The sequence below is a fragment of the Streptomyces flaveolus genome (genome assembly GCF_014648815.1).
Lineage (GTDB): Bacteria > Actinomycetota > Actinomycetes > Streptomycetales > Streptomycetaceae > Streptomyces > Streptomyces flaveolus.
The window spans coordinates 1-55,990 of record NZ_BMRV01000016.1 but is presented as its reverse complement, the minus strand read 5'-3'; the positions used below and the strand labels follow the sequence as shown (position 1 = coordinate 55,990).

At 72.8% G+C, this 55,990-nt stretch carries 50 protein-coding genes and 3 pseudogenes (1 of these 53 cut by a window edge); 16 read left to right on the top strand and 37 right to left on the bottom strand.

The window, feature by feature from the left end; translation table 11 throughout:
* Window positions 1-1,029 carry the 5' portion of an ATP-binding protein gene (locus IEZ05_RS29805; protein WP_189233377.1) on the bottom strand. 432 nt of this gene lie to the left of the window's left edge, so 1,029 of the gene's 1,461 nt are visible here — the first part of the coding sequence; it begins with the start codon at window positions 1,027-1,029; the stop codon falls past the left edge of the window.
* A complete protein-coding gene (locus IEZ05_RS29800; protein ID WP_189233376.1) occupies window positions 1,026-2,702 on the bottom strand; it encodes an NAD(P)/FAD-dependent oxidoreductase in 1,677 nt (558 codons plus the stop codon). The genes IEZ05_RS29805 and IEZ05_RS29800 overlap by 4 nt, the downstream gene beginning before the upstream one ends.
* Window positions 2,703-2,887: 185 nt before the next feature.
* On the opposite strand from IEZ05_RS29800, the gene IEZ05_RS29795 reads away from it, so the two are divergent.
* Window positions 2,888-3,760, top strand: coding sequence for a universal stress protein (locus IEZ05_RS29795; RefSeq protein ID WP_189233375.1), 873 nt, complete (start codon window positions 2,888-2,890; stop codon window positions 3,758-3,760).
* Window positions 3,761-3,776: 16 nt separating this feature from the next.
* Here the strand turns inward: IEZ05_RS29795 and IEZ05_RS29790 are convergent, their stop codons facing one another.
* From IEZ05_RS29790 to IEZ05_RS29740, 12 genes are all read right to left on the bottom strand, one after another.
* Window positions 3,777-5,009 (bottom strand): DUF4032 domain-containing protein, encoded by a 1,233-nt coding sequence (locus tag IEZ05_RS29790; RefSeq protein WP_189233374.1) that lies wholly within the window; start codon window positions 5,007-5,009, stop codon window positions 3,777-3,779.
* 10 nt (window positions 5,010-5,019) lie between these two features.
* Window positions 5,020-5,766, bottom strand: coding sequence for an MBL fold metallo-hydrolase (locus IEZ05_RS29785; protein ID WP_189233373.1), 747 nt, complete (start codon window positions 5,764-5,766; stop codon window positions 5,020-5,022).
* Window positions 5,767-5,843: 77 nt separating this feature from the next.
* The gene (locus IEZ05_RS29780) at window positions 5,844-6,473 is read right to left on the bottom strand and encodes an alpha-ketoglutarate-dependent dioxygenase AlkB (RefSeq protein WP_189233372.1); all 630 of its coding nucleotides are present in this window, start codon (window positions 6,471-6,473) and stop codon (window positions 5,844-5,846) included.
* A 60-nt stretch (window positions 6,474-6,533) separates the two neighbouring features.
* Window positions 6,534-7,247 (bottom strand): hypothetical protein, encoded by a 714-nt coding sequence (locus IEZ05_RS29775; protein ID WP_189233371.1) that lies wholly within the window; start codon window positions 7,245-7,247, stop codon window positions 6,534-6,536.
* Window positions 7,244-7,825, bottom strand: coding sequence for an RNA polymerase sigma factor (locus IEZ05_RS29770; protein ID WP_189233504.1), 582 nt, complete (start codon window positions 7,823-7,825; stop codon window positions 7,244-7,246). Before IEZ05_RS29770 ends, IEZ05_RS29775 begins: the two co-directional genes overlap by 4 nt.
* 4 nt (window positions 7,826-7,829) lie before the next feature.
* The gene (locus tag IEZ05_RS29765) at window positions 7,830-8,843 is read right to left on the bottom strand and encodes a serine/threonine-protein kinase (RefSeq protein ID WP_189233370.1); all 1,014 of its coding nucleotides are present in this window, start codon (window positions 8,841-8,843) and stop codon (window positions 7,830-7,832) included.
* Window positions 8,840-10,717: an ABC transporter ATP-binding protein gene (locus IEZ05_RS29760; protein ID WP_229869923.1), complete on the bottom strand. Its 1,878-nt coding sequence runs from the start codon at window positions 10,715-10,717 to the stop codon at window positions 8,840-8,842. Before IEZ05_RS29760 ends, IEZ05_RS29765 begins: the two co-directional genes overlap by 4 nt.
* A 75-nt stretch (window positions 10,718-10,792) precedes the next feature.
* Window positions 10,793-10,927, bottom strand: coding sequence for a hypothetical protein (locus tag IEZ05_RS36855; RefSeq protein WP_267461918.1), 135 nt, complete (start codon window positions 10,925-10,927; stop codon window positions 10,793-10,795).
* Window positions 10,928-11,006: 79 nt separating this feature from the next.
* Complete coding sequence (locus tag IEZ05_RS29755; RefSeq protein WP_189233369.1) at window positions 11,007-11,741, bottom strand: D-Ala-D-Ala carboxypeptidase family metallohydrolase; 735 nt, start codon at window positions 11,739-11,741, stop codon at window positions 11,007-11,009.
* A gap of 116 nt (window positions 11,742-11,857) precedes the next feature.
* A complete protein-coding gene (locus tag IEZ05_RS29750; RefSeq protein WP_189233368.1) occupies window positions 11,858-12,889 on the bottom strand; it encodes an NAD(P)/FAD-dependent oxidoreductase in 1,032 nt (343 codons plus the stop codon).
* Window positions 12,886-13,401, bottom strand: a complete 516-nt coding sequence (locus IEZ05_RS29745; RefSeq protein WP_189233367.1) for an isoprenylcysteine carboxyl methyltransferase family protein — start codon at window positions 13,399-13,401, stop codon at window positions 12,886-12,888. Before IEZ05_RS29745 ends, IEZ05_RS29750 begins: the two co-directional genes overlap by 4 nt.
* Before the next feature lie 8 nt (window positions 13,402-13,409).
* Complete coding sequence (locus IEZ05_RS29740) at window positions 13,410-14,546, bottom strand: type III polyketide synthase (protein WP_189233366.1); 1,137 nt, start codon at window positions 14,544-14,546, stop codon at window positions 13,410-13,412.
* A 45-nt stretch (window positions 14,547-14,591) separates the two neighbouring features.
* Between IEZ05_RS29740 and IEZ05_RS29735 the strand changes: the two genes are divergently transcribed.
* Together IEZ05_RS29735 and IEZ05_RS36580 are read left to right on the top strand one after the other, a co-directional pair.
* Window positions 14,592-15,452, top strand: a complete 861-nt coding sequence (locus tag IEZ05_RS29735; RefSeq protein ID WP_229869922.1) for a UbiA family prenyltransferase — start codon at window positions 14,592-14,594, stop codon at window positions 15,450-15,452.
* A gap of 123 nt (window positions 15,453-15,575) precedes the next feature.
* Window positions 15,576-15,761: pseudogene (locus tag IEZ05_RS36580) on the top strand (serine/threonine-protein phosphatase); the annotation flags it as partial.
* Window positions 15,762-15,892: 131 nt separating this feature from the next.
* On the opposite strand, the gene IEZ05_RS29730 reads toward IEZ05_RS36580, so the two are convergent.
* Complete coding sequence (locus IEZ05_RS29730; protein ID WP_189233365.1) at window positions 15,893-16,498, bottom strand: GOLPH3/VPS74 family protein; 606 nt, start codon at window positions 16,496-16,498, stop codon at window positions 15,893-15,895.
* A 195-nt stretch (window positions 16,499-16,693) separates the two neighbouring features.
* Between IEZ05_RS29730 and IEZ05_RS29725 the strand changes: the two genes are divergently transcribed.
* The 3 genes and pseudogenes from IEZ05_RS29725 to IEZ05_RS29715 all read left to right on the top strand — a co-directional run.
* Window positions 16,694-17,317: a TetR/AcrR family transcriptional regulator gene (locus IEZ05_RS29725; RefSeq protein ID WP_229869921.1), complete on the top strand. Its 624-nt coding sequence runs from the start codon at window positions 16,694-16,696 to the stop codon at window positions 17,315-17,317.
* 107 nt (window positions 17,318-17,424) lie between these two features.
* Window positions 17,425-19,098, top strand: coding sequence for an FAD-binding dehydrogenase (locus tag IEZ05_RS29720; RefSeq protein ID WP_189233364.1), 1,674 nt, complete (start codon window positions 17,425-17,427; stop codon window positions 19,096-19,098).
* A gap of 76 nt (window positions 19,099-19,174) precedes the next feature.
* Window positions 19,175-19,546 (top strand): annotated as a pseudogene (locus tag IEZ05_RS29715) (DUF6098 family protein); the annotation flags it as partial.
* A gap of 9 nt (window positions 19,547-19,555) precedes the next feature.
* Here the strand turns inward: IEZ05_RS29715 and IEZ05_RS29710 are convergent.
* On the bottom strand, window positions 19,556-19,807 hold the full coding sequence (locus IEZ05_RS29710) for a WhiB family transcriptional regulator (protein ID WP_189233363.1): 252 nt from the start codon (window positions 19,805-19,807) through the stop codon (window positions 19,556-19,558).
* Between the two features lie 115 nt (window positions 19,808-19,922).
* Window positions 19,923-20,816 (bottom strand): LysR family transcriptional regulator ArgP, encoded by an 894-nt coding sequence (locus IEZ05_RS29705; protein ID WP_189233501.1) that lies wholly within the window; start codon window positions 20,814-20,816, stop codon window positions 19,923-19,925.
* 114 nt (window positions 20,817-20,930) lie between these two features.
* Here IEZ05_RS29705 and IEZ05_RS29700 point away from each other — a divergent pair, with 114 nt between their 5' ends.
* Window positions 20,931-21,545, top strand: coding sequence for a LysE/ArgO family amino acid transporter (locus IEZ05_RS29700; RefSeq protein ID WP_189233362.1), 615 nt, complete (start codon window positions 20,931-20,933; stop codon window positions 21,543-21,545).
* A 103-nt stretch (window positions 21,546-21,648) separates the two neighbouring features.
* Window positions 21,649-22,965: an MFS transporter gene (locus IEZ05_RS29695; RefSeq protein WP_189233361.1), complete on the top strand. Its 1,317-nt coding sequence runs from the start codon at window positions 21,649-21,651 to the stop codon at window positions 22,963-22,965.
* Between the two features lie 7 nt (window positions 22,966-22,972).
* On the opposite strand, the gene IEZ05_RS29690 is transcribed toward IEZ05_RS29695, so the two are convergent.
* The 3 genes from IEZ05_RS29690 to IEZ05_RS29680 form a co-directional block, all read right to left on the bottom strand.
* The gene (locus IEZ05_RS29690) at window positions 22,973-23,428 is read right to left on the bottom strand and encodes a cyclic nucleotide-binding domain-containing protein (RefSeq protein ID WP_189233360.1); all 456 of its coding nucleotides are present in this window, start codon (window positions 23,426-23,428) and stop codon (window positions 22,973-22,975) included.
* A 324-nt stretch (window positions 23,429-23,752) separates the two neighbouring features.
* Window positions 23,753-25,231, bottom strand: a complete 1,479-nt coding sequence (locus IEZ05_RS29685) for an aminotransferase class I/II-fold pyridoxal phosphate-dependent enzyme (RefSeq protein WP_189233359.1) — start codon at window positions 25,229-25,231, stop codon at window positions 23,753-23,755.
* 182 nt (window positions 25,232-25,413) lie between these two features.
* Complete coding sequence (locus IEZ05_RS29680; protein ID WP_189233358.1) at window positions 25,414-25,635, bottom strand: hypothetical protein; 222 nt, start codon at window positions 25,633-25,635, stop codon at window positions 25,414-25,416.
* Window positions 25,636-25,799: 164 nt separating this feature from the next.
* Between IEZ05_RS29680 and IEZ05_RS29675 the strand changes: the two genes are divergently transcribed.
* From IEZ05_RS29675 to IEZ05_RS29655, 5 genes are all read left to right on the top strand, one after another.
* Complete coding sequence (locus IEZ05_RS29675; protein ID WP_189233357.1) at window positions 25,800-26,222, top strand: ATP-binding protein; 423 nt, start codon at window positions 25,800-25,802, stop codon at window positions 26,220-26,222.
* 179 nt (window positions 26,223-26,401) lie between these two features.
* The gene (locus tag IEZ05_RS29670; RefSeq protein ID WP_189233356.1) at window positions 26,402-27,268 is read left to right on the top strand and encodes a SigB/SigF/SigG family RNA polymerase sigma factor; all 867 of its coding nucleotides are present in this window, start codon (window positions 26,402-26,404) and stop codon (window positions 27,266-27,268) included.
* 211 nt (window positions 27,269-27,479) lie between these two features.
* Entirely contained in the window at window positions 27,480-27,623 is a 144-nt protein-coding gene (locus IEZ05_RS29665) for a hypothetical protein (protein ID WP_189233355.1), read from the top strand.
* 84 nt (window positions 27,624-27,707) lie between these two features.
* Entirely contained in the window at window positions 27,708-28,541 is an 834-nt protein-coding gene (locus IEZ05_RS29660) for a DUF1206 domain-containing protein (RefSeq protein ID WP_189233354.1), read from the top strand.
* Window positions 28,542-28,580: 39 nt separating this feature from the next.
* A complete protein-coding gene (locus IEZ05_RS29655; protein ID WP_189233353.1) occupies window positions 28,581-29,015 on the top strand; it encodes a hypothetical protein in 435 nt (144 codons plus the stop codon).
* 4 nt (window positions 29,016-29,019) lie between these two features.
* On the opposite strand, the gene IEZ05_RS29650 is transcribed toward IEZ05_RS29655, so the two are convergent.
* The 10 genes from IEZ05_RS29650 to IEZ05_RS29605 all read right to left on the bottom strand — a co-directional run bounded on the left by IEZ05_RS29650 (window position 29,020) and on the right by IEZ05_RS29605 (window position 44,838).
* Window positions 29,020-31,266, bottom strand: coding sequence for an FUSC family protein (locus IEZ05_RS29650; RefSeq protein ID WP_189233352.1), 2,247 nt, complete (start codon window positions 31,264-31,266; stop codon window positions 29,020-29,022).
* 89 nt (window positions 31,267-31,355) lie between these two features.
* A complete protein-coding gene (locus IEZ05_RS29645) occupies window positions 31,356-32,732 on the bottom strand; it encodes an NAD(P)/FAD-dependent oxidoreductase (RefSeq protein WP_189233351.1) in 1,377 nt (458 codons plus the stop codon).
* 225 nt (window positions 32,733-32,957) lie between these two features.
* On the bottom strand, window positions 32,958-34,694 hold the full coding sequence (locus IEZ05_RS29640; protein ID WP_189233350.1) for a PP2C family protein-serine/threonine phosphatase: 1,737 nt from the start codon (window positions 34,692-34,694) through the stop codon (window positions 32,958-32,960).
* A complete protein-coding gene (locus tag IEZ05_RS29635) occupies window positions 34,691-35,755 on the bottom strand; it encodes an ATP-binding SpoIIE family protein phosphatase (RefSeq protein ID WP_189233349.1) in 1,065 nt (354 codons plus the stop codon). The genes IEZ05_RS29640 and IEZ05_RS29635 overlap by 4 nt, the downstream gene beginning before the upstream one ends.
* The gene (locus IEZ05_RS29630) at window positions 35,755-36,195 is read right to left on the bottom strand and encodes an anti-sigma regulatory factor (RefSeq protein WP_189233500.1); all 441 of its coding nucleotides are present in this window, start codon (window positions 36,193-36,195) and stop codon (window positions 35,755-35,757) included. Before IEZ05_RS29630 ends, IEZ05_RS29635 begins: the two co-directional genes overlap by 1 nt.
* The gene (locus IEZ05_RS29625) at window positions 36,195-36,626 is read right to left on the bottom strand and encodes an STAS domain-containing protein (RefSeq protein WP_189233348.1); all 432 of its coding nucleotides are present in this window, start codon (window positions 36,624-36,626) and stop codon (window positions 36,195-36,197) included. The genes IEZ05_RS29630 and IEZ05_RS29625 overlap by 1 nt, the downstream gene beginning before the upstream one ends.
* Window positions 36,623-37,519: an STAS domain-containing protein gene (locus IEZ05_RS29620; protein ID WP_189233347.1), complete on the bottom strand. Its 897-nt coding sequence runs from the start codon at window positions 37,517-37,519 to the stop codon at window positions 36,623-36,625. Before IEZ05_RS29620 ends, IEZ05_RS29625 begins: the two co-directional genes overlap by 4 nt.
* Before the next feature lie 167 nt (window positions 37,520-37,686).
* Window positions 37,687-38,079 carry an STAS domain-containing protein gene (locus IEZ05_RS29615; RefSeq protein ID WP_189233346.1) on the bottom strand — a complete coding sequence of 131 codons (393 nt, stop codon included), beginning with the start codon at window positions 38,077-38,079 and terminating at the stop codon, window positions 37,687-37,689.
* A 173-nt stretch (window positions 38,080-38,252) separates the two neighbouring features.
* A complete protein-coding gene (locus IEZ05_RS29610; RefSeq protein WP_189233345.1) occupies window positions 38,253-40,745 on the bottom strand; it encodes a SpoIIE family protein phosphatase in 2,493 nt (830 codons plus the stop codon).
* A gap of 97 nt (window positions 40,746-40,842) precedes the next feature.
* On the bottom strand, window positions 40,843-44,838 hold the full coding sequence (locus tag IEZ05_RS29605; RefSeq protein WP_189233344.1) for a HAMP domain-containing protein: 3,996 nt from the start codon (window positions 44,836-44,838) through the stop codon (window positions 40,843-40,845).
* Between the two features lie 349 nt (window positions 44,839-45,187).
* Here IEZ05_RS29605 and IEZ05_RS29600 point away from each other — a divergent pair, with 349 nt between their 5' ends.
* Window positions 45,188-45,559, top strand: a complete 372-nt coding sequence (locus tag IEZ05_RS29600) for a PRC-barrel domain containing protein (protein WP_189233499.1) — start codon at window positions 45,188-45,190, stop codon at window positions 45,557-45,559.
* 66 nt (window positions 45,560-45,625) lie between these two features.
* Complete coding sequence (locus tag IEZ05_RS29595; protein WP_229869919.1) at window positions 45,626-46,096, top strand: ATP-binding protein; 471 nt, start codon at window positions 45,626-45,628, stop codon at window positions 46,094-46,096.
* A 9-nt stretch (window positions 46,097-46,105) separates the two neighbouring features.
* On the opposite strand, the gene IEZ05_RS29590 is transcribed toward IEZ05_RS29595, so the two are convergent.
* A complete protein-coding gene (locus IEZ05_RS29590; protein WP_189233343.1) occupies window positions 46,106-46,540 on the bottom strand; it encodes an ATP-binding protein in 435 nt (144 codons plus the stop codon).
* Window positions 46,541-46,677: 137 nt separating this feature from the next.
* Window positions 46,678-48,588: an AMP-dependent synthetase/ligase gene (locus tag IEZ05_RS29585; RefSeq protein WP_189233342.1), complete on the bottom strand. Its 1,911-nt coding sequence runs from the start codon at window positions 48,586-48,588 to the stop codon at window positions 46,678-46,680.
* A gap of 149 nt (window positions 48,589-48,737) precedes the next feature.
* On the opposite strand from IEZ05_RS29585, the gene IEZ05_RS29580 reads away from it, so the two are divergent.
* Window positions 48,738-48,971, top strand: a complete 234-nt coding sequence (locus IEZ05_RS29580) for a DUF6480 family protein (protein ID WP_189233341.1) — start codon at window positions 48,738-48,740, stop codon at window positions 48,969-48,971.
* A 43-nt stretch (window positions 48,972-49,014) separates the two neighbouring features.
* Here IEZ05_RS29580 and IEZ05_RS29575 read toward each other — a convergent pair whose 3' ends face one another.
* The 5 genes and pseudogenes from IEZ05_RS29575 to IEZ05_RS29555 form a co-directional block, all read right to left on the bottom strand.
* The gene (locus IEZ05_RS29575) at window positions 49,015-50,106 is read right to left on the bottom strand and encodes a glutamate--cysteine ligase 2 (RefSeq protein ID WP_189233340.1); all 1,092 of its coding nucleotides are present in this window, start codon (window positions 50,104-50,106) and stop codon (window positions 49,015-49,017) included.
* A gap of 108 nt (window positions 50,107-50,214) precedes the next feature.
* Window positions 50,215-52,437, bottom strand: coding sequence for a 1,4-alpha-glucan branching enzyme (gene glgB / locus IEZ05_RS29570; protein ID WP_189233339.1), 2,223 nt, complete (start codon window positions 52,435-52,437; stop codon window positions 50,215-50,217).
* Window positions 52,438-52,440: 3 nt separating this feature from the next.
* Complete coding sequence (locus IEZ05_RS29565; protein ID WP_189233338.1) at window positions 52,441-53,802, bottom strand: maltokinase N-terminal cap-like domain-containing protein; 1,362 nt, start codon at window positions 53,800-53,802, stop codon at window positions 52,441-52,443.
* A 28-nt stretch (window positions 53,803-53,830) separates the two neighbouring features.
* A complete protein-coding gene (gene treS / locus IEZ05_RS29560; RefSeq protein ID WP_189233337.1) occupies window positions 53,831-55,549 on the bottom strand; it encodes a maltose alpha-D-glucosyltransferase in 1,719 nt (572 codons plus the stop codon).
* Window positions 55,546-55,990 (bottom strand): annotated as a pseudogene (locus IEZ05_RS29555) (alpha-1,4-glucan--maltose-1-phosphate maltosyltransferase); the annotation flags it as partial. The gene treS and the pseudogene IEZ05_RS29555, both read right to left, overlap by 4 nt.

Genomic DNA, 55,990 nt, shown 5'->3' with positions numbered 1-55,990 from the left:
GCCCGACAGCATCAGCAGCGTGCTGTCGAGCAGTTCATGGACGTCGACGGTCCGGTAGGGAGCCCGGTCGAGCTGTGCGTACTGCTTGGCGGCGTCCACGAGATGGGAGATGCGCGCGGTGGAGTCCGCGATCTCGTTCATCAGCAGCTCGGTCTCGACGGTGTAGTTGAGCCAGCCCACCGCTCCGGGCAGGATCTCCGCCTCCACGGCCGCCGCGACCTGGTCCAGCCACTCGGTGTCCAGTCCCGCCTGTACGAAGGTCGGCGCGAGCTGCCAGCCCTGCTCGATGCCGTGGTCCTCCAGCCAGTCCGTGAGGGCGTCCTCCCGGTCGGCGGCCTCCAGCGGGCTCAGCGACGGCGCCTTCGCGACCCGCTCGGCCGTGCGCTCCTGGATCTCGATGAGACCCGCCAGCGCGTCCCGGGAGAACGGCCCCTCGGCGATGACGGCGAGCTTGTGCCGCATCTTCGCCACCCGCTCCCGCAGCGTCGACGTGGCGCGTACGGCCGCCGCCGCCGGGTTGTTGAGCTCGTGCGTGAGACCGGCGGACAGCGAACCGAGCGCCAGCAGCCGCTCCCGCTGTCCGATGGCCCGCTGGGTGTTCTTCGACCCGAAGAACAGCCCCTCCAGCAGGTGCACCGCCATCGGGAACCACTCCCGCATGACGGCCGCGAAGGTGTCCGCCGGCAGGACGAAGAACCGCGTCGGCTCGGTGACCCGCATGGAGTTGTTGTAGACCTGCGGCACCCGGTCGCCGACGTACGCCTGCATCGCGCCCGCGTACACCCCGCGCTGCGAGGTGCGGTTGGTCTCCACGTCGTCCCCGCCTACCCGGCGGGAGAGCACGACCGTGCCGTCGAGCATCACGTAGAAGCAGGTCGCGGGCTCGCCCTCGCTGTACACCGGACCGGGCTCGAACAGCTCCACCCGCCCCTCGGCGCACAGCCGGCCCAGCTGCTCCGGCGACAGCTTCTCGAAGAGGAAAAGCTCGCCGATCTCCCCGGGGCTGCACGGCATCGGCCGCCCGCTCACGACTGCTCCAGGTATCGGTGGACGAGCATCACGGCCATGGCTCCCTCTCCGACGGCGGACGCGACCCGCTTCGCGGACTCCGCGCGGGCGTCGCCCGCCACGAACACGCCCGGGACGCTGGTCTCCAGGTGGTACGGCGGCCGGTCCAGCTCCCAGTCCGCCGGCGGCCGCCCGTCGGGGGTCAGGTCGGGCCCGGCCAGGATGAACCCGCGCTCGTCCCGCAGCACGGTGCCGTCCAGCCAGTCGGTCAGCGGGGCCGCGCCGATGAACACGAACAGCCACTGCGCGTCCACGAGTTCGGTGCTCCCGCTCTCCGCGTCGCGCAGCGTCAGCCGCTCCAGGTGCCCGTCGCCGTGCGCGCTCTCGACGACGGTGCCGCAGCGCACGTGGATGTTGGGCGTCTCCTCGATCTGCTGGATCAGGTAGTGCGACATCGACGCGGCCAGGGATTCGCCGCGCACCAGCAGCGTCACCGACTTGGCGCCCCGGGCCAGGTACATCGCGGCCTGCCCGGCCGAGTTGGCGCCGCCCACGATGTACACGTCGTGGTCCTGGCAGGCCGCGGCCTCGGTCAGCGCCGAGCCGTAGAACACTCCGCAGCCGGTCAGTTCGTCCGTGCCCGGCGCGGGCAGCTGCCGGTAGGAGACGCCGGTCGCCAGGATCACGCTGTGCGCGGCGACCGCCGAACCGTCCGAGAACCGGACGATCCGCGCCGCCCCGTTGGCCTCCAGTCCCGTCACCTCCCGCGCGGTGAGGATCTCCGCGCCGAACTTCGCGGCCTGCCGCCGGGCCCGCTCGGTGAGCTGCCCGCCGGACACGCCGTCGGGGAAGCCCAGGTAGTTCTCGATCCGGGAGCTCTGCCCGGCCTGCCCACCGGTCGCCGACCGCTCCACCAGCACCGTACGCAGCCCCTCCGAGGCCCCGTACACGGCCGCCCCGAGCCCCGCCGGGCCGCCGCCGACGACCACCAGGTCGTAGAACTCCGCCGCCGGGGTCGTCGCCAGCCCCACCCGGGCGGCGAGGTCCGTCGCCTCCGGCTCCACCAGCGGCGTCCCGTCCGGGGTGATCACCACCGGCAGCCGCTGTCCGTCCTGTCCGGCCGCCGACAGCAGCCGCCGCCCCTCGGGTTCGTCGGAGGAGTACCAGCGGTAGGGGACCTGGTTGCGGGCCAGGAACTCCCGGACCTCCGAGGAGCGCGCCGACCAGCGGTGTCCGACGACCTTGGTGCTGGGCACCGGCCGGTGGTCGCCGGTGCGCCAGGCCTGCAGCAGGTCGTCCAGCACCGGGTAGAGCTTCTCCTCCGGCGGGTCCCACGGCTTGAGCAGGTAGTGGTCCAGGTCGACCACGTTGATCGCGTCGATGGCCGCGTTGGTGTCTGCGTACGCGGTCAGCAGCACCCGCCGCGCGCCCGGGTACACGTCGAGGGCCTGCTCGAGGAACTCGATGCCGTTCATCTGCGGCATCCGGTAGTCGGCGAGGATCACGGCCACCAGGTCACCGCGCAGCTTGAGTTCGCGCAGCGCCTCCAGCGCCGATTCGCCGGACTCGGCGCGCACGATCCGGTACGAGGCGCCGTAGCGTCGTCGCAGGTCACGGGCGACGGCGCGGGAGACCCCCGGATCGTCGTCCACGGTCATGATGACGGTCCGCGTCGCCCCGTCCGCCTGTGCCATACGTCCCCCACGTCGAACGGCCGGATTCACGGCACGGCGTCCCCGTCACCGCACCGGCCTGCGACCCATCGTATGTTCGATCGCGCGGTGCCGCTCGGTCCGGAGGAGGGACGCCGTGCCCGCCCGGTGCCCGGCGTGGTGAAGACTGGGCCCAGGACGTGACCGAGACACAGGAGGGGACCCGCATGACGCGCCCGATCACGGCAGGGGTGGATGGATCCGAGGAGAGCCTGGCCGCACTGGCCTGGGCCGCCAGGGAGGCGGTCCGGCGGGGTGCTCCGCTGCACGTCGTGCACGCCTGGCGGGCCGAGCCGGAGACGGCCGGCGCGGGGGACCGGGACGCGCAGGGGCGGTGGATCAGGGACTCGGTCGACGGGTCGGTCCGGACCGTCACCGAGCGGCACCCGGAGCTCACGGTGTCCACGGACGTCACCGAGGCGGACGACGCCGTCGCCGTACTGCTCGCCGCCGCGGCCGACGCGCAGACGCTGGTGCTCGGCTCGCGGGGCCACGGCGCCGTCGTCGGCTTCCTGCTCGGCTCCGTCGGCCAGCAGGTGATCGCCGAGGCGCCCCGGCCCGTCGTCCTCGTGCGGGCCGGGGACGAGGCCGCGGCGGAGGCCGCCGGCCGCGAGATCGTCGTCGGCCAGCAGGGCGAGCCCGAGGACAGCGCCGACGTGATCGGGTTCGCCTTCGAGGCGGCGGCCGCGCGCGGCGCCACCGTGCGGGCCGTGCGGGCCTGGACCCTGCCGACCGTGTTCACCTACAGCCCGGGCTCGATGCGGCTCGCCGACGAGGCCGGTGGCCTGGAGCAGTACGAGAGGAAGGCCCTCGGCGAGGCGCTGGGGCCGTGGCGCGAGCGCTTCCCCGACGTCCCGGTGATCGAGCACGTCGAGATGGGCAGCGCGGGCCAGGTGCTGCTGTCGGCGGCCGAGAACGCCCAGCTGACGGTCGTCGGCCGCCGCGCCCGCCGCACCGCCGTCGGTGCCCGGATCGGCTCGGTGGCACACGGCGTACTGCACCACGCGGCCTGCCCGGTGGCGGTGGTCCCGCACGCGTGAGCCGCGCCCGGGTGCCTCAGTCCGACGTGGGCTGCAGCGTCTCCCGGGCCTTCGGCAGGATGTTGGTGAGGTAGTCCTGGACGGCGGTGTCCAGGCCGATGTCGTGCTGGGCCCGCTCGGACAGGTACCAGCGGTGCTCCAGCAGCTCGTGGTAGATCTCGGCCGGGTCCATCGACCCCCGCAACTCCACCGGCACCGCCCGCACGGTCGGCCGGAACACCTCCCGCACCCAGCGGTGGGCGAGCACCTCCGGGCGGGCGCCGAGGGGGTCGCCCGGGGCGTAGTCGTCCTGGGTGGCCATCCAGCTCTCCAGGTCGTTGAGCAGCCGCCTGGCCTGGTTCTCCTCGGCGTCCAGGCCCGTCAGGCGCAGCAGCTGGCGCTGGTGGTGGCCCGCGTCGACGACCTTGGGCACGAAGGTGACCGTGTCGCCGTTGGAGGCGTGCTCGATCTGCATCTCGGCCACGTCGAAACCCAGGTCGTTGAGCCGCCGGATCCGGCGCTCGATGTAGTGGTGCTTGCCCGCCGGGTACACGGAGGTGCGGGTCAGCTCCTCCCACAGGCGGCCGTAGCGGGCGCAGATCTCCCTGCCGAAGTCCACCGGGTCGACGGACGGGTGCAGGGCCCCCGACGCCTCCAGGTCGAGCAGCTCGCCGCTGATGTTCACCCGGGCCAGGTCGAGGTCGTAGTCGCGCTGCCCGTCGCTCAGCCGCGCGTGCAGCTCGCCCGTCTCGGCGTCCACCAGGTAGGCGGCGTAGGCGCCAGCGTCGCGCCGGAAGAGCGTGTTGGACAGCGAGCAGTCGCCCCAGGCGAACCCGGCCAGGTGCAGCCGGACCAGCAGCACGGCGAGGGCGTCCATCAGACGGTGCATGGTCGCCGGGCGCAGCGTCGTCTCGAACATCGACCGGTACGGCATGGATCCGCCGAGGTGCCGGGTGATCAGAACCGGCTCCAGCGGCTCACCGGCGCTGTCGGTGCGGCCGGTGACCACGCCCAGCGCGTCGACCGCGGGGATGGCGAGCCGGTCCAGGTCGCGCAGCAGCCCGTACTCGCGCAGCGCGGGCCGCTCGGCGAGCTCCTTGACGGCGATCACCTCGTCGCCGGCCCGGGCGTAGCGGACGACGTGGCGGGAGATGCCGCGCGGGAGCGGCACGAGGTACTCCTCGGGCCACTCCTCCAGCGGCGTCTGCCACGGCAGTTCGAGCAGGAGCGCCGGGTGCTCCGGATTGGTGGCACTGATCTGCAAGGCCATGGCCCGAACTCTAGAACGTCCGTTCCCGGGCCAGTCGCGCGGCGTCCTTCACCGGGCCGCGGTGGACGGGCCCGTGCCCGGGGAGCAGCACGTCGCCGTCGAGCCGGGCGAGGACGTCGAGCGAGGCCACCGTGCGGTCCCGGTCGTGGTGGAACATGTCGGGCAGCAGCTGGGGCCCCTTCACCCGTGCGGTGGGGTGCCCGCTGACCAGGGCGTCTCCGGAGATCACCACCCCGGCGTCAGGCAGGTGGTAGGCGCAGTGTCCGTCGGTGTGCCCGGGGGTGTGCACCGGCACGGGCCGGCCGGGCAGGTCGAGCGGGCCGTCCGAGGGGAAGGGGGCGGGGGCGGTCACCGGGTGCCGCTGGGTGCCGCCGGAGCGGAGCACGTGCACCATCCAGGGCAGTACGCCCGGCCGCCAGCTGTTGCGCAGCACTTCGCCGACCGACACCTGGTGGAGGAAGTCCCGCCGGGCGTGCGGTACTTCGGCCTCGTGGAGGAGGACGGGGGTGCCGTGGGCGGCGCGCAGGTACTCGGCCGAGCCCAGGTGGTCGTTGTGGGCGTGGGTGATCAGTACGGCCGTGACCGCCTCGGGCGAACTCCCGATCGCCGTGAGGGAGTCGAGCAGGAGCCCCCGGTCACCGGGGTAGCCGGTGTCGATCAGGGTCACCGCGTCGCCCTCGGTGAGGACGACCCAGTTGGTGTTGCTTCCGTGCACCAGGTAGGTGCCGTCCGCGACGTGCCGCACGTCCGCGCGCATGAGTGTCCCCGCATTCCCAGGTGGTGCCCGACGGGGGACAGCCAACCAGACGCGGCGGGCGGTCGGGCGTCCGACGCTCAACGCACCCCGCGCGGACGGAACTGGACGCTGATCCGCGGCCCCACGGCACGGGTGCTCTTGGGGACGCAGTGCTCCCAGGTGCGCTGGCAGGAGCCGCCCATCACGATCAGGTCGCCGTGGCCCAGCGGGCGGCGCACCGTGTCGCCGCCACCGCCCGCCGGGCGCAGCAGCAGGTCGCGGGGCGCGCCGACCGAGAGGATGGCGACCAGGGTGTCCTGGCGCGCGCCCCGCCCGATCCGGTCGCCGTGCCAGGCGACGCTGTCCCGGCCGTCGCGGTACTGGCACAGCCCGGCCGTCGTGAACGGCTCGCCCAGCTCCTCGGCGTAGTGCGCGGACAGCGCGTCCCGGGCCTCCTCCAGCAACGGGTGCGGCAGCGGTTCGCCCGCGCCGTAGAACGCGAGCAGCCGGGGCACGTCGACCACCTGGTCGTACATGGCGCGCCGCTCCGCCCGCCAGGGCACGTCGGCGGCCAGCCGCTCGAACAGGACGTCGGCCCCGCTCAGCCAGCCGGGGAGCACGTCGATCCACGCGCCGGAGCCCAGCAGGGTGCGGCGCAGCCCGTCGAGGGAGCCGAGCCGGACCTCGTCCGTCTGGTCGAAGAGAGATCCCTGGAGGTGCCTGGTCATGAGGCCAGCGTACCGCGTATTCGAAAAGTAGTTCTATTCCGTGCGGCTCGGTCGGACGGCTCAGTCGGACCGATGGAGCGTGGCGCTGGCCACGACCGAGCTGTCGGCTGCGAGCAGGTGCACCTCGGTCGCGGGCGCCGAGCCGGCGGGGTAGGGGGCGACCCACTGGGCGTAGCCGGCGTCCAGGGAGAAGGCGCCGATGGTGGTGGTGGAGCCGTCCGCCCGTTCGACCTGGCAGGTGAGTGTGCCGTCGAAGGCCGCTCGGGCGCGCGCGGGCAGGTCGTCGGCGTCGACCGACACGTACACCCAGTTCGGCCCACCCGTGTAGGCGAAGACGCGTCCGACGTCCTGGCTGCGGGAGGTGAGGTCGGCGCTGAGCAGCCGGTCGGGCCGGACACTGTCGCCGGCGGACGGTGCGGACGCGGAGGTGACGCCGATCGCCCATCCGCCCATGGCCAGTGCCGCGGCTGCCACGGCGCCGGCGAGGCCGAGGGTGAACCGCCGGCGCAGTGTCCGGCGACCGTGCCGGGGTGTCGACAGTCCGATGCGCTGGAGCACCCGGGTCTCGAAACCCGCCGGCGGCTCGCGCCCGGGCATCAGGTGGAGCAGTTCGTCCGCCGTGCGCGCCAGCTCCCGGACGTCCCCCAGGCAGGCGGGGCAGCGCTGCAGGTGGGCCAGGGCCGCGGCGCGCTCCTCGGCGGGCAGTACGCCCAGTGCCGCTTCGGCGGCGATGTCCCGCAGCCGCGGGCACGCGAAGGTGTCGTCGCCGGTCATGATCGTGTGTCCTGCCTGTGCGTCAGGGCCGCGCGCAGCTTGGCCAGCGCCGTCCTGATCCGGGTCTTGGCGGTCCCGAGGGGGACCTGCTCCAGGTCCGCCACCTGCTGCGCGGTCATGCCGTAGACACCGGCCATGACGATGGCGCGGGCCTGGCCCGGCGGCAGCTGTGCGATGGCCCGCCGCAACTCGGCCGACTCCTCGTCGGCCACCGCCAGCCGTTCGGGGGTCTCGGTGATCGTCTCCATCAGCGGTGCCATCCGGGTGGGGTCCACCGGGACGGCTCTGCGGGAGCGCACCGCGTCGATCGCCAGGTTGTGGGCGATGGCCGCCAACCACGTACGGACCGATCCGCGGCGCGAGTCGTAGACCTGGGCGTGACGCCAGGCCTGCTCGAAGGTCTGCTGGGCCACGTCCTCCGCGAGCTGGGCGTCACCGGTGACCGTCATGGCCACCCCGAAGACCTTGTGCTGGAACCGGCGGACGAACGCCACCGCGAACTCGGGGTCGCCGGTCGTCAGCCCCGCCAGCAGCGCGTCATCGGGCATCCGCTCCAGTGAAAGCCCCAAAGGGTGCATATCACTAATACGTAGCATCCTCGTGGAGGGATTGTCCGGGGTCCGGCCCGGGTGGCGGCGGTTCCACGTCCTTGCGGCGGGCGGGCAGCAGCGCGTCGAACGCCGCGGCGAGGGCGTCGATCCCGGGCCGGGCGGCGGGGTCCGGTTCCAGGCACGCGTCGATCGCGGTGGCGAGCGCACACGGCAGGCGGCGCCGGGAGCGCACGGGTGCGGCCCTCTCCTCCAGCTGCGGGTACCGGCCCTGTCGGCCGTACGTGTCGCCGAGGCTCGCGGACACCGACGGGGCGCGGGAGCCGCCGGCCGGTTCTCCGCCTGTCGTCGTGGACGTGACCTCGGGGAACGGGAGGTCGCCGGTGGCGGCCTCGTACAGGGTGATGCCCACGCCCCACACGTCCGCGGCGGCGGACAGGTCGCCACCGCGTGCCTGCTCGGGGGAGAGGTAGCAGCGGGTTCCGATGCCGGCGGGCGCGGGCCCCGGCGGGCGGGCGACGCTGAGATCGAGGAGTTTGGCGCGCCGGCAGTCGATGATCACGTTCGAGGGCTTCACGTCCAGGTGCAGCAGGTCCCGTCCGTGCAGGTAGTGCAGCGCGGAGCACAGGTGCAGGCCCAGGAAGGCCACGTCAGGGGCGGCGAGCCGGTGCCGCAGGCGCTCGATGACGTGGGTGACGGTCTCACCGGTCAGTGTCTCCAGGACGACGAGGGGCTCGGGCCTCTCGACGGTCTCGTAGGCGCGGACCAGATGCGGGTGGCTGAAAGCCTGCAGCCAGCGGCCCTCGCGCAGGAGGCGTTCGCGCAGGCGCGGTTCCCGCCGGCGGTCCGGACGCAGCGTCTTCAGCAGGCAGCGGCAGTCCCGTTCGTGGCTCCAGGCGTCGTACACGTCGAGCCAGCCGGTCCTGGTCAGATGGGCCAGGACCTCGTAGCCGGCGGCCGGGGTCGCCCCCGGCGGCAGGGGCGGGGCCGGCGGGGCGGCCCGGTGCCGGGGCGCCGTTCGCGGCGGGGAGAGGTCCGGTCGGCTCATGGGAAGGCCTTGATCACGGGCGTGGCGGCGGGGTCCGCCGGGGCGTGCAGCCGGTGCAGCCGGGCGTAGGTCTTGCCGCTCAGCAGCAGGTCGTGGTGGGTTCCCTGCTCGACGACCCGGCCGTGGTCCAGCACCAGGATCCGGGTGGCGTCGCGGACGGTGAGGAGGTTGTGGGAGATGACGATGGTGGCGCGTCCGGCCATCAGCCGGCGCAGTGGCTCCATGACCCGTCGTCCCGACTCGGCGTCCAGGCCGGTGGTCGGCTCGTCCAGGATGAGCACGGGTGCGTCGCGGATCATGGCCCGGGCTATCGCCAGGCGCTGGCGCTGACCTCCGGACAGCAGCCTGCCGCGTTGGCCCACTACGGTGTCGTAGCCCTCCGGCAGGGCGGTGACGAAGTCGTGCGCGTCCGCGGCGCGGGCCGCCGCGACGATCTCCCGCTCGGTGGCGTCCGGACGGCCGTAGAGGATGTTCTCGCGCACGGTGCCGTGCAGGACGAGCGTCTCCTGGAGCACCACGGCCACGTTGTCGCGGACGTCGGCGAGCCGCAGGGTGTTCAGGTCCGCGCCGTCGAGCCGGACGGCGCCGCGTTCGGGGTCGTAGAAGCGCAGCAGGAGTTTGGCGACGGTGGACTTCCCCGCGCCGCTGGGCCCGACCAAGGCCACCGTCTCCCCGGGTTCCACCCGCAACGACACGTCGCACAGCGCGGCCCGGTCGGTCCCCGGATAGGTGAAGCAGACGCCGTCGAACTCCACCTGCCCACGGGCGCGCCCGAGCCGGACGGGGGAGGGGGCCTCGGTCACCTGCGGGCGCTGGTCGAGCAGCTCGACGATCCGCTCCGCGGCGGCGGCGGCCGCGTAGAAGGTGCTGGTCAGGTGGGACATACCCCGGATCGGGCTGTAGAGCTTGCTCAACAGGGCCAGGAAGACCAGCAGCTCCCCCAGGGTGAGACGGCCGCGGGCCAGTTGCCAGGTGCCCAGGCCCATCACCAAGAGGGCCCCGCTCAGTTCGACCAGGTCGACCAGCGGCCCGAAGACGGCACGGATCCTGGTCGAGGCCATGGTGGCGCGGTACCGTCCGACGATCTCGCGCTGGAACCTGTCCTGCTCCCACGCCTGGCGGTTGTACGCCTGCACCAGGGCGATGTTGCCGAGCACCTCCTCGGCGACCGCGCTGACCGAACCGCTGCGCCGGCGGCGCTCCCGGGAAGCGGCCTTCACCAGCCGGGAGAAGTACCGGGCCGCCCACCAGAACAGCGGCACGATGACGAGGGCGAACAGCGTCAGGTCCCAGCTCAGGTAGAAGAGCATGCCGAGGAAGATGCCCAGCCGCATCACGTACCACAGCGCCTCGGCCACGCCCGAGAGCAGGAACGTCTCGACCGCGTCGACGTCACCGGTGATCCGGGCCAGTACGTCGCCGAGCCGGCGCCGTTCGAAGAAGCCGAGGGAGAGGCGCTGCATGTGCCGGAAGACGTCCGCCCGCAGCGCGAGCAGGAAGCGCTCACCGACCCAGGTGGAGGTCACGTCGTCGGCGAACGACAGGATGCCCGAGGCCAGGCTGAGGCCGACGTACGCCAGGGCGATCGGCAGGAACGGGCTGAGGTCGCGCTGGACGAGCACCTCGTCCACCACCACCTTGAACAGCCATATCTCGGCCGCGTCGATGGCGGGGCCCACGACACAGAAGGCCATGAGCGGCAGCAGCCACTTCCGCCCGCCGTGCGTGTACGGCCAGAACCGCCGGGCGATCTGCCGCACCGGCAGTGCCGGCGCGGCGGCGACGACCTGTTCGCCCTCCGGCTCGGCGACGGAGAACAACCGTCGCAGCCCCGGGACCGGGGCTGCGGCGCGGACGGCACGGCGAAGGTTCACAGAACCGCGACCCACCGGACGCCGGCCCCCGACGGCCGGAGATTCAGGCCCACCGGCCGCCGAGGGGCACCGGAGTCACCTGTGCTTGCCGGTGCTGGAGGTACGACGGTGGTGTTTGCGGTGGTGGGACGTCCTCCCCTTCGCGGTGGTCGTGGTCTTCTTGCCCTTGGAGTGCCTCTTGGCGGGTGCCAGGTGGCTGAAGAGCGACATGATGTTTCCCTTCATCTCGCACGGTTCACTAGGACATACGTGTGACCTCGCCCGGGGGATGGCGGTTCGGCGATATTTCTCAGATTCCGCAGGTGGGAGCCGACCAGTACGGCGACGGGTCGAAGGCCACGTGGGTGTGGTCGTTGTGGCCGGGGTAGCCCGGACCGAGGATCTCCGAGAAGCCGTGCGTCCTGGCCTGCTGGGCGAGCCGGCACAGGGACGGCGAGCCGACGAGGTCGGCCGCGTCGCCGTAGAGGTGACGACTGGTGGCGGAGCCGCCGACCGCGTCGTTGCACGCCCGGGAGCGGAAGCCGCTGGAGATGGTGATCGGGACGTCGCCGAGGGCGTGCCGCATCGCCTCCAGCTTCCACATGGTCCTGAGCGCGTTCGACTTGGCGGTGGCCGCGGAGACGGCGCCGCCCGACCAGTCGGAGTTGCACTTGTTGAGTTCCGCGTAGCTGAAGTGGACGGGCGTGCAGTCGGCGTCCTGGAGCGCGTAGATCTTGCTGAAGGTCGCGGGGCCGGCGACCCCGTCCGCGCTCAGTCCGTACGCGGCCTGGAACTTCTTGACGGCGGCCGCGGTGCGCGCGCCGTACTGGCCGTCGTAGGAGAGCCGCTCGCCGGAGGTCACCCAGCCGGCGACCCGGATCTGGAGCTGGGTCACGTCGCCGCCGGAGGACCCCTGGGAGAGGGTGCGGTTCCAGGTGTAGCAGGAGTCGGCGTGCGCGGCTGTGGCGGTGGCGCCCACCCCGGCCGCCACGCCAGTCATGACCATGACAAAGGAGAGAAGCAGACGTGACACGCGTCTGAGCATCCCGGCCTCCCGACCGTTGAGGAGACAACAACCGAGCCCAGCGTGCGGCAACGAGCTACGCGCGTCAATGGCGCCCGGGGAAGCGGCCCACGCCTCCCGTCGCCACCCGCACCCGGTCACGCCAGTGCGTTCACCGCGGCCGCGAAGAGGCGGGGCAGGCGAACGGCCGCGGGCACGATGCGTGCAGCCAGCGCCGGTTGCTGACGGGCCCTCACCAGCACATCGGTCAGGAGCCGGTGGCGGCGGGTCGCGCGGCACCACTCGGTCTCGTAGCGGCCGGGTGTGCCGCGGCGCACGTTGGCGACCAGGGCTTCGGCGCCGGCGAGGGCGAGGGAGACCCCCTCACCGGTCAGCGCGTCGGTGTAGCCGGCGGCGTCGCCGACGAGCAGCACCCGTCCGTACCTGCGGGTGCGTGCCCGCCGGCGCAGCGGACCCGCGCCGCGTACCGGGGTGACGGCCGCCTCCGCGGGGAGGCGGGCCACCAGTTCGGGGAAGCCCTCGAGCTGGGTACCGAAGGGCGCCCGCCGGGCCGTGAGCAGGGCGACGCCGACGAGCGCGGGACCGAGCGGGGTCACGTACGCCTCTCCGTAGGGCCCCCAGTGCACCTCGACGTAGGAGGACCAGGGAGGCACCGCGTAGTGGCGGCGCAGTCCGTACCGGGGCGCCGTGCTCGTCCTCACCTCCAGGCCGAGCGAACGGCGCAACGGTGAGTGGAGTCCGTCCGCGGCGACCAGCCACCGTGCGCGCAGGCCCGTACCGGGCACGGTCACGCTCGTCGCGTCCTGGCGCACTTCCCCCACCTTCAGGGGCAGGACGGGTACGCCCGCGTCCACGACGGCCCGGTGCAGGACACCGTGCAGACGGGTGCGGCGCACGCCGAGGCCGGGGCCCTGCCGGAACGCGGCCTGCACCTGGCGGGGGCCCTGGATGTAGCGGATGCCGGTGACCGGGTGGCCGGGGACCTCCAGGCCGAGCGCGCCGAGGGCCCGGACGGCGCCGGGCATCAGGCCCTCGCCGCACGCCTTGTCGACCGGCGTCGGGCGTGGCTCCGCCACGACGGTGTCGAGCCCGGCGCGCGCGGCGTGCAGCGCGGTCGCGAGACCGGCGGGACCGCCTCCGACGATCAGCACGTCGTGGCCGCCGCTCACGCGGGCGCCGCCGCGGCGAGGGCCGTGTTCTCACAGCGGACACGCACCGCGAGCAGCAGTGCGTTGGCCGCGGTGAGCGCCGTGGCGGTGAGCCACGCCGTGTGGACCAGTGGCAGGGCGGCGATCTCCACGACGACCGCGACGTAGTTGGGGTGTCGCAGGAACCGGTAGGGCCCGGCACCGACCAGGCGCGCTCCGGGGACGACGATGACCCGTGTGTTCCAGTACGGCCCCAGCGTGGTGATGCACCACCAGCGCAGAGCCTGCGCCAGGGCGACGAGCGCCAGCATGGGCCACCCGAGAACGGGAACGAACGGCCGGTGGGCGACCAGCGGTTCGGCGAGGCAGCAGACCAGCAGACCCGTGTGCAGTACGACCATGACCGGGTAATGGCCGCGGCCGTGCTCCACACCGGAGCGGGACAGGGTCCAGGCGGCGTTGCGTCGGGCGACGACGAGTTCCGCGATGCGCTCGGCCGCGACGGCGAGGACGAGAAGCGTGTACCAGGGCATGAGATCACTCACCAGCGCAGCAGGACGACTTCGGAACAGAACCCCGGCCCCATCGCCAGGAGCAGCCCCCACGTGCCGGGCTCGGGGCGGTGGAACTCCCCGGTCTTCTGCAGGATGTGCAGTACGGAGGCGGAGGACATGTTCCCCACCGTCGCGAGCGAGTGCCAGGCGGTGTTCAGGGCGTCGTCGGGCAGGCCGAGGGTGTCGGCCATGGTGGAGAGCACCTTGGGGCCTCCCGGGTGGCACACCCAGCTTCCGATGTCGTCCGTGGTGAGGCCGTGGTCGGCCAGGAAGGCACGCAGATGCCGGCCGAAGTGGTCCCGCACGATGCCGGGGACACCGGCGTCGATCACCACGCGGAACCCGGTGGGGCCGATGTCCCAGCCCAGGAGCCGTTCGGTGTCCGGATACAGGTGGCTGCGGGTGGCGACCACGAAGGGCCCGGCCCCGTCCGGCCCGGCGGTGCCGCCGCCCCGTGCCACGAGCGCCGCCGCGCCGTCACCGAACAGGGCGCCCGCGACCAGGTTGGCGCGGGAGTCGTCGCGCCGCTGGAGGGTCAGCGAACACAGCTCGACGCTGAGGAGTACGGCGGTGTCGGCCGGGTGCCCCCGCAGGTAGTCGTGCACCCGGGCGAGTCCGGCCGCGCCCGCCACGCATCCCAGGCCGAACACCGGGACTCGTTTCACGTCGGGCCGCAGCCCCAGACGCCCGGCCAGCCGGGCGTCGAGCGACGGAGCGGCGATGCCGGTGATGGAGGTGCACACCAGCAGATCCACGTCGGCCGGCTGGAGTCCGGCCTCCCGCAGTGCGCCGAGGAGGGCTTCCTCGCCCAGTTCGAGTCCGGCGGCCATCCAGGCGTCGTTGCTCTGCCCGAAGTCGGCGAGGTCGGCGTACCGCTCGATCGGCAGGGCGAGATGGCGTGTGCGCACACCGGCGGAGGCGTGGAGGCGGCGCAGCAGAGCGCGGTCGGCCCCGGGGGGCAGGCACAGGTCACCGATCGCCTCGGTGAGGTCGTCCTGGGCGTACCGGTACGGCGGCAGCGCGGTGCGGATCGCCGCGACCGCGGTCGCCGTGCCCGGCGCGGACGTCCGGGGCGGCGCGGTGGGCAGGGGAAGGGCGTCGTCGACAAGGGCGGTGACACGCATGTCGGTAATGCCTTCCTCTGGCCGGTTCTCCCGTAACGTCCCTGTGTGTCTCTACACGCACCCGGAGCCCGTCTGCCCACGACACGCCGAGTCCCGGCGTTGTTGCGTTCCTGCCACCTGGAGCCGGCGCTGGCGGTGACGGTGTTCGTGACCGCGCTCGCCGTGGCGGCCGGCCGTGGAGCGGCGGGGTCCGCGGCGGTGGCCGCGGCCGTGCTGGCCGGCCAGCTCTCGGTCGGCTGGTGCAACGACGCGGTCGACGCCCGGCGCGACACGGTCTGCGGACGCCGCGACAAACCGGTGGCCACCGGTGAACTCCCGCCCGGGGCGGCGGCCGTCGCGGCCGGGGCCGGTCTGGCGCTGTGCGTGCCGCTGTCGTTGCTGAGCGGGGCCGCCGCCGGAGTGGCGCATCTGGGCATGGTGGCCGTGGGGTGGGCCTACAACCTGGTGTTCAAGCACACGGTGCTCTCGCCGCTGCCCTACGCCGTCGCCTTCGGAACGTTGCCGGCCTTCGTCACCCTCGGTCTGCCCACGCCGTCCTGGCCCGCCTGGTGGGCGGTGACGGCCGGGGCGCTGCTGGGTGTGGGGGCGCACCTGGTCAACGTCCTTCCGGACATCGAGGACGACCTCGGGACCGGTGTGCGCGGACTGCCGCAGCGGCTGGGCCGCGGAACCTGCCGGTGGCTGGCCCCGCTCGTGATGCTGACGGCAGTGGGCGTGCTCGTCGTGGGTCCGCCCGGAGCGGCGGACGGGCTGAGCGGGGCCCTGGCGGCGCTGGCCGGGGCGGTCGCGGTCGCGGGCACGGCCGTGCCGTCGGACATCCGGAGCCGGTGGCCGTTCCGGGCGGCGCTCGTCGTCGCGGGCATCGCCGTGGCGCAGCTGCTGCTGCGCGGCTCGGACATGGCCTGACCCCCCGCAAGCGGGGCCCGCCGAGCGGACCGGTACGGAGACGAGCTGGCCTCGCCTCCGGTGGGTGTCCGCATGCCCGTCCAGGCCCGTGCGGGCGAGTCGAACGCGGTGTGGAGAGGTGTCATGTCGCAAGGTCTCGACGGACCGCGCCGGCCGGTGCGGACGAGCCGGGCGCTGGTCGCCGTCCCGATCGCGTGGATCGTCGTGGTGTCCGTGATCGACGTTCTCGCGCCGCCCCACATCCACCTGGGCCCGCTGCTCGTCGCCGCCCCGGCGATCACCCCGCCCCCACGCCTTCCTCGGTCACTTCCGCAGCGACCTCCTGCACCACCTCGGCGGACACCTGGACGACGACGCCGCCATGATGGCCATCGAGCGCGCCGTCCCGTCCCGGGTGTGATCACTCGCCCGCTTCGGGCCTCACGAGCCCCACGTCCTCGTCACGGCGCTCGCCAGATGTTGTCGAAGGCCGCCTCTTCGATCTGCCGCTGTTGCCGTACGCCTGCCAGTTCCGTCACCGCGTCGCCGACGGCGGCCAGAACGGTCTCGAGCGTATCGGCGTCGGGGCCCTCGAAGGCGTCGGCCGGCTCGTCGTGGATCCCCAGGGCGGAGGCGAGGCCGGCCAGGACAGGCTCGCCCGACGTCCAGCGCTCGGCCGCGTGGCGCCGGGCCGGTGAGTCCGCCGGCGCCGCCGGACCTGACCTGCGGCGCAGCCGGCCGTGTCGTTGCCGGGTGAGTTGCCCCTCCGTCTCCAGCTCGGCGCGATAGGCCGCGAACAGTCCACGGCCCCGGCGCCACAGCCAGTCCTCGACGGACTCGTACGGCGCCTGCCGGTCGAGCGACGACTCGGCCGCGTCCAGCAGGCGGTCCTCCATGGCGCGCCGCGGGCCGGGCACGATGCGGTCGCCGTCCAGGGTGACGGCTCCGGCGTCGACCAGGTCGAGGAGCTCCGCCCCCGCGAGGGCCAGCGAGAGGTCGCCCTCCTCGACGGGGCCGTCGGTGGCGACTTCCCGGGCGACGATCAGCAGATCCATAGGTGTGCTCATGTCCGACACCCTGTCAGAGGCAATGTCCGACCACCATGTGGTGCGGCAGCCCGATGCGCCGCACAGGGGCGCGGCGGAGGAGGCGGCCTCCCGGGCGAGGCGCAGGTCCGTGAACAGTCGACTGCTCCCGGCCCTTTCGATACACAGATGTATTCGATACATTCGCGTATCGAACAGCGGAGAGGCGGTGCTGACATGCCGGTGGAGCAGGCCCCCGGGCGCATGACCAGGCGGCGCGCGCGGACCCGCGCGGACCTGCTGGAGGCGGCGTTCGCGGTGTTCGCCGCCAAGGGGTTCGGCCGGGTGCCGATCGAGGAGGTCTGCGAGGCCGCCGGATACAGCCGGGGCGCCTTCTACTCCAACTTCGACAGCCTCGACGAGCTGTTCTTCGCCCTCTACCGCGAACGGGCCGATCTGATCGCGGACCAGGTGTCCGGTGCCCTCGCCCTCGACGGACCGGACCTGGACCTACGGGCCGCCGTGGAGCGCGTCACCGAGGTACTGCTGCTGGACCGGGACTGGCTCCTGGTCAAGACGGACTTCCTGGTGCACGCCGCCCGTCACCCGGACGTGGCACGGACCCTCCTGGACCACCGGGCGCGGCTGCGCCGGGCGATCGCCGACCGCCTCGCCCGGGCATACGCCCGCACACCGCTGCCCGCCGTGCTGGGCGACGCCGAGGCCGCCGCGCACGCCGTGGTCGCCGCCTACGACGGCGTCACCACCCAACTGCTGCTCGACCGGGACGCCGAGCACGCGCGCGACTGGCTGGGACAGCTGCTCACCGCGCTGCTCACCGACGGAAACAGCACCCCCTGACAACAGCCCCGACAACAACACAGACAACACCGATAACACCGATACCGACAACACCGACAACACCGACAACACCCCGTGACAGCACGGACGAGGAAGGGACGGTCGCCATGGACGCCGACGTCATCGTGGTCGGAGCGGGCCTCGCGGGTTTGGCCGCGGCCCACGAGCTGACCAGCCGGGGCCGCAGGGTCGCGCTGGTCGACCAGGAGAACGCGGCCAACCTCGGCGGACAGGCCTTCTGGTCCTTCGGCGGCCTCTTCCTCGTGGACTCCCCGGAGCAGCGGCGTCTCGGCGTCAAGGACTCCTTCGACCTCGCCTGGAGCGACTGGCAGGGCAGCGCCGGCTTCGACCGGACCGAGGACGAGGACTCCTGGGCGGTGCGCTGGGCCAGGGCGTACGTCGAGTGGGCGGCGGGGGAGAAGCGGTCCTGGCTGGCTGGGCACGGCATCACCTTCCTGCCCACCGTCGGCTGGGCCGAGCGCGGCGACCTCACGGCCGGCGGGCACGGCAACTCGGTGCCCCGCTTCCACATCGCCTGGGGCACCGGCACCGGAGTCGTCGAGCCGTTCGTGCGGTACGCGCAGCAGGCCGCGCGCGACGGTCTGCTCACCTTCCACCACCGTCACCGCGTCGACCACCTGGTCGTCGAGGGCGGCACCGCGCGCGGTGTGCGCGGCACGGTCCTCGCCGAGGACACCTCGCCCCGCGGCGTGGCCTCCAACCGCGACGCGGCCGGCGAGTTCGAACTCACCGCCCAGGCCGTGATCGTCACCTCCGGCGGCATCGGCGCCGACCACGACATCGTGCGCCGCCACTGGCCCGCGCGCCTCGGCACGCCGCCCGCCGAGATGGTCACCGGCGTCCCCGCCTACGTCGACGGGCGGATGCTGGACATCAGCGCAGAGGCGGGCGTCCGCCTGGTCAACCGCGACCGGATGTGGCACTACACCGAGGGCCTGCGCAACTGGGACCCGATCTGGCCCGGCCACGGCATCCGCATCCTGCCCGGCCCGTCGTCGCTGTGGTTCGACGCCCTCGGCCGCCGCCTGCCCTCGCCGTACCTGCCCGGTTACGACACCCTCGGCACGCTCAGGCACCTGCGCACCGCCGAGGACCTCGCCGGCCACGACCACTCCTGGTTCATCCTCACCCAGAAGATCATCGAGAAGGAGTTCGCCCTCTCGGGCTCCGAGCAGAACCCGGACATCACCGCCAAGGACCGCGCGGGATTCCTGCGCGAACGCGTCCTCGGCAAGGGCGCCCCCGGTCCGGTGGACGCCTTCCTGCGCAAGGGCGCCGACTTCGTGACCGCACCGACCCTGGAGCAGCTGGTCGACCGGATGAACGGGCTCACCGACGAGCCGCTGCTGGACGCCGCCTCGATCCGGCGCCAGATCGAGGCCCGGGACCTCCAGACGGCCAACCCGTACGCCAAGGACGCCCAGGTGCAGGGCATCCGCAACGCCCGCCGCTACATCGGCGACCGCCTCGGCCGGGTCGCGACACCGCACCGCATCCTCGACCCGGAGGCGGGCCCGCTGATCGGGGTCAAGCTGCACATCCTCACCCGCAAGACCCTCGGCGGCATCCAGACCGACCTCGACTCGCGCGCCCTGGGCGCCGACGGAACGCCGGTCGACGGGCTGTACGCGGCCGGCGAGGTGGCCGGCTTCGGCGGCGGCGGGGTGCACGGCTACAACGCCCTGGAAGGCACCTTCCTCGGCGGATGCCTGTTCTCCGGGCGGGCGGCGGGCCGGGCCGCGGCGCGGCAGACGGCCTGAAGCCGCCCGACTCCGTCGCGCTCCTTACGGGTACTCCGTCGCCCCGACGGGCTCACGAGGGAGGTCTGTACGTGAGTACGTGCGGTGGTCGCGCGGCCCCGAGACCGATCTCGCCAGGTTCTCCAGTACGGACGAGCTCACCGGCGTGGCCATGCCCGGTCTGTCCGCCAACCCCCTCGACGTGGAGGGCTGGTGGGCGGACCGGCCCGTTCGGGTGTGGGCGGCCCGCCGGCTGCACGACTACGGGCACCTGCCGCACGACAAGGGCCGCGGTGTGCGGCCCTGGGTGCTCACCGGCCGGGAGACGGGCCGCGGCCCGGACAACGAGCCGCTGGTGGCCGACGCCCGGCCGATGTGCTGGATCGCCCCCCGGGTCATCGAGGAGGCACGGAGCGAAGTGGAGCGCCGGCAACGCCCCTGGGGTCCGCTGCGCCGCACCGGCCGCTGAGGGCCCGCGTCACCCCGAGCGCCGGCGTGCCGCCGCGCGCCGCTTGAGCGCACGGCGCTCCGTCTCGCTGGTCCCGCCCCAGACGCCGAGGGACTGTCCCGTGTCGAGTGCCCACTGCAGGCACTCCTCCTGGACCGGGCAGCGCCGGCAGACCGCCTTGGCCTGCTCGGTCTGCAACAGGGCCGGGCCGGTGGTGCCGATCGGGAAGAACAGGTCGGGGTCCTCCGTGCGGCACGCGGCGTGCTCGCGCCAGTTGTCCATCAAAAGTCACCTGCGATCGAATCGAGTCGTGCCCTCGTGAATCCCTTACTCCGTTTCGGGTGACCTGTCGACAGCGGAGTGAAACCGGCGGTCTTCTCCGGGTCTTGTCGGGCACTCAGCCCCGCAGCGTTTCGGCCGCCGCCGTCACCACCGCGTCGGCCACCGTCGCCAGCGCGGGGGAATCGAGCTTCCACTGCTGCCAGTACAGCGGGACGTCGACGGCCAGATCCGGTGCGAAGTCGACGAGCCGGCCGGCCCGCAGCAGCGGATCCGCCTGCGGTTTCGGCACCATGCCCCAGCCCAGTCCGGCGGCGACCGCCTCCACGAAACCCTCCGAGGTCGGCACGTGATGCCGCGCCGCGCCGGCGCCGTCCCGCCCGAGCCGCCGCACGAAGGCGTCCTGGAAGTCGTCCCGCCGGTCGAAGACCACCACCGGAGCCTCGGCGAGCACCTCGCGCAGCGGCCCGTCCAGATGCCGGGCGGCGAACCCGGGGGCCGCGCAGGGCCGGTAGCGCATCCGGCCGAGGGACCGGACGGTGCAGCCCGGTACCGGATCGGGAGAGGAGGTCACCGCGGCCATCACCACACCCTCGCGCAGCAGGGCCGCCGTGTGGTCCTCGTCCTCGCGGCGCAGTTCGAAGCAGAGCCGGGGCTCCTGGGGCACCCGCGTGAGCGCGCCGAGGAACCAGGTCGCGAGCGAGTCGGCGTTGACGGCCACCGAGACCCGGGTCGGCTCCCCGGCACCGCTCAGCCCCAGCTCCCCGTACGCGTCCCGCTCAAGCCGGGCCACCTGCCGGGCCAGCCGCACCAGCACCGCCCCCGACTCCGTGGGCCGCACCGGCTTGGTGCGCAGCAGCAGCACGCGCCCGGTGCGCTGCTCCAGCGCCTTCACCCGCTGACTGACCGCGGACGGCGTCACGTGCAGCGCGGCGGCGGCCGCGTCGAACGTGCCCTCGTCCACCACGGCCAGCAGGGTGCGCACCTGGTCCAGCGGCAGATCCGCGAGCACCGCCGTCGTCCCCGTCACCACCTCGATCCTCCCCTTCTGTGCATAAGGAGGACTAAGGATACGTAAGAATCTTTAGCTGTACGGGCAGTGATCATCCCGCCTAGCGTCAAGGGCATGACCAACGCACTGACCGCCGCGGCCGCCGGCTTCGGCACCGGCCTCTCGCTCATCGTCGCCATCGGTGCCCAGAACGCCTTCGTCCTGCGCCAGGGGATCCGCCGCGACGCCGTCCTCGCCGTGGTCGGCATCTGCGCCCTGTCCGACGCCGTGCTCATCGCCCTCGGCGTCGGCGGAGTCGGCGCGGTGGTGGTGGCCTGGCCGGACGCGCTGACCGCCGTCGCCTGGGTCGGGGGAGCCTTCCTGCTCTGCTACGGCGCCCTGGCCGCCCGGCGCGTGTTCCGGCCGGCCGGGGCGCTGCGGGCGGAGGGCGACGCGGCCGGCTCGCGGCGGCGGGCCGTACTCACCTGCCTGGCGCTGACCTGGCTCAATCCGCACGTCTACCTCGACACCGTGTTCCTGCTGGGCTCCGTCGCGGCGGACCGCGGTCCGCTGCGCTGGACCTTCGGTCTGGGTGCCGCCTTCGCCAGCCTGTGCTGGTTCGCCGCGCTCGGTTTCGGCGCCCGCTACCTCGGCCGCTTCCTGGCCCGGCCCGTCGCCTGGCGCGTCCTGGACGGACTGGTCGCCGCCACCATGATCGTGCTCGGCCTGACCCTCGTCGCCGGCGCCTGAACGCGGCCGGCGCCCGGGCCGGCCACGCGGTTCGGGCGCATCCGAACGGGGCTGCGATAGTGAGGCTCGCAATCGAAAGATGTAACGAGCATGTAGGAAGCGCGTGGACACGAGCGAGAGCAGTACCGAATCCCCGGACGAGGCCTCCGTCCCGGGCCAGGGCCCCGCCGCGGTCGAGGGCCGGCGGCGCGGCCGGCGCCGCTGGGCGATGGACACCCGCCCTCTGCGCCGTCCCGCCTACCGCAGGCTGTGGTCCTCGACCATCGTCACGGCCGTCGGCAGCCAGCTCACCGCCGTCGCCGTGCCCAAGCAGATCTACGACATCACCGGCTCCTCCGCCTGGGTCGGCGCCGCGAGCCTCGCCGGACTGCTGCCGCTGATCGTGTTCGCGCTGTGGGGCGGCGCGGTCGCCGACACCATGGACCGCCGCAAGCTGCTGCTGATCACCAACACCGGTATCGCGGTCACCTCGCTGCTGTTCTGGGTGCAGGCCGTCTCCGGTCTGGAGTCGGTGGCCGTCCTGATGCTCCTGCTCGCGCTGCAACAGGCCTTCTGGGGTCTCAACGCCCCGGCCCGCAACGCCTCCATCGCCCGCCTGGTCCCCGAGGGGGAACTCGCCGCGGCCAACGCGCTCGGCTCGACCGTCATGCAGACCGGCCAGGTGGTCGGACCGCTGCTCGCCGGCGTCCTCATCCCCGTCATCGGCCTGCCCGAGCTGTACCTCGTCGACGCGCTGGCCCTGTGCGTCACGGTGTGGGCGGTACACAAGCTGCCCGCCCTGCCGCCGCTCGCGGGCACGGCCGTCCGGCGCGCGGGCGTCCGCGAGGTCGTGGCCGGCTTCCGTTACATCGCCGGGCACAAGGTGCTGCTGCTCTCCTTCCTGGCCGACATCGTCGCCATGGTCCTCGGCATGCCCCGCGCCCTGTTCCCGCAGCTCGCCGCCGAGACGTACGCCCCCTGGGGCGAGGGGCTCGCCCTCGGGCTGCTGTTCGCGGCCATCCCGATCGGCGCGGTGGCCGGGGGGCTGTTCTCCGGCACCTTCTCCCGGGCACGCCGGCACGGGTGGATGGTGATCGGCGCGGTCGTCGTCTGGGGCGCGGCCATCACCGGGTTCGGGCTGAGCGGCAGCCTGTGGCTTGCGGTGGCCTTCCTCGCCGTCGCCGGAATCGCCGACATGGTCTCCATGGTGTTCCGCGGGGCGATCCTGCTGTCCGCCGCGACCGACGAGATGCGCGGGCGCATGCAGGGCGTCTTCACGGTGGTCGTCGCCGGCGGCCCCCGCCTGGCCGACGTCCTGCACGGCGGCGCGGGGTCGGCCTTCGGCGCACGGCAGGCGGTCGCGGGCGGGGGGCTGCTCGTCGTCGTGGTGATGCTCGCCCTCGCCGCCGCCGTACCGGCGCTGCGTCGCTACCGCGTCTGACGCCGCGTCACAGCGCGCTGCGTCCCCGCAGCGCGGCGTGCTCCATGAGCCGGCCCCGGGTGGCCTCCAGCCGGTGCGCGAGGATCTCGGCCACCGTCCGCACCAGCACGATGCCGAGCTGCGGGTCCTCCTCGCACAGGGCGAGCACCGCCGCCGCGTCGAACTCGTAGGCGCGTACCGGGCTGAAGGCCTCGGCGCCGAAGTCCCACTCGTACGGCGGGAACAGCCAGGACCAGCCGAGCAGGTCGCCGACGCCCAGGCTGGCGACCGTCACCCGTTGCAGGGACGTCACCTGCTGGGTCAGGGAGACCGCGCCGGACCGGATGACCCAGAAGCGGTCGGCCCTGTCTCCGGCCTCGAAGATCCGGGTGTCCTCCGGGAAGGAGACCTCGCGGGCGAGTGCCGTGAGACGGCCGCGCTGGTCCGGGGGGAGGGCGGTGAGCAGTTTGATCGCTTTGGTCATGACCTGGGGCTCCTCGCCGACGATTCGGTTCCGGTGCTTTCCCTATGCACCATTTCAGCCGCTGCCGCCGCCCTGAGCACCTCGGCGGACGACGAATCCCGTGGGAATTCCGTGCCGGTTCGCAGGACGCGGCGCCGGGGCATGAAAAAGCCCTGGCTGGACGGGGGAAGCCAGCCAGGGCCGTAAGCGGTGACGTACGAAGGACATGTCCGTCGACTCCGTCGCCACGTATGGGTGAACGCTAAACCATCTTCGGGCGTTCCGGAAATCGGAACCGGGGCACGTGACCTGTTTCACTGGACCGTCACCCATGGTGACGAGGTGTCACCCGGCGTCCGCCGCGACGACCCTGACGGTGCCCAGCGACGGGTCGCTCGGGTCCGGCAGGAACATCCCCGCGTCCAGACCACTGCGCAGGTACCGCAGCACGGGCTCGGTCAGGCGCTCGCCCGGCAGGACCGCCGGGATACCGGGCGGATAGGGCGTGATCATCTCTGCGGCCACGCGCCCGGCGGCCCGGTCCAGCGGTACGGCCTCGGCCGGCCCGAAGAACGCGTCCCGGGGCAGCATCACCTGGGGCATCCGCAGCTCCGACGGCGACGGCACCTCGACACGCGGCGCGGCGTCCAGGTCCGGCGCCGCCCGGGCGAGGTCCTTGAGCGCGGCGAGCAGCTCGCCGGCGGTCTCCCGGTCGTCGCCGTGGGTGATCTGGGCGCCGATGCGGCGGTGGTCGGTCAGATGCGCGACGACGCCGCGGTGTTCGCGCAGCCAGTCCGCCGCCCGGTAGCCGGACACCCCGAGTCCGTCGAGGTCGATGACGACGGGCAGCGGGTCGAAGCCGTGGGCCAGCCCCGGGCCGCAGAAGTCGTCCCGGTCGTCGACGTGCATCCCGTCGATCTCCTCGACGGCCGCCCGGACCTCGGCCACCAGATCCAGCGCACCGCCCATGATCTCCCGCCCCCGCAGCGCCATCTGGCGGCGCCAGCCGTCCAGCCCGGCGAAGATCAGCGCCGACGGGCTGGTCGTGCCCAGCAGGTCGGCCCGCATGCCGAGCAGCTCCGGCGGCACCAGATCGCCGCGCAGGTGGAACACGGAACCCTGCTCCAGGCCACTGCCCATCTTGTGGATGCTGGTCACACAGATGTCGGCACCGGCGTCCATCGCCCAGGACGGCAGGTCGGGGTGGAACGGGAGATGCGCCCCCCACGCCTCGTCGACGATCAGCGGTGCCGAACGCCGGTGGCACACCTCGGCGACGGCCCGCAGATCGGCGCTCGCCCCGTACGGCGTCGGGCTGGTGATCAGCGCGCCCCTGGCGTCGGGATGAGCGGCGAACGCCCGCTCGAAATCGTCGGCGGACGGGGGATGGGCGAGATGGCGCTCGGCGTCCCAGCGGGGATCGACCCAGACCGGCTCGATGCCGGACAGGATCAGGCCGGCCACGACGGACTTGTGGGCGTCCCGGCCGATCAGCAGCTTCTCGTGCGGGCCCGCCACGGCGAGCATCGCCGCCTTCACCGACAGGCTGCTCCCGCAGGTCGAGAAGAACGTGTGGTCGGCGTGCACCGCGTCGGCCATCAGCTCCTGGGCGCGCTGCAGCACGCGGCCCCGGGTCAGCCGGTCGTCGAGGCCACCGGTCGCCAGGACGTCGCCGAGGAAGACGGCGTCGCCCAGCACCTCACGCACCGCCGGATCGGCGCCGCGCGCCTGTTTGTGCCCGGGCGGCGTGAACGCCAGCCGTCCCTCGCGGCGGTACTCGACGAGGGCTTCCAGGACGGGCGCACGGGTGTGGTCGACAGTCATGCCGACCCGGTTTCCCGGCCCGGCCCCTCGTCAATCCGCCGGCGGCCGGCCGGCCCGTGTGCCCGTGACCTCGGGGCCCACGGCCCGGGTGCCCATGGGCGGCCGGCGCGGGGGGCCCACGGCCTGGGTGCGGACCGCGTTCCGTCCGCCGCAGGCCCCCGTGTCGCGGGCGTCCCGGCCCGTCAGCCCGACCCCGTGTGGCGGCCCGGGGTCAGTACCTCGTCCAGCACCCGCAGGACCGCCTCGTACGCCACCGTCCGGACGGCCGCCTCCTGCGAGGCATCCGGGTCGGTGGTCCGCAGCTCTTCCCTTCGCGCCCGCCACGTCCGTTCCTGTTCCATCGCGCAGGCCCTCGCGCGGTGCATGCGGCGCAGCAGTTCGTCCGAGTCCACAACATCCGTCATGCACTCCGCGTACCCCCGCACGGCGCCCGGATGGCCGTTGGGCCGTAAGGAGGGCCGAAGGTTTGGGGGTGCGGTCAGAGGTCAGCCGGAAAACACGAGCCCGCCGCGGGTGCACCGCGTGGGTCCGGCCGTCCCGCCCATGTCACCGACCAGGGAGCTGACGGATGTACGACAGGCACACCACCTCACCCGCCCGACGCCGGCCGTCACCGCCGTGCAAACCCGCCGAGGCTCGCAGCACGGTGGAACGCGTGGTCACCGAATGCTGCCGCACCGACCACAAGCCGTGCGACGCGGGAGCCCTGTCGGACGCCGTGCTCGTCGCCTCGGAACTGACCACCAACGCGATCCTGCACGGAGGCGGCATCACCGACTTCCAGGTCGACGTGGTCGGTCCCGGCGTCCGCCTCTCGGTGTGCGACCGCAGCCCCGAGCTGCCGGTTGCCGTCGCCCCCACCGACCCGCAGGGCCGCCGGCGCGTGGGCGGCCGCGGCTGGCCCATCGTCTGCCGGCTGGCGCGCGACGTGCGCGTGGCAGATCTTCCGTCCGGAGGCAAGCGCATCACCGTCGTCGTTCCGCTGTCCTGAGTACTTTTCGAAAAGCGGAGTTTGTTCCACCGGGGTGGGGGCAGTCGCAAGTTCGTGCTTCGGACCGGAGGCGCAGCAGCGGGAGCGGTATGACTGCTCCGGCCCCTCCGGGTGGAGACCCGGACAGTGCCGCTCCCGCGGAAAGTTCCCCTGAGACCACCGTTCAGGAGCGAATCCGCATGCTCATTGAAACGCCCACCATCCGTCCCGGTACCCCCGAGCCCACGCACGCCTCCGCCGCCCCGGCCGCCGCCCCCCGGCGCCGGCACGACGACGCGCCGGACACCGCCGCGCTGTTCGCGCGGCTGTCGGTCTTGGAGGACGGGCCCGAACGGGATGCCGTCCGCGACGAACTCGTCACGGCCTGGCTGCCCATGGCCCACCGGATCGCCGGCCGCTTCCGGGACCGCGGCGAGTCCATCGAGGACCTGCGCCAGGTCGCGGCACTCGGGCTGGTGAAGGCCATCGACCGCTTCGACCCGGAGCGCGGTGCCTTCGAGAGCTACGCCGTGCCCACCATCACCGGCGAGGTCAAGCGGCACTTCCGGGACCGGATGTGGGCGCTGCGCGTGCCCCGCCGGGTCCAGGAACTGCGCAACAAGGTGCGGGTGGCACGACGCGAGCTCACGCAGAGCCCGGGCAGCCCCGAACCGTCGGTCGCCGCCCTCGCCGCCCACACGGGGCTCACCGAGGACGAGGTCAGCGCCGGGATGGAGGCGCTGGAGAGCTTCAGCACCCTGTCGCTGGACGCCGAGCTCTCGGCCGGCGACGACGGCTACAGCCTCGCGGACACCCTCGGCGCGGCCGACGCCTCGTACGACACCGTGATCGACCGCGAGTCCGCCAAGGAAGGCCTGCGCAGGCTGCCCGAACGGGAGCGGGCCATCCTCTACATGCGTTTCTTCGAGGACATGACGCAGAGCCGTATAGCCGACCGCCTGGGCATCTCGCAGATGCACGTCTCGCGGCTCATCAGCCGCAGCTGCGCCCGCGTGCGCGACGAGGCGATGGGCGAGCGCCCGGTCCGCCGTCGCACGACGGTGTGAGGACGGCCCGACGGCTCCGCCGGGACCCTCCCGGGGAGCGGGACGACGGATCCTGACGCCTCACCCCGCCCTGTCGCGCCGGCGACCACGACCCGCGCCGCGGACCACGGCGCGACGGACGGGGAAGGCGAGGTGGCGTGCCGCCCCGTATGCCGGTCGACGGCATACGGGGCAGACGCATGTCCGGTGAACGAAGGCGGAGGAATTGTCGGTGCCGACCACGGCGAGCGACGCCCTCGGCCGCGAGGCGGGCCGCTGGATCGCCTGGCCCGACCACACGGTGGTCCTGGGCGCCCTGGAACACCTCCACGTCCTCGGCCGGGCCGCGCGGGGCGGCCGCCTGCGCCGGAGCTGAACGGGCGTGTGCGCGCCGGACGCGAAAGCGCCCGGTGTGCAGGGGAGAAGGCGGGGCATGCGGAGTCCCGGAGGGGAGGCTCGTATGAGTGTTCTGACACGTACCGGCCGCGGCAGCGCGCGGCGGGCGGCCAACGGATCGGCCGCCGAGGGGGCCGCACGGGCGGGACTGACCGCCCGCGGCGTCATCTACCTGCTGGTGGGGCTGCTGGCCCTGCGGATCGCCTTCGGCGACGGGCAGCGGCAGGCCGACCGCGGCGGTGCCCTGGCCGAGCTGTCGGACAAGCCGTTCGGCGCCGTGCTGCTGTGGGCACTGGGTGCCGGACTCGTCGGCATGGCGCTGTGGCGGCTGTCCGAGGCGCTGTTCGGCGCCGTCGGCAAGGACGGCCGCAGCGCGAAGAAGCGGCTGCCCGCCGCCGCCCGCTGCGTCTTCTACTCGTTCGTCGCCTACTCCGTGTTCGCCTTCGCGGCCGGCTCCCGCGACAGCGGCGGCGGAGCCGGCGACCGGCAGTCCCGGGACGTCACGGCCAAGGTGCTCGAGATGCCCGCCGGACGGTGGGCCGTCGGCGTGGCCGGGATCGCGATAGTCGTCGCGGGGGTGGTGATCGCCGTCCAGGCGGTGCGCCGCAGCTACCACAAGAAGCTGAAGCTCGGCGAGCTGAGCCCGCGGGTGCGGCGGCTGGTCGACATCACCGGCGTCGGCGGCGGAGCGGCCCGCGGGATCGTCTTCGCGGCGGCGGGTGCCTTCGCCGTGCAGGCCGCGGTCGACTACGAACCCGACAAGGCCAAGGGCCTGGACGACACCCTGCGCTCCTTCGCCGGCACCCCGCTCGGTCCGTGGCTGCTGGTCTGCGTCGCCGCAGGTCTCGTGCTGTTCGGCGTGTTCTCGTTCGCCCTGGCACGCTGGCGCAGGGTCTGACCGAGGTCTGAGCCGCGCCCCACGGGGAACACGGGGCGAATGAACGAACACGAGATTCCTCCGCCGGACGGACGTCCCGTGGACGTCTACCTGGATCTGCTGCGCTTCCGCATGGAGACCGACGACTACCAGCTGCTGCTCAGCGTGGTGGAACCGGTCCTCCAGGCGATCGACGAGCACCAGATGCCCACCATCGACTTCTCCCTGGACGGCGACAACGCCGAGGCACTGCCCCAGGAGATCCGCGACGAGGCCGCCCTGGTCATCGCCACCGCCGTCACCGGCCGGCTCGACAACGAGGTCGTCGAGATCAGCACCGACGAGACCGGCCCCGTCCGCGTCGTCACGGACGCGGTCACCGCCTCCGATCCCGAGCGCCTGGGCGAGATCGCCGACTACCTGAAGGAACGCCACCGGCAGAACGAGGAATTGCGCGGCATCGCCGAGGTGAGCGGCATGCCGACCGACTTCTGACCCGTCACCGCTTCGGCCTCGTGACGGGCACACCCAACGGCCGGGCGAGGCCCGTCACGGCCTCGTCCAGTCGCTCCAGGTGCCGCAGGACACGTCCGGTGATCCTGCCGTACCGCGGCACCCCGCCCGGCTCGAACTCCAGCAGCGAGGCGATGCTGGGCCCGGTCTCCACCTCGGTCCCGGCGTCCTCGTCGGCGACGCGCGCCGCGATCGCCTCGATGTTGCGCACCGTGCGCCGTACCGCCCCGCGCAGCCGCGGATCGGCCGCGATCGACGGGTGGGTGGGCAGCAGCTCGGCCGTCGCCGCCAATGAGCGCGCGTGATAGGCGCACGTCTCCAGCAGCGCCACCACGTACTGGGCCGTGTTCCGGCGCGCCCGCAGCGGCGTGATCGGGTGGGTGAGGGGCTGGGTGGCGCCGCGCAGATCGCCCAGGGCCTGGTCCAGGTCGCGCGCCCGGTCCAGCAGATCGGCGGCCGGCCCGCCGCTGAGCTGGTCGACGGCGCCCTCGGTGACGTCGACCAGCCGTTCCAGCACGGTGCCCAGCAGTTCGTTCGTACGCCGGTCCGTGCGGATCGGCAGCACCAGCGCCGCCGCGACGATCCCGCAGGCCGCGCCGAGCGCCGTCTCCTCCACCCGCAGCAGCAGCACCGCCATGCTGTACGTGTGCAGCAGGGTGTACAGCAGCCCGAGCATCGCGGTGACGAAGAACGACATCAGCGTGTAGGACAGCGGCGCCGTGTAGAACATCGCGAAGATGAACAGCAGCACCAGCCCGAACGCGGTCCAGGTGTGGTTCCCGACCAGCCCGGCCAGCACGATGCCGGCCACCACCCCCAGCATGGTGCCCAGCAGCCGGCGGTAGCCCTTGACCAGGATCTCGCCGGTGGAGGCCGTGTTGAGGAAGACGATCCAGCAGGTGAGCACCGCCCAGTACCAGCGCTGGGACGACAGGAACTCCCCGCCGACGATGGCCAGCGAGGACCCCACGGCGACCTGCACGGCGGCGCGGGTGGTGGGCCGGCGCAGACCGGCCGGCTCCTCCTCCTGCGTGGGCTCCTCGCCGGCGTCGATGGCGGCGTCCTCGGCGTCCAGCTCCTCGCGCGAACGGGTCGTGGCGGGGGTGTCGTCCGACTCGTCCTGCGGGCCGTCCAGCGCGATCCTGAGGCCCATGACGGCGCGGGCGGTCTCGCCGATCCCCCGGAAGACGTCCTGCACGGCAGGCGTCGCCTCGGGCAGGTTCTCCTCGTCGCGGTAGCCCAGCAGCCGGTTGCGCAGGTGGGACAGCGCCGTACCGCGGGCCTCGGCGGGGGGCCGCAGCACCAGCGCGCGCAGCGCCCCCAGGTCCCGTCGCAGGACCGCCGTCGCCTCGCCGGGCGCGGGCGTGCTTCCCACCGACGGGGCCGGAGCGCCCGGCAGATGCAGGGTGAGGGTGTCCGCACGCTCGGCGCTGCGCGCGGTCAGCAACAGCAGGCCCAGGCGCTCGGCGGCGATCTCGGCGTCCGCGATACGGCGCTGCACCAGCCGCGCCGTGGACGCGTCCGGGGTGCCCTCCTCCAGCTGGGACTGGATCATCAGGGCGGTCTCGTGCAGACGCGCGGTGCCGTCCCGCAGGTGCTCGAGCGTCCTGTCGATCTCGTCCGGCCCGGCGTCCAGCAGTTCGAGCTGCGCCGAGATCAGCTGCGCCAGCCGGGCCCGGAAGGCCTGTCGCAGCCGTGACAGGACGCGTGCGGGTGTCGCCGGCACGATCGCGAACCGCACCAGCGCACTGCACGTGAACGCCACGGCGATCGCGGCCCACAGCCCCGGCAGCGCGGACGTCCTGGCGCCCACGAACAGGGACACGAAGTAGACCTGGAAGCCGATCAGACCCAGGGCGGTGCCGCGGTCGCCGAACCGGCGGCTGTAGACGGCGCAGAAGATCAGGACGACGAAGAAGGCGTCACCGATGACGACCCGCGAGGTGAGCAGCGCGCTCACCGACACGGAGGCCAGTGCCACGGGCAGCCCCAGCGCCAGGGTGACGGCCTGGGCGCCGGGCTGCTTCTCGCGGATGGCGAAGGTCGCGACCATCGCCGACATGGCGCCCGCCACCAGGTGCTTGACGTCCGACCCCAGGAGGGCGAGCACGGCCAGCGCCAGAGCGATGGCGCCCACCGTCCGCAGCCCGGCCGTCAGCCGCAGCAGTCCGGGATCGGACGCGGCGACGCGGTCCCGCAGCCGTGTCCGCACCGAGCGCCCCGCCTGCTTCACGCCGCCGTACACTCTCCCGGTTCACATCGATTTCACGCCTAGATCCACTTCTCAGCATGCCATGCCGCGAGCGGGTCCCGGTCAGCGGGTCACGACTGCGCCCGGCCCGCCGCCTCGACCTGCTTGCGCACCTGCTCCGGCGTCAGATAGGCGTCCGTGTACTCGAAGTCCTTCAGCTTGGCCGGCTTGCGGGCCTGGAAACCGGTGCGCACGAAGTCGTCGCCGGCGACCGCGTTCAGCATCCAGTTGGTCGCGACCCGGGCCTTGGCCACGCCCGTGCGCAGCGCCGACCAGTGGTATCCGCGGGCCACCGCCTGGGCGGGCAGGCCGTGCAGTTCGATGCCGAGCGGCTTGGACACCGCGTCGGTGCCGCCGAGGTCCACGACCAGGCCGAGGTCCTTGTGGACGTACGGCCGCATCGGCTGGTTGCGCAGGGTGGCGATGAGGTTCTCGGCGACGTGCCTGCCCTGCCGCATGGCGTGCTGGGCGGTGGGCGGGCAGACGGCGCCCTCCTGGCCCTTGGCGAGGTCGGGCACGGCCGCGGAGTCGCCGAGCGCGAACACCCCGGCGTGGCCCGGCAGGCACATCTCGGCGGTGACCGCGAGCCGTCCCTTCACCGTCTCCGCGCCGAGCGTGGCGATCAGCGGGCTGGCGACCACGCCGGCGGTCCAGATGAGCGTGCGGGTGGGCACCACCCGGCCGTTGGTGAAGGTGACCTCCTCGGGCCCGGCCTTCTCGATGGACACGCCCAGCGAGATCTCGATGCCGCGCCGGGTCAGGACCTCCTGCGCGCTGCGGCCGAGCTTCTCGCCCAGCTCGGGCATCAGCTTCGGCGCGATGTCGATCAGGTGCCACTTGATCAGGGACGGGTCCAGACGCGGGTAGCGCTTGACGGCCGCGTGCGTGAGCCGCTGCAGGCAGGCCGCGGTCTCGGTGCCCGCGTATCCGCCGCCGACCACCACGAACTGGAGCCGGGAGGCGCGCTCGGCGGGATCCTGGCTGGCGTCGGCCAGGTCGAGCTGCGAGATGACGTGGTCGCGGATGTAGGCGGCCTCCGCGAGCGTCTTCATGCCGAAGGCGTTGTCGGTGAGCCCCGGGATGTCGAACGTACGGGTGATGCTGCCGGGGGCCAGCACGATGTAGTCGTACGGTTCGTTGACGATCTCGCCGGTGATGGTCCGCACCACGCAGACCTTCGCCTTGAGGTCCACGCCGATGGCCCCGCCCGGGATGATCCGGGTGCGGTACCTGCTGCTGCGGCGCAGGGACAGCGCGATCGACTGCGGGGTCAGCACGCCCGAGGCGACCTGGGGCAGCAGCGGCAGATAGAGCTGATAGGCGAACGGTGTCACCAGGGTGACGTCGGCCTCGTTGGGGGAGAGCCGGCGCTCGAGACGGCGGACGCACTCCACGCCGGCGAAACCTGCGCCGACCACCAGGATCCTGGGTCGTGTCACGGTGTTCATCCCTTTCTGCGGCTCCGGGCGGTCTGCCGCGAACGCCATTCGCCTGCCCCTGGATCGCTGCTTCGCACCTCGTCGATCCCATCGCGTCGGCGGCGGTTCGGCGAGCCGGGAGCGCCAGGCAGGCGACACACCCTGTGCACCACCATGCCCCGGCCGGGGCAGGACCGCACCGGACGGGAGTGAACGGCCGGGACCGGATCGGTGGGGGAGTGGTGACGGAAGCGGTCAGACCGGACCGTCGAGGTGGCACAGCAGCAGGCACACGTCGTCGTCGCGCTCGGAGTCGCTGAGCAGGGGCCGCAGGATTCCGTCCGCCGAGCCCTCCAGGTCGGCGGACAGCTGCTCGGGCGCGAATGACCCCAGGGCCTCGGCCAGGCGCTCGATGCCCGGGTCTATGCCCCGGGCCCGCCGCTCCACCAGACCGTCCGTGTACAGCGCCAGCGTCGAACCCGGCGCGAGCCGCTCCGTGTGGTCGGCGATCTCCTGCTCCAGCGGGATACCGAGCATCGCCCCCGGTTTGGCGTCCAGCGTTCGCACTCGGCCGTCCGGGGTACGCAGCACTGGCGGCGGATGACCGGCCGCGGCCCACGTCATCGTCGGGTCGTCGGGGTGGAAGCGGGCGATGACCGCGGTGGCGAACAGGTCCGGCTGGAGGTGGTGCAGGAACGTGTGCAGCCGGGTCAGCAGCCGGCCCGGGCTGCCGCCGTCGACCGCGTAGGCACGCAGCGCGGTCCGCAGCTGGCTCATCATCACGGCCGCCCGCAGCCCGTGCCCGGTCACGTCGCCGACGACGACGATCACCCCGCCGTCGGGCTGGCGGAACGCGTCGTACCAGTCGCCGCCGATGTTCAGTCCGTGCGTGGCCGGCAGATAGCGCGCGGCCAGGCTCAGGCCCGGCGGTGCCGGAAGGTCCGTCAGCAGGGCGCGCTGCAGGGTCTCGGCGATGTCGCGGTTGTGCTGGTAGCGCTGGGCGTGGTCGATCGCGATGGCGGCCCGCCGGGTGAGCTCGATCAGCATCACGGCGTCGTCCGGGTCCCAGCGCTCCCCGGGCGGGGTGAGCGTCAGCACCCCGAGCGGCGCTCCCCGGGTCGGCAGCGGGATGCACAGCAGGGGCTGCTCGGGGTTCAGCGCCGACGGCGGCTGGTCGTCGACGCCCGGCAGCCCTCCCGGCTGGGCGGCGGCGTACTGCGGGCGGCCGGTGCGGGCGGCGAGCACGGCCGCGGCGGCGTGCACCGGGGGCCGGTTCCGGTCGCCCTCCTGGTCGAAGATCCAGACGTCGACGCCGGCGGCGTACTCGGGCACGAGCAGGTCCGGCAGGCGGCGCACGATCTCGTGGTGGTCGAGCGAGGCGGTGAGCACCGCGCTCGCGTCCGCCAGGAACGTGAGTCGGCGTCGGGCGTTCTCGGCCTCGGTACGCGCCTTGCGCTCGGCGGCGAACGCCTCCCGCTGGGCCCGCCCGGCGGCGTCCAGCTCGGCGTGCAGCGCCACGACGCCCTGGTTCGTCTGCTGGAGCTCCTCCCGGTGGAAGGCGACGAGGTCCTCCTGCTCGGTGAGCTTGTCCAGCACCAGCGCCGTGTCCTCGTCGGCGCCCAGCAGTGCCTCCGCCAGCGCGGCGGGATCGTCCGCCACGTCGTCGTCCCCGGCCGCGGGCACCGCTTCGGGGCAGGGCACCGTCATTCGCCACGGCGGCTCTCCGTCGGCCGCGGCCTCACGTGCCGGCGTCACCACGGCGTGCAGCACGCCCTGTCCGGCGTCCGGCGTGCCGGCGGGCGCCGTGGCCGCCTCCAGGGTCAGCCGCCAGGTGCCGCCCTTGGTCAGGCACTGCCGCAGCCGCGCGCTCAGCGAGGCCGCCAGCCGTGTGCGCTCCAGCGGGGGCACACCGTACGCCGCGGCCAGCCGGGCCGTGGCGATACGGGCCCGGGCGGCGTCGGTGACGCCGGTGATCTGCCAGGTACGGGTCATGGGCGGTCCGGAGGGGTCGAGGTCAGGACGGCCACGGCGGTGTCGTCACGCACGGGGCGGGCGGAGCTGCTGGCGTCACGGATCGTCACGGCGGCCGTCACGGCCGGGTCGACGTCCGGAGCGCACGCGTCGGGCGACGGCGTCCAGCGGCTCGGCAGGCCGTCGCTGTGCAGGATCAGCACCCGGTCGTCCGCCCACTCCCGCTCCTCGTCGCGCACGGTCCTGGGCCGGTGGGTGCCGACGATGCCGGGCTGGGACACCAGGGGCCGCCAGGTGCCGCCCGCGCAGAGCCGGGCCCCTATGTTGCCGACGCCGGCGAACCTGAGCCGCCCGGCCCGCGTGTCGACCTGGGCGACCGCCACGGCCGCGCCGCGGGTGCCTCTCAGGGCCGCGTCCAGTCGCTTCAGCACCTCGGAGGGCACCAGGTGGGCGGCGCCGCGCAGCGCCTCCACCGCGGCCGACGAGGCCCGCGCCGCTTCTGGGCCGTGCCCCAGCCCGTCGGCCAGCATCAGCGTCACCCGGTCCTCGGCCCGCACCCACGCCCAGGCGTCGCCCGAGTAGTCGGCACCGGCGAACGGCACGTTCACGCCACCGGCCCGCACGCCCGCCACCGGGTCCTGCGCCGAGGCACGGCCGCGGGGGGCGCCGCCGATCCGGGCCAGCGCCACGGTGCCCCGGCCCGGGACGCTGTGGAGCTCGAAGTCCTCGGCGAGGCGCGCACAGGTGCCCAGGCCCGCGCCGAGCGAGGCCGTGGTGGTGAAGCCGTCGCTCAGCGCGGCGGGCACGTCGGCGATGCCCGGACCGTGGTCGACCGTCGCGATCTGCACGGCCCTGGCCTCCTCCCGGCCTGCCGTGAGGACGGGCGGGGACACCACGTCGATGAGGACCTGGCCGCCCCCGGCGTGCTTGAGCAGGTTGGTGGCCAGCTCGGTCGCCACCAGCGCCGCGGAGGCGGTGCACTGCTCGTCCAGCCCGGCCACGGCCGCGGCGTGCTCCGCGGCCACCCGGGCGTCGCGCACCCGGGTCGAGTCGTGCACGGGCACGTCCCACACGCGGGGCATCAGACCTCCTCCCGCGGACGTGGCGGACGGCCCACCCAGGAGGTCACCCGCACGGTGGTGCCGGAGCCCGGGCCGCTGTCGATCGTGAACTCGTGCACCAGACGCCGGGCACCGCCCAGCCCCATGCCGAGCCCGTCGCCCGAGGTGAAACCGTCACTGAGCGCCTGTTCGACGTCGGCGATCCCGGGGCCCTCGTCGCTGAACGTGAGCCGCAGTCCGCGCACGCCGCCCTCGGTCAGGGCTTCCGCGTCCATCGTTCCGCCACCGCCGTACACCAGGGTGTTGCGGGCCAGTTCGCTGGCCGCCGTGACCAGCTTGGTCTGGTCCACCAGCCCGAAGCCGAGCTGGGCGGCGGCCTGCCGCACGTGCTGTCGCACCCACACCAGATCCATGTCCGACTGGATCGGCAGGCGGGCCTGAGCGCCCGCGGCAGTGTGCATCACGGACTCTCCTGGCGCAGTCCGCCGTAGCGGGACGACGGAGCCTGCCGAGTGAGGAGGTCCATGGCCACCTCGGTACTGAGCGCGGTGTGCACCCGCGGCAGGGTCAGGCCCAGTTCCACCAGGGTGATGGCGACCGCCGGCCGCATGCCGACCACCACGGTCCGCGCGGCCAGCAGATCGGTCTGCCCGGCGATCTCGGCCAGCACCCGGCCCAGGAAGGAGTCGACGATCTCCACACCGGAGATGTCGATGATCACGCCTGTGGCCCCGTTGCGCACGATGGTCTCGGCGAGATCCTCCTGGAGCTGCTGCGCCGTGCTGTCGTGCAGATCCCCCTGGAGGGTGACCAGAAGGACGTCACCGAGCCGCAGGACCGGTACATGACCTGTCACGAGACCCGCGTGGGGCCCGGGGAAGGGCTCGTTCACCGTGCGACCGGACCGTTCACGACGGGATTCACGATGCCGACGCCGAGCTGGTGCAGCACGTAGCCCAGCGCGTCGGCGAGACTCGCCCGGGTCACCACGGTGCCCAGGTCCAGGCCGAGGTGGACCATGGTCTGCGCGATCGCGGGCCGGATGCCGGAGACGATGCACTCGGCCCCCATCAGGCGGGCCGCGGCGACCGTCTTCATCAGATGCTGGGCCACCAGCGAGTCGACCGTCGGCACCCCGGTGATGTCCAGGATCGCGTAACGCGCCTGCTGCTCGACGATGGACTCCAGCAGGGTCTCCATCACGACCTGGCTGCGGGCGCTGTCCAGCGTCCCGATCAGCGGCACGGCCACGATGCCGTCCCACAGCTTGATGACGGGCGTGGCCACCTCCAGCAGTTGCAGCCGCTGCCGGTCGATCAGCGCCTGCCCCTCGCTCAGTGCCGTCTGCATGACCACCACCCGCAGGGTGCCCATCAGGACACTCAGTGTGGTGACGCACTCCCGGGCGTGGTCGGCCGAGGCGTCCGGGAGATCGGAGAGCAGCAGTTTCTCGACCGGCGGGCGCAGGGCGGCCAGTTCGTTCGACACCTGTGCGGTGCTCAGGCCCGCGCGGGAGCGGGCCGCCCCCATCCTCGCCAACTGCTCGCGCACCGTGGTGAATCCCGCGGCGTCCGGGTCCTCCACCCGGGACGCGTCGGCGACTTGGGCCAGCGCGTCCACCACGGCCTTCCCGGCCTCGACCGCCTCGTCCCGCGAAACGGTGAACACGGCCCGGAACAAGGGCTCGTCGGCCCACCGCTGGGCGATCTGCTCACGGCGACGCCGCAGGAACTCCCTGACCTCCTGCGTCGCCGATCCGGCCGTTCCCTCCGCCTGCTCCGGCACCTGTTCCACTCCTCATCCGCGCTGCGCCGTACCGACCCCGCGGGCGACGTGACGGCGACGTGACTCTGCCGGGCGACAACTGTAACCACCCCTCGACCTCGTACGACACCTGCTCCCGCACGAGCGGCCCGGATGAGTGGCCCGGATGAGCGGCGGGGCGGGCCGGCTCAGGCGTCCGGCACCGCCGGACCCTCCGGTTCCCGGTCGATGCGGGCGAGCGCCTCCTCGACGCTGTCGGAGACCGGCACGGTGATGCTCACACCGGTCAGGTCCAATATGCGCAGCACCGCCGGGGCGGGCGAGATGATGTGCACGCTGCCCGGCAGGTCGCGCGCCTCCTGATAGACCCGGAGGATGATGTTCATCCCGGAGGAGTCCATGAACGGGACGTCCGACAGGTCCAGCAGGAAGTGCCGCCGGCCGTGGTGCAGTTGGTTGGCCAGGTGGTGCTGGAACTCGGTCGCGGTGTCGACGTCCAGGTAGCCCTCCACCTTGAGCAGCGCGACGTCCTCCCGGGGCAGCGTCACCTCGACGGACAGCGGGTTCTGGGCAATGGGCACGTGTTCCTCCAACGATCCTGACGGCCAGGGGCTGGGCCACCCCCGTGAGCGACTGCGCAGTCCGCGGGTGAGGGGCACGTCCGGTGATCAAAGTCTCACCGTCTGCCGTGCCCCTCACTCGTGAACACCGCTCACCGCGCCGGGCGTCTACCCCCGAATCCGGCGGCCACACGTCACCCGACCCGGATACCCACGAGACACGTGTCGTCGTCCGTGTCCGACCTGCTGTAGGTGAGCAGACGGTCCAGGTGCTGGTCCAGTGTCCTGGGGGTGGGACGGGCGGTGCTCAGCAACTGCGTCAGCGACTCCTCCACCGAGCGGTCACGGCGTTCGATCAGGCCGTCGGTGTACATCAGCAGGGTGTCCTCGTCCGCCAGCTGCACCTCGTCCTCCTCGTAGACGGCCTCCGCCACCGCGCCCAGCAGCATGCCCCTCACCAGCGGCAGGGGCTTCGCCTCCGGACCCCTCACCAGCACCGGCGGCAGATGCCCCGCGCGGGCCCAGCGCAGCGTCCGCCGCACCGGGTCGTACAGGCCGCACACCGCCGTCGCCGTGACCCCGCCCGTCAGATGGTGCGCCACGATGTTCAGCCACGACAGCAGCTGCCCCGGACCCGCGCCCGTCACCGCCAGTCCGCGCAGCGCGTTGCGCAGCACGACCATGCTGGTCGCCGCCTCTATGCCGTGCCCGGCCACGTCCCCCACGCACAGCAGCACCATCCGGTTCGGCAGCATCACCGCGTCGTACCAGTCACCGCCCACCAGCTGTTCCGTCTCCGCCGGCCGGTAGCGGACGGCCACCTGGAGATCCGGCACCGTGAGCGGGGTCTGGGCGGGCGGCATGATGGCGTGCTGCAACTGCAGGGTCAGCCGGGCGCGCTCGATGGCCTGCTGCTCGGTGTGCGCCAGCTGGTCGCGGGTCGCGGCGAGCGCCACCTCCGTCCAGTGCTGGGCCGAGATGTCCTGATAGGCCCCGCGCACCACGAGCAGGCGGTCATCGGTGTCCAGCACCGGTTCGGCCACCACCCGCACGTGCCGGGTCACCCCGTCCGGACGCTGCAGCCGGAACGCCGCCGACGCCGGCCTGCGGTGGTGCAGCAGCGTACGCAGGAACCGGCCGATGGGGACGGCGTCGTCCGGGTGGGCGTGGGCGGTCAGCTCCTCCAGCGGCACCGGGACGCTCGTCTGCGGACGCCCGTACAGGTCGAAGAGCTGTCCGTTCCAGGTGATCTCACCGGTCAGCAGATTCTCCTCGAAGCCGCCGATGCGGCCGAGGCGCTGGGCGTGCTGGAGGAGGCTGGCCAGCCGGGCCGTCTCGTCCTCGATGCGCCAGATGAGCAGGACGGCGTTGCCGTGCCGGCTGATGCTGATGTCCGCGATCGCCGACAGCGGCACCTGGTCGACCAGCGCGGTCAGGTTCATCCGCCGGGCCCGGAACGACTCGCCCGTGGCGTAGACCCGTTCCACGCTCCGGAACAGCTCGCTGTCCCCGGCGGCCATCGGATAGGCCTCCAGCAGCAGCGCGCCGCCCACCACGGCACGCGGCCGTCCGGCCGGGTCCAGGAAGCGCTTGTTCACGTGCTGGATGCGGAAGTCCGCCAGGTGCCCGGCGGCGTCCAGGTGCGGCACCAGGACCAGGGCGGGGTCGTGCAGCCCGTCCGCCAGGTCCATCAGCTCCGCGGCGTCCGGCAGCACCCGCGGCTCCACCCCGGCGCCGTGCGGCGGCGTGTACGTCTCCAGCGTGTGGGCGCACAGCTCAGCCAGGGCCTCCACCTGACGCACCACCTGGGGCGGCTGCGCGGGCAGCGGCTGCGGCCAGGCGATCTCCAGCACGCCGTGGATGCGTCCCCCCGTGCCGGCGGGCACGGCGGCCCGGCCGCCGTCCGGGTACTGGTGCCGGCCCACACTGGGCAGCCCGGTCTCCGCCAGCGACGTGATCCACTGGCCCGCGCGTTCGGTCAGGCCGCGACGCGCCACCGTCGCCACGTCCGGCGGCACATAACGCCAGCGCGTGGCCTCGGCGGGCGAGAACCCGGCGCAGCCGGCCAGCGTGAGCGACCCGTCGGAACCGGCCGCCCAGATGGCCACGGCGACCGCGCCGAGCGGGCGCAGCGCCTGCTCCAGCAGGGCGTCGGCGACGGCCTGGGTGTCGTCCGCCGCGGCCAGCGCGCCGCTCTCGGCCGCCCGCAGCCGCACGGCGGCGGACTCGGCGGACGGCGGTTCGGCCTCCCCGGACTTCTCCGCCTCGGCCGCGGCGGTGGCCGCGAGGAACGCGTCCGTGACCTCCGACATCCGGTCCCGGGCGGCCTGGTTGATGACGTCGACCGCGAACTCGAGCGGCGTCACCTGGGACTGTTCGGCCAGTTCGGTGAGCTGCCGGGCGGCCTGCGCCGGACCGCAGCCGAGCCGGGCGACCAGCACGCCCTTGGCGAGCTCGATCAGGGCCCGGCCCTCGGCCTCGGCCTGGGCGGCCCGCACCTCGCGGCTGAGCCGGTCCACCGTGGCCGCGAGCCTGCCCACGGGCGACTGCGGGGTCATGCCGCGCAGGTCGACGGCGGGGCCGTCGACCGGGCGGGACTGGGGGGCCGCGGACCCCGGGGGCGGCGCCGCGGACGAACCGCGCGGCTCGGCGCCGCCGGGTTCGGGTGGCTGCTCGGAGATGCTCACGGTCGGGTCACTCCTCGGCTGGAGACCGCCACGGAGCGCGACGGGACGCGTCGCGCTCCGCCCGGCCCACCGGTGGACGGAACGGGTGCCGGCGTGCTCATGCGGGCAGCCAGCGCCGGACGCACGCGATGAGGTCCTGCGTGTCGACGGGCTTGGTGACGTAGTCGCTGGCGCCCGAGGCGATGCTCTTCTCCCGGTCGCCCGGCATCGCCTTCGCCGTCACCGCGATGATCGGCAGCTCCGCGTACTGCGGCATCCGGCGGATCTCCGCCGTCGCCGTGTATCCGTCCATCTCCGGCATCATCACGTCCATCAGGACGAGGGCGACCTCCGGATGGTCCACCAGCGTCTCGATGCCCCGCCGCCCGTTCTCCGCGTGCAGGACCCGGAAGCCGTGCAGCTCCAGGATCCCGCTGAGCGCGAAGAGGTTGCGCGCGTCGTCGTCCACGACCAGGACGGTGCGGCCCGACGGCGACTCCTCCACGGGCAGCGGCATCAGGCGCTGCGGCTCGTCGGGGCGGACCAGGGACAGCACGTCCCCGGGTTCCTCGGCGGCCAGATGCAGCGCGATGCGCTCCCGCAGTTCGTCGAGGCTGGACAGGAACTCCAGCGCCCCGCCGCCGGTACCGGAGCGCAGGCTCTCCTCCAGCGCCGCGTCCGCGCGGTGACCGCTGTGCACGAGCACCGGCACGCTCGCCAGCGCCGAGTCGCCCCGCAGCGCCTCCAGGAACCGCGACGCCTCGGAGTCCGGCATGCCCAGTTCCAGGACGACGCAGTGGCACGGGTCGGCGGCCAGCGCGCCGGCCGCCTCCTGCGCTCCGACGGCGGTGATGACGTCGAGCGGAGGCCTGCCCCCCGCGTCGTCCCGCCCGTGCGACAGGTCCGCGACGACGCTCTCCGCGACCAGGGTCAGCAGACCGCGCGGCCGCTCCTCCACCACGAGCAGGCGCCGGGGACGCTGCCGGTGCCCGCCCGTCAGCTCGGGCAGCGGCGCCGGGCTCGTGAGCACGTCCGCCGGCGACTCGGCCGGCGCCTGCTCCCCGCCCCGGTGCAGCAGGTCCTCGAAGTCGGGCCGGGCCACGGGCAGGAACAGCGTGAACGTGCTGCCCCGGTCGGGCGTGCTGTCCACCGAGACGGCACCGCCCAGCAACTGGGCGATCTCCCGGGTGATGGACAGGCCGAGGCCCGTGCCGCCGTACTTGCGGCTCGTCGTGCCGTCCGCCTGCTGGAACGCCCCGAAGATCGACTCCAGGTTCTGCTCCGGGATGCCGATGCCCGTGTCCTTGACCCGGAAGGCCACCACGGCACCGCCCCGGACCACGCCCTGGGGCACCTCGTCGTCCGGTGCCGGCTCGATGGCCAGCTCCACCCCGCCCCGCTCGGTGAACTTCACCGCGTTGGACAGCAGGTTGCGCAGCACCTGACGCAGCCGGGAGTCGTCGGTCAGCAGGTCGGCCGGCGCGCCCGCGGCCGTCGTCACCGTGAACTCCAGGCCCTTCTGCGTCGTCATGGGCCGGAAGGTGGCCTCGACGTACTCGATGAGCTGCCGCAGCGTCACCCGCTCCGGGGAGACGTCCATCTTGCCGGCCTCGACCTTCGACAGGTCCAGGATGTCGTTGATCAGCTGAAGCAGGTCCGAGCCGGCCGAGTGGATGATCCCCGCGTACTCGACCTGCTTCGGGGTGAGGTTGCGCGACGGGTTCTGGGCGAGCAGCTGGGCGAGGATGAGCAGGCTGTTGAGCGGGGTGCGCAGCTCGTGGCTCATGTTCGCCAGGAACTCCGACTTGTACTTCGAGGCCAGCGACAGCTGCTGGGCGCGGGCCTCCAGCTCCTGCCGGGCCTGCTCGATCTGCAGGTTCTTCGCCTCGATGTCCCGGTTCTGGGTGACCAGCAGGGACGCCTTGTCCTCCAGCTCGGCGTTGGAGCGCTGCAGCTCCTCCTGCTGCACCTGCAGCTCCGTGGAGCGGGCCTGGAGTTCGGCCGTCAGGCGCTGCGACTCGGCGAGCAGCTCATCGGTACGGGCGTTGGCCACGATCGTGTTGACGTTGACGCCGATGGTCTCCATCAGCTGTTCCAGGAAGTCCCGGTGGATCGGCGTGAACTCGGTGACCGACGCCAGCTCGATCACGCCGAGCACCTGCCCCTCGACCACGATCGGCACCAGCACCAGGGCGGTCGGCACCACCTGGCCGAGCCCGGAGGAGATGGTCACGTAGCCCGGCGGCAGCTCGTCCACCACGATGGTGCGGCGGCTGCGCGCGGCCTGGCCGACCAGCGTGCGGCCGAACGCGATCCGGGTGGGCCTCTCGGCGTCGTCGGGGTAGCCGTAGGAGCCGACGAGCCGCAGCTCGGGCCCGCCCTCGCCGTCCTCGGCCAGGTAGAAGGCGCCGTACTGCGCCGACACCAGCGGCACCAGCTCGTCCATGATCAGCTCGGCGACCACGGGCAGGTCCCGGTGGCCCTGCATCAGGCCGGAGATCCGGGCGAGGTTGGTCTTGAGCCAGTCCTGCTCCTGGTTGGCCCGGGTGGTCTCGCGCAGGGACTGCACCATCGCGTTGATGTTGTCCTTGAGCTCGGCGACCTCGCCGGACGCCTCCACGTTGATCGAGCGGGTCAGGTCGCCCTCGGCGACGGCGCTCGTCACCCCGGCGATCGCGCGGACCTGGCGGGTGAGGTTGCCCGCCAGCTCGTTGACGTTCTCCGTGAGCCGCTTCCAGGTGCCCGAGACGCCCTCCACCTCGGCCTGGCCGCCGAGCCGTCCCTCGGTGCCGACCTCGCGGGCGACGCGGGTGACCTCGTCGGCGAAGGCGGACAGCTGGTCGACCATGGTGTTGATCGTCGTCTTGAGCTCGAGGATCTCACCGCGCGCGTCGACGTCGATCTTCTTCGACAGGTCGCCCCGGGCCACCGCCGTCGTCACCAGCGCGATGTTGCGCACCTGGCCGGTGAGGTTGTTGGCCATCGAGTTGACGTTGTCGGTGAGGTCCTTCCACGTGCCGGCGACGTTCGGCACGTGCGCCTGGCCGCCGAGCCGTCCCTCGGTGCCGACCTCGCGGGCGACGCGGGTGACCTCGTCGGCGAACGCCGACAGCGTGTCGACCATCGTGTTGATGACCTCGGCCAGGGCCGCGATCTCGCCCTCGGCCTTGACGGTGATCCGCTGCGACAGGTCACCGCGGGCCACGGCGGTGGCGACCTGGGCGATGGAGCGGACCTGGCCCGTCAGGTTCGACGCCATCACGTTGACGTTGTCGGTGAGGTCCTTCCAGGTGCCGGACACGCCGCGCACCTGCGCCTGGCCGCCCAGGTTGCCGGCCGTGCCGACCTCGCGGGCGACGCGGGTGACCTCGTCGGCGAAGGCGGAGAGCTGGTCGACCATCGTGTTGATGGTGTTCTTGAGTTCCAGGATCTCGCCGCGCGCGTCCACGGTGATCTTCTGGGAGAGGTCGCCCTTGGCCACCGCCGTGGCCACCTGGGCGACGTTGCGGACCTGGTTCGTCAGGTTGCCCGCCATGAAGTTCACCGAGTCGGTGAGGTCGCGCCACGTCCCCTTGACGCCCTGGACGTCCGCCTGACCCCCGAGCCGGCCGTCGGTGCCGACCTCGCGGGCGACGCGGGTGACCTCGTCGGCGAAGGCGGAGAGCTGGTCGACCATCGTGTTGATGGTGTTCTTGAGTTCCAGGATCTCGCCGCGCGCGTCGACGTCGATCTTCTGGGAGAGGTCGCCCTTGGCCACCGCCGTGGCGACCTGCGCGATGTCGCGCACCTGGGTGGTCAGGTTCCCCGCCATGGCGTTGACCGAGTCCGTCAGATCGGCCCAGGTGCCCGAGACGCCCGGCACCCTGGCCTGCCCGCCGAGGGTGCCCTCGGTGCCGACCTCGCGGGCCACCCGGGTGACCTCGGAGGTGAACACGGACAGCTGGTCCACCATGCCGTTGAAGACCTTGGCGATGTCGCCCAGCAGGCCGTCCGCCTCGTCCGGCAGGCGCGTGCCGAAGTCGCCGTCCCGCACGGCCGTCAGGCCCGCCAGGAGGCGCCGCAACTCCTGATCGCCCGGAACCGTCTCGACGGTCCCGGTGCTGTCGCTGGTCATGCGCACCCTCGTTCCGCTCCCCAGGAGCCCCCGGGACCCGAGGGCTCGGAACACCTCCGGACACGTCGGGCGGTCCGGTCTGTTGTGCGTGCATTTCCGCAGTTCACGGATATGCGCGATGAGAAAAATACGTCAGAGGCTAACCCAGGTGCCGACCGGGCGACAAAGCGGGGAACCCCCGCGGTGCCCGGCGTTCCCGACGCCGCCCGGCCGCGCGTCCCGAATGCGGCGGCCCGGGCCGGGTATCCGCTGCTGTGGAGCCGGTCGGGCAGGCCCGCCCTCGGGAGCCGCCCGGCCCGTCATTCGCAGCTCCGGTCGGAGCCGATCCATGCGGAAGGGAAGGGGCAGCGTGCCGACGGACAACATCTGGTCGTACGCGGTGGGCAGCGGTCACACGGAGGGGCAGGACCTCACGGGCTGCACCGTTCTGGCGAGTGACGGCACCGTCGGCCACGTCGACCGGCAGGCCGACCATTTCGGCATGCGGCACCTGGTCGTCGACACCGGCGTCTGGGTCTTCGGACGCAGCGTGCTCGTACCGGTCGGCATGGTGCGCGGCATCGACCCCGAGGCCCGCACCGTCACCGTGGGGTGCACCAGGGCGGAGATCAAAGCGGCGCCCCGGTTCCGGACCGACAGCGAGACCATGGACCGCGAGTATCTGACGGCCGTGGGCGACTACTACGACCGGTTGCCGCCCCGGGACACCACGGCAGACTGACCCGCCGGCCGACCGACCCGGTGCAGGACGACAGCACGGCCCGGGCAAGCCAGGGACACCACAGACATGGAACGAACCGACCAGATCACCACGTCCGCCTCCGGTGCCGCGCCGGTCGGCACACCCGCGCCGGTCGGCACACCCGCGCGGGCCGCCGTGACCAGCGCGGCCGACGCGCGGGCGTACGCGGAGTCGGCGGTGCGCGAGCGGTGGGGCGGCACGGACCGCGGGGTGCGCGAAGAGGACGTCGTCGACCTGCTGCTCGTCGTCTCGGAGCTGGTCACCAACGCGATCCGGCACGGCGGCGGACTGGCCGGCTTCGACGTCCGCCCAACGGGCGAGGGCGTGTGGATCGCCGTCCACGACAACAGCCCGGTGATACCCAGGGCGGTGTACGCGTTCCCCACCCGGCACCACGGCAGTGGCTACGGCTGGCCGCTCGTCGCCCGGCTGACGCGCGACATCGCCGTCGAGCGGCGCCCCGAGGGCGGCAAGACGATCAGCGCCCTGGTGCCGATACGCCCCGCCGGTACCTGACCGGGACGCTCACCAGGGCAGGAAGACGTGGATGTCCTTGCCCCGTCCACCGGTGACCACGCTCACCTGGTCGGACAGGGTGTGGATCAGATGCCAGCCGATACCGCCGCCGCCGTTGCTCGGATGGAAGGGACGCGGCGCGGGCTCCGTGGTGCTCGTGTCGTGCATCACCACGTGCACGCCGTCGAAGGTACGGCGCATGCGCAGCTCGAAGGGCCCCGGGGCGTACTGCACCGCGTTGGCCGCCAGTTCGGTGACCACCAGCAGGATGTCGTCCCAGTGCTCGGGCGCCGAGGGCGGTGCCACACGTGCCAGGTCGTAGAGGAACTCCTCCGCGACAAGGCGAGCACCGGTCACATTGTGCAGCTCTCCGGTGAAGCTGGCGGTGCGGCTCGTGATCTCCTCGGAAGCCAGTGTCCTGTCCCAACGCGACTCGGCTGCCATTTCGCCTTCCCGGCCCGGCGTCCACCGGGCGTCGTACCTTCCTTGGCTTTCCCTTCGTTTGTTAGTTCCCGAGTCGGCGCAGGCTACGCGCCCGTCTGTGCCCGCACCGGCGCAGCGCACCGCGGGTGACGCTCCCGTCACCGGAAGAAGACGTTGTCCGAGTCCTCCCAGCCGGCCGGCTCCTGCGCCGGCACCTGTGGCCGTCGCCGCGAGCGCGCCTCGTACATCGCGTCGATCTCCAGGGCGTAGGTCCGCACGATCTCGTCCCGCCGCAGCTTCATCGACGGTGTCAGCAGCCCGTTGCTCACGTCGAACGGCTCCGGCAGGACGCGGAAGACCCGGATGGACTCCGAGCGCGAGACGGCGCTGTTCGCCGCGGCGACGGCCCGGGCGATCTCCTCCCGCAGCGCGTTCTCCTCGCGCGCCTCGCGCACCGACGCGTCGCCCTGGAGCGCCAGTCCCGCCCGCCAGTGCGTCAGGAACTCGGGATCCAGGGTGATCAGCGCACCGACGCAGGGCCGGTTGTCGCCCACGACCACCGCCTGGTGGACGAGCGGGTGCATCCGCAGCCGCTCCTCCAGGGCGGCCGGGGCCACGCTCTTGCCGCCGCTGGTGATGATGACGTCCTTCTTGCGGCCCGTGATCGCCAGGTAGTTCTCCTCGTCCAGGTGCCCGAGGTCCCCGGTGGCCAGCCACCCGCCGCGCAGGACCCGGCGGGTGGCCGCCGCGTCACCGACGTACCCCTGGAACAGCGACGGCCCGCGCACCAGGATCTCCCCGTCGTCGGCCACCCGGATCTCCATGCCGGGCAGGGGCTGCCCGACGGTGCCCGACTTCTCCCGGCCCAGCGGCTGCATGGTGAGCCCGCCGCTGGTCTCCGTCAGGCCGTAGCCGTCGTGCACGTACACGCCGATGCCCTCGTAGAAGAGGGACAGGTCGCGGCTGAGCGGCGAACCGCCGCACGTCGCCCGCCGCACCCGGCCGCCCAGCGCGCTCCGCAGCCGGCGGTACACCGTCCGCTCGTACAGGGCGTGCTGGAGCCGCAGATCGAAGCCGGGCCCCGGCCCCCTGCCGAGCCGCTGGCGCTCCAGGGCCGCGGCGAAGTCCCGCGCCGTGCCGGCGGCCCGCTCGAACAGCGCCCCGCGGCCCGCCTGCTGGGCCGTGCGCAGGAAGTTCTTGTAGAGCTTCTCCAGGACCGACGGGACGGCGTAGAAGTACGTCGGACGGAAGGACCGCAGCGCAGACGACAGCGCCTCCGCGCTCATCGCGGGCTCGTGCGCCATGAGCAGTCCGCCCCGGACGCACAGGCTCTGGATCATCAGCCCGTACACGTGGGAGAACGGCAGGAAGGCGAGGACCGCGCCCTGCTCCCCTTCGGGAGCCACCGTGTGACCCCAGCCGGCCAGCAGCGTGTCGCACGGGGCCGCCAGGCTGCGGTGGCTCAGCGCGCAGCCCAGGGCCCGGCCCGAGGTGCCGGAGGTGTAGGCGACGACGGCGGTGGAGTCCGGCAGCACGATGCGGCGCATGGAGTCCACGGTCGCGAACGGGATGAACTCACCGCGCGCCACCAGCGCGGCCGGCGCGCCCGCGTCCAGTTGCCACACGTGCCGCAGCGACGGCAGCGACGCGCACACCGAGCCGACGGTCATCACGCTCTGCTCGTCCTCGACCACCACGGCCACGCAGCCCGCGTCCCGCAGGATCCACTCGACCTGTTCGCGCGAGGAGGTCGGGTAGATCGGGACGACCTCGGCACCCACCGTCCACAGCGCGTAGCTGAAGACCGTCCACTCGTAGCGCGTGCGGGCGAGGATCGCCACCCGGTCGCCCGGCTGGATCCCGCACGCGATCAGCCCCTTGGCCAGGTCGACCACCTCGTCGCGGAACTCGACGGCGGTCACCTCCTCCCAGACGGCGGAGGTCGGCACCGGGCGGCGCGCGAGCATCGGCAGGGCGGGGGTGCGGGCCGCCGTCTCGAAGAGACTGTCGGCGAGCCCTCCGGTCAGGGGCGGCGGGGCGGCCGGGGGAGCGAGAGCGAGGTCGCGCATGCGCTGCTCCTGACATGTACGGAGGGTGACGTCACCGACGGGCACCGTCATCGGCGGCTCGAATCTAGCCGAGGCGCGAGCGATGGGGGGCAGGGACGGCAGAAGTGTTCCCACCCGGTGATCTCGGCGGATCGGGGGACCCGTAGGGCATGAGCTATACGAACCCCGATCCCGACCCGGAACGCACCACCGGCCTGGAGCCGGGCGGTGGCGTACCGCCCGGCGAGACCCCGCCGGCGGAGAGCAGCATGCCCGAGGCGGGCCCGTTCGAGGCGCACAACCCTCCGAAGGGCTGGGCCAAGGGACCGCTGATCCTGATCCTCGCCGTCGTGGTGCTGATGGCGGCCGGATTCCTCGCCTACGCCCTCGCCCTGATCTTCTGAGCGGTCACGGTCAGGAGACGGACCGGGCAGGTCAGGGCGCGCCTCAGGGCAGCTGGGTGCGGCGCACGCACTCGGTGACGACGTCCCGCAGGCTGCCGGTGCGCTTCAGCAGCTCGCGCTGCACGCGGGCGCCGTTGCCGTGCCGCAGCAGGCCCTCGGCCAGCTTCTCGGCCCGCTCCAGGTCGCCGGCGGCGGCCAGCGCCTCCCGTACGTGCTCCAGCAGGGCCCGGACCACTGTCTCCGCGGGCATGCGCCGCATCGTCGCGGGGTGCAGCAGCTCCTCCGTCAGCCCGGACCGGGCGGCCCGCCAGGCGGCCAGACGCAGCAGGCTGACACTGTGCCCGACCGGCTCCTTGCCCTCCCGCCACTCGCGGGCGGCCGTCTCGACCAGGCCGCGGGCCAGGGTGGCGATCAGTACGGCGGTGCTCGCGTCCAGGCAGACGTCCGAGACCCGGAACTCCACCGTCGGGTAGCGCCGGGAGAGCCGGACGTCGAAGTAGATCATCCCCTCGTCGAGGATGGTGCCGGTGGCCACCATGTCCGCGACCCGGCGGTGGTAGGTCTCCGCCGACCCGAACAGCTCCGTGGGACCGGCCGACGGCCAGCGCTGCCAGACCCGGCTGCGGTAGCTGCTGTACGCCGAGTCCTGCCCCTGCCAGAACGGGGAGTTCGCGCTCAGCGCGGTGAGCACCGACAGCCAGGGGCGCACCCGGTCGATCACCGCGACGCCCTCCTCGTCGGACTCCACGGACACGTGCACGTGGCAGCCGAGGACGAGCTGCTCGTGCACCACGACGCCGTACTGCTCCGCCATCCATTGGTAACGGTGGTTCATGCCGACGGCGGGGCTGACCGGCAGCGGCGACGTGGCGAGCGCGGCGACGGCGCAGCCGGTCCCGGCGGCGTGCCGCCCGGCCTCCTCACGGCAGCGGACGATCTCCGCGTGCAGGCGCTCCATGTCCGCCTGCGGATGCGTGGCGAACTCGAGCATCTGCTCGTGCAGTTCCTTCTCGAAGACGTCCTGCTCGGCATCGTCCTGAAAGGCCCGGGCGAGCACCGCGGCGGACAGTGCGCGTGGCTCGCCGGACTCGGGATCGACCAGGAGGAGTTCCTCCTCCACTCCGACGGTGCGCACGTGATGTCGCCTTTCTGTGGGCCGGCGGGGCGACGGTCGGCGTGTTCCGGCCGTCGGACCCCGAATGCCCCCGGAAGGGCGCCGAACACCTGGTGGCGCCGCCGCGCCTCAGAGACCGAAGGGCATCAGCCACACCGTGGCCAGCGGCGGCAGCGTGATCCGGATGCTGCCGTCCTCCGGCTTGACCGGGTCGGGGTTGGTCACGCCGCTGCCGCCGTACTCCTCGGCGTCGGTGTTGAGGACCTCCTGCCAGGCGGCGACGTCGTCGCCGACGGCGAACCCGTACTCGTGCCGGACCACCGGCGAGAAGTTCGACACCGCCAGCAGGGGGTTGCCGTCCTTGTCGAACCGCAGGAACGCGAAGACGTTGTCCTCGGCCGCGTCCACGGCGACCCAGCGGAAGCCGGCCGGATCGGTGTCGCGCTGCCACAGCGCCGGGGTCCGGCCGTAGCGGGTGTTGAGCTCGCGCACCAGGTCCTGGATCCCGCGGTGGTCGCCCGCCGAGGCGTACCCCTCGTCGAGCAGCCACCACTCGGGGCCCTGCTTCTCCGACCACTCGGCGCCCTGGGCGATCTCCTGCCCCATGAACAGCAACTGCTTGCCCGGGTGGGCCCACATGAAGCCGAGATAGGCGCGGACGTTCGCGCGCCGCTGCCACCAGTCGCCCGGCATCTTCGACACCAGCGCCTGCTTGCCGTGCACGACCTCGTCGTGGGAGATCGGCAGCACGTAGTTCTCGCTGTACGCGTACACCATCGAGAAGGTCATCTCGTGGTGGTGGTACTTGCGGTGCACCGGCTCGTGCGCGACGTACTCCAGCGAGTCGTGCATCCAGCCCATGTTCCACTTCAGCCCGAACCCGAGCCCGCCGCCGTCGGTCGGACTGGTCACCCCGCCCCACGCGGTCGACTCCTCGGCGATGGTCACCACACCGGGGCAGCGCCGGTAGACGGTCGCGTTCATCTCCTGGAGGAACGCCATGGCCGCCAGGTCCTCCCGGCCGCCGTACTGGTTGGGTTCCCACTGCCCGGAATCGCGCGAGTAGTCCAGGTAGAGCATCGAGGCGACCGCGTCGACGCGCAGCCCGTCGATGTGGAACTCCTCGCACCAGTACACGGCGTTGGCGACGAGGAAGTTGCGCACCTCGGTGCGGGCGAAGTCGAAGGTGTACGTGCCCCAGTCCGGGTGCTCGGCGCGCCGGGCGTCCCCGGGCTCGTACAGCGGGTCTCCGTCGAACCGGGCCAGCGCCCAGTCGTCCTTCGGGAAGTGCGCCGGCACCCAGTCCATGATCACGCCGATGCCCGCCCCGTGCAGGGCGTCGACCAGGTACCGGAAGTCGTCGGGCGAGCCGAGGCGCGCGGTCGGCGCGTAGAAGCCGGTGACCTGGTAGCCCCAGGAGGGACCGTAGGGGTGCTCGGCGACCGGCATCAGCTCGACGTGCGTGAAGCCCAGGTCCTTGACGTACGCGGGCAGCACATCGGCCAGCTCGCGGTAGGTCAGCCCCGGACGCCACGAGGGCAGGTGCACCTCGTACACCGAGAACGGCGCCTCGTGCACCGGAGTGGCGGACCGGGTCCGCATCCACTCCCGGTCGTTCCACTCGTAGTGGGACGCCGTCACGACGGAGGCCGTGTTCGGCGGCTCCTCCGCCGCGCGCGCCATCGGGTCGGCCTTGAGGAACCGGTGCCCGTAGCGGGAGTGGATCTCGAACTTGTACCGGGTGCCCTCGCCGACGCCCGGCAGGAACAGCTCCCACACCCCCGACGAACCGAGCGAGCGCATCGGGAACGCCGTGCCGTCCCAGTGGGTGAAGTCGGCGGCGACCCGCACACCCTGTGCGTTCGGCGCCCACACCGTGAACCGGGTGCCGGAGACGCCCTCGTGGGTCATGGGCTCCGCGCCGAGCGCCCGCCACAGCTGCTCGTGCCGGCCTTCACTGATCAGGTGCAGGTCCAGCTCGCCGAGGGCGGGCAGGAACCGGTACGGGTCGTGCGTCTCCTGCTCGCCCTCCTCGTACGTCACGACGAGGGTGTACGCGGGGATGTCCGCGAGCGGCAGGACGCCGGAGAACAGGCCGTCCTCCTCCGACACGAGAGGCCGGCGCTCGCCGTCGACGACCACGCTCACCTCGCGGGCGAAGGGGCGCAGCGCCCTGAAGGCGATCCCGCCGGGCACCGGATGGGCGCCGAGCAGCGCGTGCGGGTCGTGGTGGGCGCCCGCCAGAAGGCGCCCTCGGTCGGTCGGGTCCAGGGGCGGGGCGGCTTGGCACGCACCGGGTGCGTGCGGGACGGGACCGGACGGCTCGGGGAGCGAGGTGTCGCGGAGGGCCACGGGTCAGTCTCCTCTCACGGCGAGTCGTTCGATCGCCGCCATGGGTACGGGAAGCCAGTCGGGGCGGTGCCGGGCCTCGTACAGCACCTCATACACGGCCCTGTCGGTCTCGTAGGCGCGCAGCAGGCCGTGCTTCTTACGGGGGTCCCACCCGGCTCGGGCGGCGTAACCCGCGCAGAACGCCTCCCGGCAGCGGCGCGCCCACTCGGGGCGCCACGGGCGGCGCTGCCGGGCGGCGTAGTCGAAGGAACGCAGCATGCCCGCGATGTCCCGCACGGGGGAGTGGGCGCTGCGCCGTTCGGCGAGCGGACGGGACGGTTCGCCCTCGAAGTCGATGACGAACCAGTCCCGGCCGGCCCGCAGCACCTGGCCCAGGTGCAGGTCGCCGTGGATGCGCTGGGCGGGCGGCCCCGAGTCGCAGGTGGTCAGCGCGGCGAAGGCCGCCCGCAGACCGGGCACGAAGGGCTGCAGCGCCGGCACGCAGTGCGCGGCGGCGGTCAGCCGTTCGGTCATCGCCGCCGCCGTACGGCCGTTCTCCCCGGGGGCACCGGCCGGGAAGGCCGAGGCCAGCGCCAGGTGCACGTCGGCCATCGCCCGTCCCAGCTCGTGGGCCTGCGCGGTGAAGTCGTCCCCGGAGGACAGCGCCTGAAGGGCGAGGGTCCAGCCGTCGGACGCGTCGTGCAGGAACGGCTGGAGCACACCGAGCGTCGCCTCGTACGGATGGGTGGTCCGCAGCCACGCCACCGGCGCGGGCACCCGCCCGCAGCCCTGCCGGGCCAGGGCGCTCGGCACCTCCAGATCGGGGTTGACCCCCGGCTGGATGCGCCGGAACACCTTGAGGATGAACTCGTCGCCGTACACCAGCGAGGAGTTGGACTGCTCGGCGTCCAGGATGCGGGGTGCCAGCCCGCCGGGCACCGGGCGGGCCGGGTCGCACTCGAAGCGCAGCGGACCCGCCTTGCCGGGCTGCCGCAGCCGTTCCAGGAGCAGCTGGGCCGTCCGGGGGTCGTGCAGCGCGTCGTAGACCGTCCGGCCGGCCAGCGGGCCGTCCTGCACCTGCCCGATGAGCGCCCGTCCCAGGCGCGGCGACGGCTGCTCGCGCACACCGAGCAGCAACTGGTAGCAGTCGCCGGCCGGGGGCGCGCCGCCCGGCGCGGGCACGGGGCCGTGTCCGGTGTGCACCAGCAGATGCAGGCAGCCCGGGAACAGCTCGGTCATCGACAGCAGACCGAGTTCGGCCACGGGCCGGTCCTTGCCCGCGAACCAGCGCTGCTTCGGCAGCCACTCCCGCAGCAGCCCGTCGAGCGAGGCCATCGGCTCGGCGAGATGCGCCGGTCTCGGGCGCAGGGGTGCGGTCTTCGGCATGGTGACGCGTCCTTTCCTCGGCCCACGCTCACACGCGGCGGCCGATGCGGGATGCGACTCGGGTGAGCCGGAACCAGTAGAAGCCGTGGCCCCCGAGGGTCAGCAGGTACGGCAGTTCACCGATGGCGGGGAAGCGGACCCCGCCGAACAGCTCGACCGGATGGCGTCCGGCGAACTCGCGCAGGTCCAGCTCTGTGGGCTGCGCGAACCGCGCGAAGTTGTTCACGCACAGCACCAGGTCGTCCTCGTACTCGCGCAGGAACGCCAGCACGGCGGGGTTGGACGAGGGGAGTTCGGTGTAGCTGCCGAGGCCGAAGGCGGGGTTCTGCTTGCGGATCTCGATCATCCGGCGGGTCCAGTGCAGCAGGGACGAGGGCGAGGCCATCGACGCCTCGACGTTCGTCACCTGGTAGCCGTAGACCGGGTCCATGATCGTCGGCAGGTACAGCCGGCCCGGATCGCAGGTGGAGAACCCGGCGTTGCGGTCCGGGGTCCACTGCATCGGGGTGCGCACCGCGTCGCGGTCGCCGAGCCAGATGTTGTCGCCCATGCCGATCTCGTCGCCGTAGTACAGGATCGGTGACCCCGGAAGGGCGAGGAGGAGGGCGGTGAACAGCTCGATCTGGTCGCGGTCGTTGTCCAGCAGGGTGGCGAGCCGCCGGCGGATGCCGATGTTGGCGCGCATCCGGGGGTCCTTGGCGTACTCCGCGTACATGTAGTCGCGCTCTTCGTCGGTGACCATCTCGAGGGTCAGCTCGTCGTGGTTGCGCAGGAAGATGCCCCACTGGCAGCCCGACGGGATCGCCGGGGTCTTCGCCAGGACTTCGGAGACCGGGTAGCGGGACTCGCGGCGCACGGCCATGAAGATCCGCGGCATCACCGGGAAGTGGAACGCCATGTGGCACTCGTCGCCGCCGGAGGCGTAGTCGCCGAAGTAGTCGACGACGTCCTCCGGCCACTGGTTGGCCTCCGCCAGCAGCACGGTGTCCGGGTACTGCGCGTCGATCTCCCGGCGGACGCGCTTGAGGAACTCGTGACTGGCGGGCAGGTTCTCGCAGTTGGTGCCCTCCTCGGCGTACAGGTAGGGCACGGCGTCGAGCCGGAAGCCGTCGATGCCGAGGTCCAGCCAGAACTTCAGTGCGGCCAGCATCTCCTCCTGGACCGCGGGGTTCTCGTAGTTCAGGTCCGGCTGGTGGGAGAAGAAGCGGTGCCAGAAGTACTGCCCGCGGACCGGGTCGTAGGTCCAGTTGGAGGCCTCGGTGTCGACGAAGATGATGCGGGCGTCCGCGTACCGCGTGTCGTCGTCGGCCCAGACGTAGTAGTCGCCGTAGGGCCCGTCGGGGTTCTTCCGCGACTCCTGGAACCACGGGTGCTGGTCGCTGGTGTGGTTCATGACGAAGTCGATGATCACGCGCATGCCGCGCTGGTGGGCGGCGTCGACGAACTCGACGAAGTCGGCCAGGTCGCCGAACTCGGGCAGGACGGCGGTGTAGTCGGAGACGTCGTAACCGCCGTCCCTAAGCGGTGACTTGAAGAAGGGCGGCAGCCACAGGCAGTCCACGCCCAGCCACTGCAGGTAGTCCAGTTTGGCGGTCAGGCCCTTGAGGTCACCGACGCCGTCGCCGTTGCTGTCCTGGAAGGAACGGACGAGGACCTCGTAGAAGACGGCTCGTTTGAACCATTCGGGGTCCCGGTCCCTGGCCGGGGTGTCCTCGAAGGTGTCCGGTACGGGCTCGTTCACGGTCATGAGGCTGGCGACCCTTCGTTCTGCGGCGCGGCGGCGGACGACCCCTGGACGTGGAAGACGTGTGCGGGGGCCCGGCCGGGCTCGAGGCGCACGTAGTTCGTCCGGCCCCAGTGGTAGGTCTCGCCCGTGAGCTCGTCGTGGACCGGCACCGACTCGTGCCAGTCGAGGCCGAGCTGCGGCATGTCGAGGGAGATCGTGGCCTCCTGGGTGCGGTGGGGATCGAGATTGACGACCGCCAGCACGACGTCGCTCCCCACGCGCTTGCTGTACGCGATGAGGGCGTCGTTGTCGGTCCGGTGGAAGCGCAGATTCCTGAGCCGGTGCAGCGCGGGATGGTCGCGTCGGATGCTGTTGAGTCTGGTGATGAGGGGGGCGATGGTGCGGCCCTCGCGGTGGGCGGCGTCCCAGTCGCGGGGTTTGAGCTGGTACTTCTCGCTGTCG

What these genes read in the sequence shown, in the direction of transcription:
- IEZ05_RS29800 (WP_189233376.1), bottom strand. Translation starts at nt 2,702, where the DNA reads ATGGCACAGGCGGACGGGGCGACGCGGACCGTCATCATGACCGTGGAC.
- IEZ05_RS29795 (WP_189233375.1), top strand. Translation starts at nt 2,888, where the DNA reads ATGACGCGCCCGATCACGGCAGGGGTGGATGGATCCGAGGAGAGCCTG.
- IEZ05_RS29790 (WP_189233374.1), bottom strand. Translation starts at nt 5,009, where the DNA reads ATGGCCTTGCAGATCAGTGCCACCAATCCGGAGCACCCGGCGCTCCTG.
- IEZ05_RS29785 (WP_189233373.1), bottom strand. Translation starts at nt 5,766, where the DNA reads ATGCGCGCGGACGTGCGGCACGTCGCGGACGGCACCTACCTGGTGCAC.
- IEZ05_RS29780 (WP_189233372.1), bottom strand. Translation starts at nt 6,473, where the DNA reads ATGACCAGGCACCTCCAGGGATCTCTCTTCGACCAGACGGACGAGGTC.
- IEZ05_RS29775 (WP_189233371.1), bottom strand. Translation starts at nt 7,247, where the DNA reads ATGACCGGCGACGACACCTTCGCGTGCCCGCGGCTGCGGGACATCGCC.
- IEZ05_RS29770 (WP_189233504.1), bottom strand. Translation starts at nt 7,825, where the DNA reads ATGCACCCTTTGGGGCTTTCACTGGAGCGGATGCCCGATGACGCGCTG.
- IEZ05_RS29765 (WP_189233370.1), bottom strand. Translation starts at nt 8,843, where the DNA reads ATGAGCCGACCGGACCTCTCCCCGCCGCGAACGGCGCCCCGGCACCGG.
- IEZ05_RS36855 (WP_267461918.1), bottom strand. Translation starts at nt 10,927, where the DNA reads ATGTCGCTCTTCAGCCACCTGGCACCCGCCAAGAGGCACTCCAAGGGC.
- IEZ05_RS29755 (WP_189233369.1), bottom strand. Translation starts at nt 11,741, where the DNA reads ATGCTCAGACGCGTGTCACGTCTGCTTCTCTCCTTTGTCATGGTCATG.
- IEZ05_RS29745 (WP_189233367.1), bottom strand. Translation starts at nt 13,401, where the DNA reads ATGCCCTGGTACACGCTTCTCGTCCTCGCCGTCGCGGCCGAGCGCATC.
- IEZ05_RS29740 (WP_189233366.1), bottom strand. Translation starts at nt 14,546, where the DNA reads ATGCGTGTCACCGCCCTTGTCGACGACGCCCTTCCCCTGCCCACCGCG.
- IEZ05_RS29730 (WP_189233365.1), bottom strand. Translation starts at nt 16,498, where the DNA reads ATGAGCACACCTATGGATCTGCTGATCGTCGCCCGGGAAGTCGCCACC.
- IEZ05_RS29725 (WP_229869921.1), top strand. Translation starts at nt 16,694, where the DNA reads ATGCCGGTGGAGCAGGCCCCCGGGCGCATGACCAGGCGGCGCGCGCGG.
- IEZ05_RS29720 (WP_189233364.1), top strand. Translation starts at nt 17,425, where the DNA reads ATGGACGCCGACGTCATCGTGGTCGGAGCGGGCCTCGCGGGTTTGGCC.
- IEZ05_RS29710 (WP_189233363.1), bottom strand. Translation starts at nt 19,807, where the DNA reads ATGGACAACTGGCGCGAGCACGCCGCGTGCCGCACGGAGGACCCCGAC.
- IEZ05_RS29700 (WP_189233362.1), top strand. Translation starts at nt 20,931, where the DNA reads ATGACCAACGCACTGACCGCCGCGGCCGCCGGCTTCGGCACCGGCCTC.
- IEZ05_RS29690 (WP_189233360.1), bottom strand. Translation starts at nt 23,428, where the DNA reads ATGACCAAAGCGATCAAACTGCTCACCGCCCTCCCCCCGGACCAGCGC.
- IEZ05_RS29685 (WP_189233359.1), bottom strand. Translation starts at nt 25,231, where the DNA reads ATGACTGTCGACCACACCCGTGCGCCCGTCCTGGAAGCCCTCGTCGAG.
- IEZ05_RS29680 (WP_189233358.1), bottom strand. Translation starts at nt 25,635, where the DNA reads ATGACGGATGTTGTGGACTCGGACGAACTGCTGCGCCGCATGCACCGC.
- IEZ05_RS29675 (WP_189233357.1), top strand. Translation starts at nt 25,800, where the DNA reads ATGTACGACAGGCACACCACCTCACCCGCCCGACGCCGGCCGTCACCG.
- IEZ05_RS29670 (WP_189233356.1), top strand. Translation starts at nt 26,402, where the DNA reads ATGCTCATTGAAACGCCCACCATCCGTCCCGGTACCCCCGAGCCCACG.
- IEZ05_RS29660 (WP_189233354.1), top strand. Translation starts at nt 27,708, where the DNA reads ATGAGTGTTCTGACACGTACCGGCCGCGGCAGCGCGCGGCGGGCGGCC.
- IEZ05_RS29655 (WP_189233353.1), top strand. Translation starts at nt 28,581, where the DNA reads ATGAACGAACACGAGATTCCTCCGCCGGACGGACGTCCCGTGGACGTC.
- IEZ05_RS29645 (WP_189233351.1), bottom strand. Translation starts at nt 32,732, where the DNA reads ATGAACACCGTGACACGACCCAGGATCCTGGTGGTCGGCGCAGGTTTC.
- IEZ05_RS29640 (WP_189233350.1), bottom strand. Translation starts at nt 34,694, where the DNA reads ATGACCCGTACCTGGCAGATCACCGGCGTCACCGACGCCGCCCGGGCC.
- IEZ05_RS29635 (WP_189233349.1), bottom strand. Translation starts at nt 35,755, where the DNA reads ATGCCCCGCGTGTGGGACGTGCCCGTGCACGACTCGACCCGGGTGCGC.
- IEZ05_RS29630 (WP_189233500.1), bottom strand. Translation starts at nt 36,195, where the DNA reads ATGCACACTGCCGCGGGCGCTCAGGCCCGCCTGCCGATCCAGTCGGAC.
- IEZ05_RS29605 (WP_189233344.1), bottom strand. Translation starts at nt 44,838, where the DNA reads ATGACCAGCGACAGCACCGGGACCGTCGAGACGGTTCCGGGCGATCAG.
- IEZ05_RS29595 (WP_229869919.1), top strand. Translation starts at nt 45,626, where the DNA reads ATGGAACGAACCGACCAGATCACCACGTCCGCCTCCGGTGCCGCGCCG.
- IEZ05_RS29590 (WP_189233343.1), bottom strand. Translation starts at nt 46,540, where the DNA reads ATGGCAGCCGAGTCGCGTTGGGACAGGACACTGGCTTCCGAGGAGATC.
- IEZ05_RS29585 (WP_189233342.1), bottom strand. Translation starts at nt 48,588, where the DNA reads ATGCGCGACCTCGCTCTCGCTCCCCCGGCCGCCCCGCCGCCCCTGACC.
- IEZ05_RS29580 (WP_189233341.1), top strand. Translation starts at nt 48,738, where the DNA reads ATGAGCTATACGAACCCCGATCCCGACCCGGAACGCACCACCGGCCTG.
- IEZ05_RS29565 (WP_189233338.1), bottom strand. Translation starts at nt 53,802, where the DNA reads ATGCCGAAGACCGCACCCCTGCGCCCGAGACCGGCGCATCTCGCCGAG.
- treS (WP_189233337.1), bottom strand. Translation starts at nt 55,549, where the DNA reads ATGACCGTGAACGAGCCCGTACCGGACACCTTCGAGGACACCCCGGCC.